Below are 57,671 nucleotides of genomic sequence, written 5' to 3' on the forward strand. Positions count from 1 at the left end.
TTTAAGTAACACTTAACTGCTTGTAATTTATCTTCGGCAGTAAATTTAACCATAGAAAAACTGCACCTCCAACTGTTAGATGGTGTCTAACAATTGGGGTGCAGTTCATTCAATGATGCGGTTTTTTTTATTACATAGGAAAAGCTTGTCCTACTTCATATTCGTCATTTAAAACAAGTATTCCCTTCTTTTGCGGGGCATTTGGCAATCCTAACTCACGAGCAGAACAAATCATACCGCTTGAAGCGACGCCACGTAATGCTGCATCTTTTATAATTAAGCCACTCGGCATAACCGCACCAACTTTTGCAACGACAACCTTTTGACCTTGCTCAATATTTGGTGCCCCACATACAATTTGTAATGTTTCTTCACCTACGTCTACTTGGCAAATACTTAAGTGATCAGAATCTTGGTGAGCGACTTTTTCTTTTACGTAGCCAACAACAAATTTTGGTGAAAAATCAGCAGTAACTGTTTCATTAAATCCATTCGCCGCCAAAGCTTTATTAATTGCTGCTACAATTTCTTCATTTAAAGGCACTACACCGTTTGCATCTATTTGAACATATTTTGAAGCATTAAAGAGATTATATCCAGCTGTCTGTTTTGAATTTTCATCATAAATACGGGCAACATCACCTTTTCTTTCATATGTGCGTTGTTCCACATCCGTCAACATGATGATCAAAGTATCCCCAATACCTTCTTGATTATAAAAAACATTCATTTCTTCAAAATACTCCTTTCAAAATTTACGATTTTTTCCCATGATAAAGATCGGCTCAAGCTCTCCTTCTTTATACAAAAAAGAAAGAGCTGTAATTGGCACATGTCCATTTGAAAAAAAGCTCATTGTCATTTGCGCTACTACATCATAACCTGTTTCATTTTGAATGTCACCTATGATTAAAACATCTTGATGCGGAATCGCCACAATCATTTCACCTTTTATCCTTGAAGCCATCTCTTTTAAAAAGGAATCATTCAAAATTCTGCTCGCATCATAACCATCATTCGTATTTAAAAAATAAAAATCATTACCCGCAACTGTATCTTTTTTCAACTCTGTCGATAAAGAGCGAACATTGAACTTGGCCATTTCACGAATATAATCTTTACTCCAATTTTCAGCCGTTAACATTTGTTCATCTATTAAACGGTACGTATTTCCTAAATCTAAAGCATAGTAAATACGTGTTTCTGCTGTGTGATCATCCGTAAAAAAAGCAACGCCTTCCCTAGCTTCCTTTGGAAATGAGGTTGATCGCATAACAGGAAAAATCTTTTGTTCTTTACCTGATAACGTTTGTGCAGTTCCCATTACTTGAAGTGCTTCTTTAACATAGTATACAACTTCATCAATTGCTTTTTCTTTCATAACAGCCCATTTTGAGACAATTTCAGGAAGCGAAACATTGATTCCTTTTTTCGTTTTCTTGTTTTCAATACGTAATATGTCTTTTTCCCTATCATATGAGAACGTTCGTTCATCATTAGCTAACCTTTTTTCAAGCTCACGTTTTATTTGGTTGGAATCCATTTTCATTCTCATCACATCCTTATAGCATTGTACAAAAAAACCCTCCACCAGGAAAGATGGAGGAATAAAAATTATGCTAAGCCCTCAATAAATTTTTCTATTTCTTCTCTTGTTTTACGATCCTTACTTACAAAACGTCCGATCTCTTTTCCATCACGGAACGCAATAAAACTTGGGATTCCGTACACATCTAATTCCCCGCATAAATCAATAAATTTATCACGATCAACATGAACAAAAGGAAACTCACTAAATTGCTCTTCCACTTCAGGCAAGAATGGTTCAATGAAACGGCAATCCGGGCACCAGTCAGCTGAAAATAAGAAAATATGTTGCCCTTTATTTTTAAGTTCATTAAATTCCTCGACAGATTTTAATTGTTGCATTGCGCTATTACCTCCTAAAATTTCCTGTTTATATTTTCTCCCTTCTATTGTAACCATAGATGCTCATTTTTGCTAAAGAACTGTTTATTTTTTTATATTCAAAACAAGCAAATATTTTTTTTACATGAAATTAAGAGCTGCACAAAAACAATTTATTTAGAGATCCTGACACAGTATTTATTTTGTTAACATAATGTAAAACTGCTTATATGTCCTACATTCTGCTTTTTAGGTATAATAAATATACAGGAATTTACGTATTTTGTATAAATTAAGGGGTATGTTGAAATGACAATATTGATAGTTGACGATCATAAAGTCAATTTATTCGTAATTGAAAATATATTAAAACAAGCAGGATTTGATGACTTCCATTCTTTCACATCTGGAAAAGAGCTGTTTCAATATTTGAACTTAACAGATGAACATTCAAGAATATCAGCAGATTGTATTTTAATGGATATAATGATGCCTGAGATGGATGGAATTGAAACTTGCAGAATCCTACAGCAAACACCGCGCTTCAAAGATATCCCTGTTATCTTTTTAACTGCTTTAGATAATTCCCAAAAATTGGCGGAGGCACTTGAGGCAGGCGGGTTTGATTATATTACAAAGCCGATTAACAAAGTTGAATTAATTGCTCGTATTCGCGTTGCTGTTCGCTTAAAAGAAGAAAAGGACTGGCATATTGAACAGGAAAAGAAAATTAAAGATGAACTTGATCTCGCGACACAAGTGCAAAGGACATTGTTAAGCGAACCGTTGAACGAGAATCATATCTCTATCACTTCGTCTTATAAGCCTGCCAATAAATTAGCAGGGGATTTTTATTATTGGCATAAAATCGATGATCATCGATATAGTCTCATGTTGCTCGATGTAATGGGGCATGGTATTACCGCTTCACTTGTATGCATGTTTATTTCTTCCAAATTACGAGATTTAATGCAAAAAAATGCACCATCAGAAGTAGTTATAAGTGAATTAAATCGCTGGATGTTGTATTTAAACAATGATCATAACAGTCTAAACTATTATTTTACAGCAGTTTACATGACAATTAATACAAGGAAAAAAACGTTAGAATACATAAATGCAGGGCATCCTCCTGCCTTTGCTTTAATAGATAAAATGAATACCGTTTCTTTAAAAAAAGGGTGCTGTGCAATTGGCCTTTTTGATGAACTTACAATTCAAAAACAAGTCCTTCATTACCACTCAAGTATTCAACTATTACTATTTACAGATGGTGTCATGGAAGCCCTAGATACTACAGATGTGAATGGCTTAGACAACTTACATAAACTATCATCACATTTTTGGAGCCATCAAGAAGCTGCTTTACCGCTTGATACAATCTTATCTAAATTAGATCAAGACCAACAGCCAGATGATATGTGCGTTATATTAGTACAAGCTCAATAATCTCAACATTTTCCTCGGTCAATTGAAAATCGGTGTTAATGAATACGATTATTCGTCGGGTTCAGAATAACTCTGAGCCCCTTTTTCAAATGAAGCTTCATATTTTTCCCCTATATCTCTCCAATGACGAAACACCATCTACTTGCTTCAAAAACATTCACTAATAAAACTTGGTACTCATTATTTTAAAATTCTTGACTATTTTGAAGGGGCAATATAGATAAGACTCCTGCGGGAAAAGCGGGATTGCTGAGACACCACAGGCGTGCAGCGCCGAAGAGGCTCAGCTTCCGCCCGCGGAAAGCGAGTATCCTGGAGAAAAAATCATATCCTCCAAATTAAAAACAGAGTGTAGAACAAACTAAATTGTTTGCTACACTCTGCTTTCTCATTTTTTTTGATAAATTTTCTCAGAACGATCAAAAATGCGATATTTCTGGTCTCTATCCATTAATCGTAATGTTTCTTTATTTCCAAGTCCTAAAAATCCATTTTGACAAAGACTTTCATCAAATAACTGAAAGACTTTTTGCTGCAAAGTGGAATCAAAATAAATCATCACGTTTCGACAAATAATCACATGAAATTCATTAAAAGATCCATCCGTCACTAAATTATGTTGCGCAAAAATAATATGATCAAAAAGCGATTGATTGAAGTAAGCCTTAGTAGAATCGGTTTTATAATACTGAGAAAACTCTCTTTTTCCACCAGCCTGAAAATAATTTTTCGTATAGGTCTGCATTTTATTGAGAGTAAAGGCACCCGTTTCCGCCTGCTGAAGAATATGTTCATTCATATCTGTAGCATATATTTTTGCTTTTTCTAACAACCCTTCTTCTTCCAGCAGAATTGCCATAGAATAAGCTTCTTCGCCTGATGAACATCCGGCATGCCATATACGAATTTCTGGGTATTGTTTTAAAATCGGCACAATTTTTTCCCGAAAAGCCAAAAAAAACGCCGGATCTCTAAACATCTCTGTAACATTTATAGATAAATCATTGAGCAATATAGTCAAAAAATCCGGCTCATGAATGACTTTTTCTATTAATTGACTAATAGCAGATAACTGCTCTAACCTCATTCGATGAAGAATTCTTCTTTCAACAGATGAGCGAACATATTGGCGAAAATCATATCCTGAAATACGATAAATCGCAAAGAGAAGCATATCAATTTCAAGCTGCTTTATTTCTTCATCTGATAATTGAACTTTCCGCACCATCGTGTCACCCTTTATTTCTGATTCATTATTTCTTCGTTAACCAAACACGCATAACAGATAATAATTGTCCCATTTTTAATGGTTTACTAATATAATCTGTTGCACCAGCTTCTAAACATTTTTGTCGATCTCCTTTCATCGCCTTCGCTGTTAAAGCAATAATCGGTAAATCATTAAACTCATCTTTCATACGAATTTGTCGCATCGTCTCATAGCCGTCCATTTCTGGCATCATAATATCCATAAGGACAATGTCAACTTCTTTATGCTGATTTAATAATTCAATACATTCCATACCATTTTGAGCAGTTAAAATATTCATGCCCTCTTTAGATAAAGCATTTTTTAATGCAAAGATATTTCGATAATCGTCATCACAAATAATAGCTGTCTTTTGACGGAAAGTATCCTCTTCTATGAATTCTAACTCATCATTACATTCTTCAAGTTGTTCTAATGTGATCGCAATTTCATCATCCTGCTGGGAGGTGAACATTTCCTCTGAAGCGATTAAACCATTTGGAAGACTTGGAACGTATAAAGTAAATGTACTTCCTTTTCCAAGCTCACTATCAAGTTTAATCCATCCCCCCAACAACCTTGCAAACTGACGGCAAATGGATAACCCTAGTCCTGTGCCTCCATATTTGCGTCCAGTAGCACCATCACCTTGTTGAAAAGCTTCAAAAATAATCTCCTGTTTCTTTTTTGGAATTCCAATACCGGTATCACTTACTTGCACTTCAAGCCAATAGTCTACCCCTTCTGTTCTTACATATTGCTCAACTGCCTTTTCATCCGCTTTATCAAGTTTGAATGTAACAGATCCTTTCTCTGTAAATTTGATTGCATTTGACAAAAGGTTTTTTATGATCTGCTTCATTCTTTGTTCATCAGTAAAGCAGATTTTAGGAAGAGCAGCTTGATCGACTTCTACATTAAGTTCGATCCCTTTTTGTTCTGCCAAATATGCGAAATGACCACCAACATATACTGGCAGTTCATGAACATTCATTTCATCAACGACAATTTCCATTTTACCGGCTTCAACTTTTGTAAGATCAAGAATATCGTTAATGAGTGATAATAAATCACTTCCTGAGGAATGTATCACACGGGCAAATTCCTTTTGTTCTTCTGTTAAATTTCCTCCTGTAGTATCTTCAGATAACATTTCAGAAAGTAATAATATACTGTTTAAAGGGGTCCTTAATTCATGTGACATGTTCGCCAAAAATTCAGATTTATATTGTGAACTTTGTAATAATTGTTCTGCCTTTTCTTCTAATTCCTCTTTTGTCTTTTCCAAATCTCTAGATTTCTTTTCAGCCTCTTTTGTACGTTCTTCCAATTGTTCATTAATCATTCTTAATTCTTCTGATTGAGATTGTAACTCTTCTGATTGCGATTGCAGTTCTTCTGACTGTGTCTGCAGCTCTTCTGATTGTGTTTGTAATTCTTCTGTCATCATTTGTGATTCTTTCAGTAGTCTTTCGACTTCCATTCTGCTAAGAACACTGTTTATCGCAATACCAAGTGTATGGTTAATTTGTTCGATGAACTTAAGTTCAAGCGGAGTAAATTGATCCATGCTTGCAAGTTCAAGAACAGCTAAAACCGTATCTTCATAGATTACAGGAGTAATTAATATATGACGAGGCTTAATTTTACTAAAACCAGAGGTAATGAAAGAATAATTTTCTGGGATTTTCTCTATAAGTTCCACTCGTTTCTCTAAAGCAGCTTGACCTATTAATCCTTCTCCAAGCAAAAAGCGTTCTCTGCCAGGATTCGATTGATCTTCTGCAAAAGTCGCTACTTTATTAAATTCTATTTTATCTTTTTTTCCTTCTTTTAAATAAAAGGCTCCCATCGAAGCACCCATCATTGGTGTGATTTTTTGTATAAATCGCTCGGCAAGATGATCGATATGAGTGATATTTTGATACATGGTTGCCATTTCTGCAATTCTTTTTTGCATCCAGTTTTGTTCAGAAATTTGCTTAAAGTACTCCTCTTCTTTTTGCCGTGATTGTTCAAGAGAATCAACCATTTGATTAAATGCTGTGCCGATACGCCCTATCTCATCTTCCGTTTTGACTTCGACATGTGGTAAAGATCCTAACTCATCATAATCAATATTAGACATGACTTTAGAAATTTGGTTTAAACTTTTTGCCGTACTTGAAATGATCCAATAACCAATTACCACCAATAGTAATAAAACTATTACAAATGAAATAAAAAGTAATTGAAGCATTGATTGTTCCAAGTGATCGGCATTTTCCATCGCTTGTCCCATTTGTTTTTCTTGGAAACTTTTAAACCGTTTAATATTATCTGTTAAACTTGTACTTTCCTGTTTATATTCAGTCAATAAGCTATTTGAAATTGGTTCTTTATTACTTAGTTTCTCAAAGATTGTTTGTTCTGTTGCTGTATATGAATCAAATTTAGATTGGATTTCAAGCAATATGTTTCCTGCTTCATTTTTGTTCACCATTTTTGTCAACTGATTAATCGTTGCTTGAATTTCCTTCGCATTATTATCTATTGTATTCCTATTTTCTTTTATATTTGCTGCACTGTCATTATTTAAGCTATCAATGATCCCTTTATCAGAACTTGTAAAAAGCCATTGAATTTCATTTGCATTTTTCACTTTGACATAACGGTCTTGAACAATTTCCGACATATTCTTTTTCATACGGTTCATTGAAATGAGATCAACAACTGTTATGATCAATAAAAAAACAAAAATAATGCCAAAACCAAGGATTTGCTTTTTCCTAAATCCCATTTTTTCCTCACCCTGTCTTATGTACATGATCATCGATTTATCTCTTTATTTTTTTACTGTAATACATATGATAGATTGCTATCAGTCTCTATTCCCTTTTTACTACAAAATATTCCTTTAAAATATAATTTTTTAATAGCCAATTATTGGTTTCGCTTTTGATATAAATATTGTCCAATGAGAAGCTCCATCACATGCACAAACATTTTACCACGGGAAACAAGTTCGTTTGTAAATATGCCGATTGCTCCTTCTTGTTTTCTTACATTTTTTCGCTTTGCATAACTGTCCATAACAGGTCCAAGTTCTTCTCCTGCTCTAAGGCGATTAGCAATTTCATCAGGTAGGGGAATTCTTGCTCCTCCAGCAATAATAGGAGCACTATTTTTCGCTATTAAAGCGCCCCAATTACAAAGAAATAGCCCCTGCGCTGTTTCTACTACACCGCCCTCTAAGCCAATGCCAATATCTGTATGCTCTCCATTTAACACATTATTTGCCCTGTTGATCGCTCCTTGGATCGTTTCTTCATCAGAAAAAGGCTGGTCGCTTACCCCCGAAGAAACTGAAGCAGAAACAATCGATACAGAAGAGCCAAATGCACTGCAAGCCTTTTTTACAGCAGAAACTTTTGCTGCATTTGTTGAACCTATGCCAATGATCATCTTTATCACCTCAACAAAAATTAGAAGAGAGGCTGGGACAAAACCGAAAAGTAGTTAACGAAAGACGAATATTGCACAAATCAGCTCCGAAAATATTCGTAAACTTGCGGGAAGGAAGGCATCGGTGAAACCCCGCAGTGCGTTAGCATGAAGAAACTCACCAGCCGTCCGCGGAAAGCGAAGTATATTTTCGGAGCGGGTTGGAGCGCAATATTCAGTTTTTCTTTCATTAACATACTTTTGTCCGAACCTCTTTATGACATTTATTTATTGATAACGAATTGCATCTACAGTCGCTTGATCACATGCTTGTACAAGTTTGACGATTAATGCTTTTGCCGCAGCATAGTCATCCACATGCAAAATGGAGGCATGCGTATGAATATAACGTGCGCATACACCAATAACTGCACTAGGAACACCGCTATTAGACGTATGAACACGCCCTGCATCTGTTCCACCTGGAGATACAAAATATTGATACGGGATTTGATTACTTTCAGCTGTATCTAAAATAAATTCACGCATTCTTCGATGTGTTACCATTGTCCGATCATAAATGCGGAGTAAAGCCCCTTTGCCAAGTTGTCCAAATTGATTTTTATCTCCTGAAGCATCATTCGCAGGACTTGCATCAAGCGCAAAGAAAATATCAGGTTTAATCATATTTGCTGCTGTTTGTGCACCACGAAGACCGACTTCTTCCTGTACTGTCGCCCCTGAATAGAGCGTATTTGGAAGCTTAACTCCTTGTAATTCTTTTAACAGTTCAATGGCAAGGCCGCATCCATAACGATTGTCCCAAGCTTTTGCTAATATTTTTTTCTCATTCGCCATCGGTGTAAAAGGACAAATAGGAAGAATCGATTGCCCTGGGCGAATGCCAATATTCTCTGCATCTTCGCGGTTATCCGCTCCAATATCAATCAACATATTTTTGATGTCCATCGGTTTATTTTTCGTTTGTTCATCTAATAAATGCGGAGGAATAGAGCTTACTACACCAATGATAGGTCCTTTTTCTGTATAAATATGTACCCTTTGTGCCAGCAGCACTTGGCTCCACCAGCCACCTAATGTTTGAAATCGAATCATTCCATTGTCTGTAATACTTGTTACCATAAAAGCAACTTCATCCATATGACCTGCTACCATAACTGTTGGGCCCTCTTTTTCGTCACGCCTAACGCCAAAAATGCTGCCAAGATTGTCTTGAATAACTTCGTCAGTGTATTTATTTAATTGTTCTCTCATAAAAGCACGTACTGCATATTCATTGCCAGGTGCTCCCGGCAGTTTAGTTAATGTTTTAAACAGTTCACGTGTATCTTGTTCCATCGTTCAGCCTCTTTTCGTAATATTATTTTTAATGTCGTTCATGCTAATCTATATGTACGAATTTATTTTACAGAACTTGCTTGTATTCTGCCATAAAACGACTTGAATTTTTCATGATTTCATAAATAAATGATATATTTAAGTTGGATAAATATATGATATGATGACATAAAGGTAGATAACGTTTTTCATCCTAAACTTATTTTTAAAGGTGGAATGATTATGAATTGGAAAACTTTTGTCGCTGGTGTAGCCGTTGGTGCAATTGGCGGCCACTTTGTTAGCCAAGCGATTAAAAAGAACCAAACAATATCAGCCGAAACAGTCCTTGCTAATGTAAAAAAAGCTTTTAAAGCCAATGGGACAGTCGATGGTTCATGGATTCAAACAACAGTTGACAATTATGAAAAACACCCGATCAAAACGGAAATTTATCGCGGTGGTATTTCATTTAATGAAAACGGAGAAAGAAATCAATACGAATTTATCGCTGATGCAAAAACAGGCAGTATCATTGACGTTTATCCAATATAAAAAAAAGACACCAATACAGTTATGAAGACGGTTTGTCTGAACCGTTATCGACGTATATGGTGTCTAATTTATTTTATCACCTTTTGACTTCAGCACAAATATTTCCATCTTTATCCCATTTTAAAGCCCGATAAAATGCATCATGGTAAAATAAAAACCATGCCTCGCTCTGCATCATTTCATCCAACCATTTTTTCTTCTGAAAGATAGAATTCATTGGATAGTCATCGTAAGCCATTACCCAAAGAGGATTAAGATGCGCATGTGTTGGCAATAAATCTGCCATATGCACCCATTTTTCCCCATTGCATTCGCCCGTAATAATTGCGTGCCCATTACTATGACCGCCAGTATGGACCATTTGGAACGCATTTTCAATCATTATTTCATGTTGAAATGTTTGCACTTGGTGCTGAATTGCTTCCCAATTTTCGCTCCAATATGTATTTCTCGAACGCATATTTGGATTCCGCATTTCATCCCATTCAATTTGGGACGTATAAATAATTGCATTCGGAAAGGCAGATTCAAACCCATCATCAGTTGGGATCGTAAGACCGCATGCATGGTCAAAATGTAAATGTGTCATACAGACAATATCAATATCGTTCCTACTTAACCCTAATGTTTTTAATGATTCTTCAATATCTGCTTCTTCATTTACTCCGTAATTTCGTCTTTGTTTTTCTGTAAATTTTCCGTTCCCAATTCCAGACTCGATTAAAATATTTTTTCCGTTTAGCTGAAAAAAAATGGGATCTGTTCGTAATTCAATTTGGTTTCTTTCATTTGCAGGGTATTTTTTAGACCATAATGGTTTTGGCACAACCCCAAACATCGCCCCACCATCTAAATGAGTTACTCCTCCATTTAACCAGTAAAATGTTTGTTCTCCAATTTTTAGTCTTTCCATATTACCCCTCCCAAAAAGTCAATTAACAAAAAAGACAACGTTTACATCATTATTCTATACAAAGCATGGATTCCCCTTCATAAAGAAAAGGCCTCACATCATATGTCTCAGTAATAATGTCAGACCCTTTGTAATAGTATAAATACTATTATTCATTTAAATATTTAACTTCACAACGATAAATCCGTTGACCTTTAGCAGAAAATTTTTCTTCGTATTCTGTCATAACATTATCTTCCATCCCACTATTGTGAAGATCAAGACTAATGTCTTTTAATAATAGCCCATATTCAGAAAAACTTTTTAATGAATATTCAAACAAGCCTTGGTTATCCGTTTTGAAATGAATTTCTCCTCCATCAACCAATACACTTTCATACATCCTCAAAAATGATTTATATGTTAATCTTCGTTTTTCATGACGATTTTTTGGCCATGGATCAGAGAAGTTTAGATAGACACGTTCAATATCATTTTTTTGAAAATACTCAACTAAACGGCTAGCATCTACATTTAATAATTTTACATTATCTAGCTGTTCTTCAAGAATTTTATCTAACGCGGAAACAATAGCACTTTCTTGTTTTTCAATTCCAATATAATTTATATGTGGATTTTGCTTCGCCATCCCCGTAATAAAACGCCCTTTTCCCGTGCCAATTTCAATATGGAGCAGCTGTTTTTTCGCAAAAGCTTCAGACCATCTTCCCCGGAAATGTTCCGGTTCTTGAATAACAATTTTTGGATTTTGCATGAGCTTTTCTTTTGCCCATGGTTTATTTCGTAACCTCATTTAAACACCTCGATTAAATAACGTTCATTTATATTAGACAAAGCTCATTGAAATTGTTTTTTAAAAGACTGTTTTCGTTAATTTGTCGCTTCGCATCAAAAGGAGGAACTGCTTTCCACAGGCGGATATCTTCCGCACTGCACGTTAGGATCTTTCCTATCAACTCCAATCAACTTTATAAACAGTGTAAGTGAACAACATTTATTTTCAAACTTATGATCAGTTGAAAAAAGCTTTTGAATAAAAATTAAAGATTGTCAAACACTATTATTTGAACATGCCACTTATGTTATCTGCTTATTTTAGGTGAAGGATGTGTATGAGTATGCCGCTTTCTCATAAAGACCAACTTACATTACTAACAGATATTTTAAGTGAACACCAATTAGATTGTTGTGGGACTGTTTCTGAATGTGAACAATTGGAAAGATTAGTGAAGCAGTTGCTGACCAACCCTGAGGTTCATAATCATATAAAACCGGTGTTAAACAATGTTTATGATTACAGTCAAGCTGGTCAATATGCTCAACATCTAGATGATCATATTGAATCCCATAAAGATGAATTATCGCAATGGGTAGATAACATCAATCAATACTATTAACAAAGTAGAGGGGTCAGACACCATACGTTCATCTACTTGATGACTGTATGATGTTAGACCCTTTTATTTATCATGAATGACAGATTCTAGAAAATCTATCCATTCATCCATTTCCGATAATCGATCTTTCGCTTTGTGCCATTTAATCATAATAATCGTTTGAATGATCACATACCATTTCATTCTCAATAGTAAGTAATCGTTCATTTCAATTCCGTATTGCGTTAACCACTGTTCCCATTTTTGACGCGAAATATATAAATATAAAAGCATTCCAATATCGAGCGCAGGATCACCAATTAACGGACCGTCCCAATCAATAAGAAATAGTTCATCATCATTTGATAATAGCCAATTATTATGATGAATATCTCCATGACAAACGACATATTCGTCATATTGAATATGGACTAATTCTTTTTGTAAAAATTGAATGGAGGAACGAATAACAGGCAGGTCTAATAACTCAGCTTCCATATTTGATTCAATTTTTGCTAGCATTTGGTACGTATCTAACGGTTTCATGCCAAGCCTTTTTAACATGATTAATAACGGTTCTGAATCATGTATTTTTTTGAGAAGCTTTGCTACACGCTCATTCTCCATTTCTTGGGGACTAAGCTCTCTGCCCTCAACCCATTGCTGTGCCGTAAGTGTATCACCATTTTCCATTCTTCTTGTCCAAACTAGCTTTGGCACAATTCCTTCTGCAGATAAAACTGCTAAAAAAGGAGAGGAATTTCTCTTTAAAAATAATGTTTGTTCTTGATATTTGGCATAGAAGGCTTCTCCTGTTGCCCCCCCGGCAGGTGTAATTTCCCAGCCTTGTCCTAGTATATCTTCCAACATTGTTCACCTTCAATAAGTAAGTCACCGGATACCATTCTTACTGTCATTTATAAAAAAGTCATAGACTGATTTTACCATGAATACATGTCGAATTCTAAATGAATTTGTCATTTTAATAAATATTTTCGGCTTTTTAAATTAAAATAATTCACATTTTTATGCTACATTCAAGATGAATGTTATATATCTTGTTATCCAAATAGCATATTGAAATACTTGTTTCACACGAATATTAAAAAATCATCTGTTTTAACAAACTAAAAAGAAAAAAAGACAGCTATTGGCAGTTTTGGTCATCAATAGCCATCCTTTGAATAAATTTTATCTCTTTTACAGTTTTTTCGTCAAGTTAAAATTATTATTTTGAAATAGTCGTAAAGAAGTATTTTTATGTTCATCAATTGTTTGTAGTAACTTCCAGCAATTCATACATATATGTACATCGGTAGGAGTAACACCAATAAGCTCTCCATCGGCATGCACCGGCAAAGTATAAGGAGTCACAATTGACATCCGTTTGCCCGTAAAGCGTGAAACCTCTTTAAATTTATGATGCTTTCTAAAAAACACTGTTATAAATATAAATAAAAATTTCAATCGTGAAAGATCATGAACAACTGTCATATTTAATTGACCATCAGCTGGGCTTGCAAAAGGAGCTATTCTCATCCCTCCTCCAAAAAAAGGCTGATTGGAAATGGTAATAAACCATGTTGCTCGAATCTTTCTTTGTGGCCATCTACTTCAACTTCCACCAGGCTAGGGCGATATTGAAATAATCCAATGATTAACATCATCACATAGGCTAATTTCCCAACATATAATCGATTACACCATTTTTTTAGTTTTGATTGATTTATTTGTCTCGCGATATACGCATCAAAACCCGCACCTAAATTATTCATAAAATACCCGGTTTCGCCGTTTTTCAATTGATAATAGCCAGCATCATATGTTCGTAGACATCCTATCAAAAATGATCCTTGCACATTTTTGAGGGTTTTGCGGCAATTTATATCCTCTAGAAAAATCATTTCCTGAACCAGCAGGGATATAGGCGATTATGACGTGGGGATGAGAAATAATGCCATTAACTACTTCATGAATCGTCCCATCTCCACCAACCGCTACGAGCAAAAAAGGATGCTGTTTTTCAATGGCAAGATGTGCAGCCAGTTTTTTAGCATGACCTGCTCTTTTTGAGTAATACACTTCAAATTCAATCTTCTCTTTAAGCATTTTCTCAATCTTATTCCACGTACGTAAAGCAGCGCCATTTTTAGCTGCTGGATTAACAATAAAGACGACTTCCTTCATTATTGCTACTCCTCATCAAGATTCTCAATTTGCTCTTCGTAATCGTGTCGCAAAACACCGTTTGACTCCGAATAATTTAATAATACTTGTGCTGCCCTTAATTGCATATGCTTTAACGGTGTACTTAAATGCCTCTGCTCCTCAAACCATAAATCATGCTCTCTTTTGGAAAGGATATGTAAATCATTCGGCTGATCAGGATAATCAATATATCCATTTCGAGAAATGATCCCTTTTGAAATCGGCAGTGTTACATGATGAAGAGCAAACATTTGTTTAATAATTTTCTCCATTCTCCCTAATGCAATCATTGGACTTAATATTTTTTTCTCTCCGTGCTGATAGCGTTTTTGCCAAAAATGCTCTTTTGAACCGATGAAGACAGCATCCTTTTCTTCCTCAAGAAAAGTAAGGCACCAAATTCTTAACGGGGATATCAATATCACATCCATTTCTATTGAAGCTTTTTTAAACGTAAAGACAGGTTTATACATTAATAAAAACGTATCAGGAAAGCGCTGCAAAAAATATTTTAATTTCTCATCAAAATACATATTAGCTGGTACGTCAGACATATACTGCAATGTTGAGCTTGCCCAACGAAGCTGAAACTTTAACAATTGATCTAAAAAAACTTGCTTTAACTGTTCCTCTGTGTCTGGATAATATTTAAGCTGCGGGGAAAATTCGAATGATGAATCGATTGATGTTTTTTCATCCTCTTCTTCATACGGGTGGTCATCTCGTTTTTTAAACCAATTTTTCACTTTCTTTAAAACAGATTCATTCTCAACATATTCCGCTTCATCCACAGCTTGAATAAACTCTTTATTTTGCCAGTTCAATTTTAATAGCTGCCACTGCTGCTTTTTCAAGCGAACAAACTGGTTTGTGTAACGGTTTAAATCGACTTCATAACGAGAGATAAAATCTTGAACTTTAATCAGCTGTCCCATTTTACTTCCTCTTTCTTTTAACCTAAAACAAATTGTTTTTTCACTTCATACTTTGGTAATTGATCAAGATGTGTTTGATATAATACAGCTTGCTCAATTATAAATGACTGTTGGGTATCTGTCCTATAAGTAGACAGTACATCTTGCTGGAAGGCTTTCTCGTCCCTCCATTTTCTTGCTAATGTAATATGTGGGTTAAATGGTCTTCGATCTAATTGGAAACCTGCACGAAGGCAATGATGATAAATCATTTTTTGCAGTTCCATTAACTCATGACTTTGCTCGATTCCAGCCCATAAAATTCGCGGTTTATTACTATTTCCAAAAGTACCGAAATGATCAATTTTAAGTGTAAACGAAGGGATCCTTTTGATATCATGTAGTATATCGGTATTCACCTGCTCCAGCTGTTCTTGTGAAGCCTCTCCTAAAAAAGCAAGTGTAATATGGTAGTCTTCCTTATATACCCAGCTTTTAAAATTCAATTCCTGTTGCATTTGCTGTGTTACTTGCCACAGTGATTTTTTCATCTCATTTGGCAATAATGCTGCTAAGAAATAATGATTTGACATCGTTCTTCTCCTATTCAATTCATTTCTCATTCCTTATTTTAACAAAAACGAGCCAACTATATGACATAATTATTTTTCCTATTAAAAAAGTAGCGGATTTCCGCTTCAGGATGCTTGCACCTTTTTTCCAATCTCAACTTTATAGAAAATGAATGGATTTATTTAAGACCAACATTTTCTAGGTTTACATTTTTAGCCTTTTATTGAAATAAAAAAGCAGGCTGTCTTTCATGACTAGCCTGCTTGTTAAACTTATTTCTCCGTAGTAGTTTCTACTTGTTTCGTTTGTTTTTCAATTTCTTGATCAAAATATTTTTGAATTTGTCTTGTTAACGCTCCCGGCGTTCCGTTTCCAATTTTTTGTTGATCGACTTGAATAATAGGCGTTACTTCAGATGTAGTGCTCGACATAAAAACTTCATCAGCATGCAGCAAGTCATCAATTGTAAATGTTTCTTCACGATAAGCAATTTGGTGTTCATCACAAATTTTCAAAATAACTTGGCGTGTAATTCCTTTAAGAATTAGATTCGTTGCCGGATGCGTCAACAACTCATTATTTTTAACAATAAAAATATTTGAAGACGACCCTTCTGTCACGATCTCTCCTCGATGTTGTATAGCTTCGTAGCAACCTTTTTCAGCAGCCTGCTGCTTCGCTAAAACATTTCCTAATAAATTCAAACTTTTAATATCGCATCGTAACCACCTAATGTCATCGACCAATATTGCAGAAACGCCTTTTTCAAAGTGATCAATCGGTCTTTCTACTTCATTTGTATATGCCACAAAGGTTAAATGGCTTGTCTCAGGAAACTGGTGTTTCCTTGGCGCTGTACCACGGGTAAATTGCATATAGATGATTCCTGTATTTAATTGATTAACAGTAACCAATTCTTGTAACTGTTTAGTAAGTTCTTCAGCAGAATAAGGAATTTGTAATGAAAGTTTTTCAGCACTTAAGTAAAGTCTATCTAGGTGCTCTTTATTTGTGAATAGCTGGCCATTATATACCCTCACAACTTCGTAAATGCCATCGCCAAATTGATAACCGCGATCTTCTACATCTACATAACCTTCACTTCGATCAACTAATTTTCCATTTAAAATAAACTTCTCCATGATTCCTTCCCCTTTACAATTATCTTGAACAATAACTCCGTTTATTGTTAGTGCCTACACATATGAATTAACAATACATGACACATCACAGAGCTTACAGTTCACACAAACTATATTTTATTTTGTTGCCAATTCATAGATCGCTTGTGCGTAAATGGCAGTAGCCTTTAGCAAATCTTCTACATACATATATTCGTCTTTTTGATGCATCACATCTTCACGCCCTGGGAAAAGAGCTCCAAACGCAACCCCTCTTTTTAATGAACGCGCATACGTACCGCCTCCAGTAGATAATAGTTCTGCTTTTTCACCAGTTTGCTCTTCATATACTTTTTGTAATGTTTTTATAAGTGGATCATTTTTATCTACATGATGTGGTTTAGAATTCGAAAAGTTTTGAAGAATCAAACCATCTTCTTTTAATTTCGACTCAATTTGATTTTTTCCTTCAAAAATTTCAAAAGTTACAGGATATCGCATGTTTAATCCTATGCGGCCACCATCGACTTTGTCATATTCCATAATCCCCACATTGATCGTTAGATCTCCTGTTATCTCATCATGATATTGAATTCCAAATGCTTCTCCGCGAGATCTGTCAAAGAAATACTCAAAAATTGTACTGACGAATTTATGCCCAGCTAGATCTAAAGATAGGGAGTTCAAAAATTTTGCTAAATATAAACCTGCACTTGTTCCATTACGCGGTTCTGCACCATGAGCAGATTTTCCTTCTAATGTTAAAATTAATTTCCCATTGTCGATATACTCTTCCCCTTTGACATGGTGCTCATTTAGAAAATCATGATATTGTTGTACTAATATCGTTGGATCTCCCTCAATTGATAGTGCTGCCTTAGCAAAATCAGGTACCATATTATAACGACGACCTGACTGAAAAGAAAGGAGTTCATTGCCGGCCTCTGCATTATTTCCTTGCTGTGGCTTTTGAATAAGATCAAAATCTGCGATGCCTTTTTCGGCATAAATGATTGGAAAATCTGCATCCGGCACAAATGCCATTGTTGGCATTTCTTCATGCTCAAAGTAATGATCTACACATCTCCAATCGCTTTCTTCATCTGTTCCAATAATTAAACGGACTCTTTTTTCTAAAGGAACTCCTAATTCTTTTACAATTTTCATACCATAATAAGCAGCCATCGTCGGTCCTTTATCATCGCTAGAACCACGAGCATAAATTCTCCCATCCTTCACGATGCCTTTATATGGATCTACACTCCAGCCGTCACCTTCCGGCACAACATCTACATGACCAAGTACCCCTACTAATTCACTTCCTGTACCCATTTCAAGATGACCAGCTAAATTTCCAACATTTTTGTCCTTAAATCCATCTCTTTTCCCTAAATTAAGTACATATTGTAATGCATCTTTAACACCTTTTCCTAAAGGAGCATTATCTGTGGCGTGTTCTTCATCTAAAACACTTTTAATTTGCAAAAGCCCTTGTAAATCTTTGATTAAATCTTCTTTTCTTTTTAATACTTCATCCATCCATTGTATATTGCTCATTTTACGTTCTCCTTTTCTATGTATGACTTCATTGTTTCTATTTTACCCTTTTCCTATTTTTAAATAAATATTTAGGCTATAACCGTGCATATAATTGTTGACTTGTTCATATTTTGGTAATAAAAAAGTAAACAAAAAAATTTGTCTCTTTTATGAAAAAGATGTACAATGTAATTGTCTGACATCTTAGAAAAAAAGTATAATTTTAGTAAAGGAGTTGTCTGATCGGTAAAAGGTGAATATTAGATACATTGAATAGTATTTCAATGTCATATTGCTGTCTGTAGTCTTTGTCTTTGGAAAAAAGATGAGGGAGTGGTTTTTTGAAACCTTCAACAAATCGCATGCTAACTCGAATTAAATCAATCTACGTGTTTATTAAAGAAAAAGGGACAGTGACGACCCAAGAACTTGTAGATGAGTTCGGCATCACTCCTCGCACCATTCAAAGAGATTTGAATGTGTTAGCATATAACGACTTAGTCAAAAGTACTCACAGAGGTTATTGGACAACAACAGAAAAAAAGGTTAGGGTGTCATCTTAAACATTAAAATTATATAACTGGAATATGAAAAGCGGCTAACTGATGGATTCAGCAGCCGCTTTTAACATGCTATTCTCCTTTATTAAGAAAATGATGGGATTTTAGTAAATCAATTTCATCCATTGTTAACTCCCGATATTCTCCTAATGGCAATGTTTCATCTAAATGAATGGGACCCATTGATATTCTTTTTAAGTAGATGACCTTCTTGCCAACCGATGCAAACATTCGTTTAACTTGGTGGAATTTTCCTTCGGTGATTGTTAAATGAATTTCAGACGTTTTTCCAGCCTTTAAAATAACAAGCTTCCCTGGTTTTGTCTGATAACCATCGTCTAACAAAACACCATATTTAAATGCTTGAATATCTTCATTTGTTACTTCACCATCTATACTTGCAAAGTATGTCTTCTCTACATGTTTTTTTGGCGACAATAATTGATGTGCAAGTTGACCATCATTTGTTAACAGCAACAAACCTTCCGTATCCTTATCTAATCGTCCTACGGGAAATGGATTAAAACGTTGATGATAAGGTGCCAATAAATCAACTACAGTTTGATCACGATCATCTTCTGTGGCGGAAATGACACCCGCCGGTTTATTCATTAACAAATAAATATATTCCCTATACTCAACTAGTTCTCCCCGAACCTCAACTTTGTCAGCCTCCAAGTCAAGATGATGCTGTGCATCTTTGACTGCTTGTCCATTTACGGTAACAAAGCCAGTTTTTAACAGCTTTTTAACGTCCTTCCGACTGCCAAATCCAGTATTTGCTAAAAATTTATCTAGTCGCATATTGTTCACCTCTTTTTTGCATCATGCCCATTCATTCTCGTGTAAATTGCATAGGCTAATTATCATATTGAATAGGAGTGAAAAAATTGCAAGAGCAAAATCCTAGTATTGATACTGCTGCATTACAAGAAATTAATAGAAAAATTGATATTCTAGACAAACGTTTAAATCAACTATATCGCAGAGTTACACAAATTGAGCATTACATCCAATATCAACAACAGCAATGGAGAAAATGCTAAAGCTCGTGAAATCACTCAAATAAACGATCATAATGATTGAAGCATACATGAAATAAGCTCTATTCCCCGAATTGACTATATAACATTCATTTCTATATTCATGGGATAGAGCTTAAATACACAAACAGTCATTTATAATTACCATTGTTAATTCATATGAAGTTTTCTTTTTAGTCGTTCAATACGGGTTCCAAATAACTTATCTGCAAGGCGCGTACGCAATCCTAGATAACCATATACAGTTGCTCCTACTATGCCGCATATCATTACAATCATTAATGCTTGAATTCTTGAAGAAGGCGAAAGGAAAATCGTTAGTCCTTTATAAACAATCCATACAGCTACAAGCATCATCACATTTATCATCATAATGAGAAGTGTTCTCCTCAATACAGTTTTAAAGGAATAGTCAGCAAATATTTTAATCACAACGAGACTGATTAAAATGGATGCGGAATAACCAATTGCTGTTGCATACACAGCCCCGTTAATTTGATACATCTTTATAAGCGGGATATTTAGGCTTAACTTTAATAATAATCCAACTAAGAGACTTAAAATCGTAAATCTTTGTTCATTGATTCCTTGTAAAATAGCGGCAGTCACAGAATAAAGTGAAAAAAGAATGGCTACAGGTGCATAGTTCATTAATACACTTGTGGAAATACTGTTATCAACATTATAAAAAATAGAAAAAATTGGTCTTGCCAGTTCAGACATCCCTAATGCGGCAGGAACTGTAATAAATAATAATACTTGAAGAGTTTGGTCAACAGATCTTGTCAATGTTTGTTTATTGCCCTTTGCAAATGCTTCCGTAATCATTGGCACAAGTGTCATGGAAAAGGCTGTTGCCAATGATACAGGAATAATGACAAGCTTATGCGATTGGAAATTCAATATCCCAAGCTGCGTCTCCCACACTTTTCCTAAGTCTATAGCTTCCATTCCGCGTTTCACCGTTAGTTGGTCAATCATCTGATAAAGTGAGTTCGCTATGCCAACAAAAACAAATGGTAAAGCTGAAACAATGATTTCTTTATATAAACGAAAAACTGAAACTTGCATCGTACCTTTATCATGAAGCAACAACGCATCTAAATGTGATTTACGCTTAAACCAATACCAAATCAAAATCCCTAAGCTTGCGATTCCGCCTACAAATGCGGCAAAAGTGGCAGCGCTAATTGCCGATACAATACTGCCATGCAGTATATGTAAAATGACATATGCACCTATTAGCATAAAAATGATCCGTACAATCTGTTCAATAACTTGTGAAACAGCTGATGGTCCCATTGATTGATGCCCTTGAAAAAATCCTCTAATTAAACTCATGACTGGGATAATGATCAACGCATAACTTACAGCCCGGATAACTGCAGTCACATCCGCCTTATCAAAAGTTTGAGCATCCTCTTTCCCCGCCATAACAATATCTGTAAAATATGGAGCAAAAATATACATCGCTAAAAAGCTAACAAATCCTGTAATTAACATTAACCAAACGCTCGTCCTAAATAACTTCCGGCTAACGGCATATTCTTCCAGCGCATTATATTTTGCAACATATTTAGCGACAGCTAAAGGCACACCTGCAGTCGAAATACTGATAAAAATATTATAAGGAACATAGCCAAATTGGTAGAGTGCTTCTGGCCCAGAGCCACCAACTATTGCATCAAAAGGAATGACATAAAACAATCCTATTACTTTCGAGATAATCGTTCCTAACGTTAAAATAAACGTACCACGCAACAAATTTGAAGACATAAAATCCCTTCCTGCTTAAAAATATAACTTTTAAATATATCGAACGAGTTTACGCACTATAATGTAGTGTAACCCGAACGACAAGAGATGACAATTTTTTTTTTAAAATCGAAGAAAATTATAAGCAAAATAAATAGACATTTTGTGAATTTCCTTTAGGAACGACTAGGAAAAAAAGACTTTGGCAAAAATTGAAATAACATATACAATAATGTGGACAAACATTTAATAAAATGAGGTACGTATATGAATTATGATGTAGTTATCATTGGCGGCGGTCCAGCAGGATTAATGGCAGCAATTGCTGCCGGAGAAAGCAATCGCCACGTCTTGCTTGTTGATAAAGGAAATAAACTTGGCAGAAAACTGGCCATCTCTGGCGGTGGACGCTGTAATGTCACAAATCGGCTGCCAATTGAAGAAATCGTAAAAAATATTCCGGGTAATGGACGGTTTCTTTACAGCGCCTTTTCAATTTTTAACAATGAAGATATTATTGCATTTTTTGAAAAACTCGGCGTTCAATTAAAAGAAGAAGATCACGGCCGTATGTTTCCCGTTTCCAATAAAGCACAATCTGTTGTTGATGCATTATTAGATAGATTAAAGGAACTAAAGGTAACGATTAAAACAAACTGTCCTGTTGAAACCATTTTATATGAAGGTCACCGTGCAAGCGGAATCATTCTTAAAAATGGAGAAAAGATCGCAGCAAAAGCGGTGATTGTTGCAGTTGGTGGAAAATCTGTTCCGCAAACAGGATCAACTGGAGATGGCTATCCATGGGCAAAGAAAGCGGGCCACACAATTTCTGAGCTCTTTCCAACAGAAGTTCCTATTACAAGTGATGAAAGCTTTATTCAAAACAAAGTGCTACAAGGATTAGCATTACGGGATGTAGCTGTAAGTGTTCTAAATCCGAAAGGAAAACCGTTAATTACGCATCAAATGGACATGCTTTTTACACATTTTGGCATTAGTGGCCCGGCTGTATTGCGCTGCAGTCAATTTGTCGTAAAGGCAAAGAAAAAATGGAATCTTACTCATGTTACGATGTCCATTGACGCAATTCCAAGTATGAATGAAGAAGAGGTTAAACAAAAAATCATAAAAGTCCTTAAAGCCGAACCAAAAAAAGCAATAAAAAATTGCCTAAAGGGATTTCTTCCAGAACGATATTTACTATTTCTGTTAGAAAAAAGTGATATTGACGGAAATGCCCAAAGCGCGACCATTTCTCAGGAAAGAATTCGCATTCTGGCAGAAAATATAAAGCATTTTCAATTTAAAGTAAATGGAACATTATCATTAGAAAAAGCATTTGTAACAGGTGGCGGAGTCTCAATCAAAGAAATTGATCCAAAAACAATGGGTTCTAAATTAATGCCAGGTCTATATTTCTGTGGTGAGATTTTAGACATTTATGGCTATACTGGCGGGTATAACATCACTTCGGCGCTTGTTACAGGGAGACTCGCTGGGATAAGTGCCAGTGAATATGCCTCCCATTTATCATAATGATTTTTAAACTGATGCTGCCTATTATTTGCTGATTGACAGTTTTCTAGAGGCAGTGTCAGTTTTTTCTTATTTCCGATATAAAATCATGGCACTAAAACAATAAATTTGCTCATCCTCATCTAATTCCACCATCGCCGCTACATTATATTTAATATCTAGTATATTTTTTTCATCTATTTTTTGGAGAAATTTATTCATACTTTCTTCCAAATCTTTTTCATGTTCACAATCAAACACTTTTACTTGGACCATGTTTTCCCCTCCCTTTTTTATTAATATTCTGAACAGTTTTCCTCGTTTCTAAACTACAAAATAGAAAAAGCTGGATAACTGCTCTAGGAGCAGTTATCCAGCTTTTTCCTTCATCACTTATATTCCATTATTTTGGATGTCTTCTTTTGGAATAGCTTCACCTTTCCAATTCAGCATTCCGCCGGTAACATTGCATACGGTATAACCTTGATCTTTCATAAATTGACAAACTCGCATACTTCTTTGACCTGAACGGCAAATAAATGTATATTCCTCATCTTGTTTAAATTGATCAAGAGCCTCTGGAATTTCCCCCATCGGAATATGCTTTGCTTGAGGAATCATTCCTTCTTGCACTTCTTCTTCTTCACGGACATCTACAAGATGAATCGTTTCACCGCTTTTTAATTTTTGTTCCAACTCATCTGTTGTAATGGCTTTAATATTCCCCATCTATTCATTCTCCTTCCATTGACGGAATGATTTCAAAGTAGCCAGCCGTGCATTAATTTGCCACGATATTAACTAATTTTCCTGGGATGGCAATTACTTTTCGAATCGTCTTTCCATCTACATATTCTTTCACCTTGTCATCTGCTAAAGCAATATGTTCAAGCTTAGTACGATCTACATTGCGATCAACTTGTATTTTATTTCTTACTTTTCCATTAACTTGCAGAACGATTTCTACTTGATCATCTACTAATTTTGTTTCATCAAAGCTTGGCCATGCTTCATATGTGATCGTATTATCGTGGCCCATTTTTTGCCATAGCTCCTCAGAGATATGTGGACAAATTGGAGCGATCATCTTAATGAAACCTTCTGCGTACTCTTTCGGAAGTATTTCTGCTTTGTATGCTTCATTAATGAATACCATCATTTGTGAAATAGCCGTATTGAAATGGAGGGCTTCAAGGTCTTCGGTCACTTTTTTCACCGTTTGATGGTACACTTTTTCAAGGGCACGATTCGGCTGATCTTGGATTTTACTTGATAATTCACCGTTATCGTCTACAAATAAGCGCCATATACGGTCTAAGAAACGTCTTGATCCATCTAAACCATTTGTAGACCATGCAATAGATGCATCAAGCGGTCCCATAAACATTTCATAAAGACGTAAAGTATCTGCACCATGAGTTTCTACGATCTCATCAGGATTTACAACATTTCCTTTAGATTTACTCATTTTTTCGTTATTTTCTCCAAGAATCATCCCTTGGTTAAATAGCTTTTGGAATGGCTCTTTTGTTGGAACAACGCCGATATCGTATAAAAACTTATGCCAAAAACGAGCGTATAATAAGTGTAAGACTGCATGCTCAGCCCCGCCAATATAAACATCTACTGGCAGCCATTTTTTTAGTTTTTCAAAGTCAGCTAACGCTTCTTCATTATGCGGATCTACGTAGCGCAAGAAGTACCAGCAGCTTCCAGCCCATTGTGGCATTGTATTTGTTTCACGGCGTCCTTTTTTGCCCGTTGCAGGGTCAACTACATTTACCCAATCTTCAATATTAGCAAGCGGTGATTCACCAGTACCTGATGGTTTTATTTCTGTCGTTTTCGGAAGTGTAAGCGGCAATTCTTCGTCAGGTACAGCTGTTGTTGTCCCATCTTCCCAATGGATGACTGGAATTGGTTCACCCCAATAGCGTTGACGGCTAAATAACCAATCACGTAAACGATATGTTGTTTTCTTTTGACCGATGCCTTTTTCCTCAAGCCATTTAATCATATTAGCGATGGCAGTTGATTTATCAAGACCATCCAAAAATCCTGAGTTTACATGTACACCATCACCTGTAAATGCTTCTTCTTCTACATTACCGCCAGCTACTACTTCTTTAATCGGCAATTGGAATTTTTTCGCAAATTCAAAGTCACGTTCATCATGCGCAGGTACCGCCATGATGGCACCAGTACCATAGCTCATTAATACGTAGTCAGCAATCCAAATTGGCATTTTTTCGCCATTTACCGGATTAATTGCATATGCACCTGTAAATACCCCGGTTTTTTCTTTGGCAAGATCTGTCCGTTCAAGATCACTTTTTGATTTGATTTGATCTAAATAATGAGAGACGGCATCATGTTGTGCAGCTGTTGTAATCTTTTCAACAAGTGGATGCTCAGGTGCTAAAACAGCATAAGTAGCACCAAATAGTGTGTCAGGACGTGTAGTAAAAACTGTAAACGTTCCATCATTACCTTCAATTTGGAATGTTACCTCAGCACCTTCTGAACGGCCAATCCAATTACGTTGCATGTCTTTAATACTTTCGGGCCAATCGAGATCCTCTAAATCTTCTAACAAACGATCCGCATACGCTGTAATTTTCAGCATCCATTGGCGCATCGGACGGCGTTCAACCGGGTGACCTCCACGTTCACTTTTACCATCAATTACTTCTTCATTTGCAAGTACTGTTCCAAGCGCTGGACACCAGTTAACAGGTACTTCATCAACATACGCTAATCCCTTTTCATATAATTTAAGAAAAATCCATTGCGTCCACTTATAATAATCAGGCTTCGTCGTATTTACCTCGCGATCCCAATCATAAGAAAATCCTAAAGATTTAATTTGTCTGCGAAAAGTATTAATGTTTTTCTCTGTAAAAACAGCTGGATCATTTCCAGTATCTAATGCATATTGTTCGGCAGGGAGACCGAATGCATCCCAACCAATTGGGTGCAGTACATTATATCCTTGCATCCTTTTCATTCTTGACAATATATCTGTTGCTGTATAGCCCTCAGGATGACCTACATGAAGTCCAGCACCTGAAGGATAAGGGAACATATCTAAAGCATAGAATTTTGGTTTATCTGTATCCTCTTGCACTTTAAACGTTTTGTTCTTTTCCCAAAACGTTTGCCACTTTTTTTCTATTTCGCGATGGTTAAAGCTCATCAAACATCCTCCTTTATTATGTCTATACATGATTGAATATGTAAAAATGCAAAAAGCCCTCATCCCAAATATGGGACGAGAGGCTATATTATATCTCCCGCGGTACCACCCAGATTAGTGCAAGCACTCACTCATTTATCCTTATCGCGGAACACGGCAAATACTATGAAAATGTTTCACTCATATTTGCAACTCAAAGGCGAGTTCGTGATGTTACTGATTGGCTTGCAGCAACCGCCAATTCTCTTATTTCAGCTAAACCACTACTACTCCTTATCAACGTCTCGTCTATTTATTCAATTTATTTACTATTGTACAGAAATTTATACACCGTTTCAATATATTAATTTCTCGTAGTAGCGGCTTGTTTTTCGCTTTTTTGTAACGGGCGATTATAAAGAGAGGCGAATATGAAACTAATCATGAGTAATACAATCAAAACGACAAAAAGCATTTTCATGCCGAAAGCATCAACAAGCACTCCGCCAACTACAGGACCGATCATCCTTCCTGCTGTTGCAACGCTATTGACAACTCCTTGATAAAAGCCATCTCTTCCGCTCGGCGCGAGCTGACTGGCAATGGTTGGAACAGCTGGCCATACAAGCATTTCACCAATTGTTAAAATAACCATAGCGGCGATAAAACCGCTAAAACGATCGGCAAAGCTGGCACATATAAATGAAATGGTAAAAATAACAATTCCTACTAATATTTGTAACTTTACACTTGTTAAATATTTTTTTAACATTGGGATTAAAAGCGGCTGTCCTAATACAATAATGGCTCCATTTAATGTCCATAATAAACTGTATTGATTTAATGTAATATGAAGTACTTGTGTATATGAAGAGATTGTTGCTTGCCATTGGACGTACGAAATCCATGCCAACAGATACGCTGTACATAAAATCGTTAAGGCCATAATATGTGAACGATTATAAACCGGTTTAGATGCCTTTATCCGATTTGAATGAACAGATTGTTTTTCTGAGATATTTTTATATCCAAATAAAGCAATTACCATAAATAATAGAAACATACATAAATTCGCTAAAAAGATAAAATCAAAAGAGTAAGAAGCAATAGCTCCTCCTAGCCCTGATCCAACAGCCACCCCAACATTTTGGGCAACATAAATAGCATTAAAGGCCTTTCTCCCTCCATTTTTCCAAGCAGCTGCAGTCATCGCATACATGGCAGGCCCAATTATACCGGAACCTAGTCCTACAATACCTAGAAAAACAACATAGTAAGGCCATTCATGTCGCAATGTTAACCCTATTAAAGCACAGACGGTGATCGCAATACCAAGCAAGACAGAACGGTATCCGCCAATTTTATCATGCAAGTATCCACCAATTAAACTCCCAATAACACTTGCAAATGAATTAAGCATTAACACAAATCCTGCGATGGAAAGTGACTTCCCTAGATGATCATGAATGTAAATAGAATTTAACGGCCATAAAAAAGAAGAGCCAGTAATATTAACTGCCATTCCTATAACCAACAGCCAAACGGTCCTTGGCAATTATAACGCTCCCTTTCCAATCCAAAAATTATTATGTTTTCAAGAGCATTTTATGTGTTTTTCCTTTTTGCCGCAAGTATTAAATTCACGAAATAAAAAATATAAATATTGCGCCAATTTCTCCCTGAAAATACAGCAAATAAATAAGGACGCCCCGATACTTGGGACATCCTCAGTTTTCCATATCAATCCGGTTTTTCAATATGCTGAATTGACTTAGTTGCTTGGTTCTTTTTAAGATTGTTCTTTTTTAATTCTTTGACCGGATCATGTTCTTGGCCGGCTTCAAGTTCTTGATGATGAATACCTGTTTTTTGTTTAGGATTTTGTTGCTTTGATCTTTTTCTAACCATTTATCATCAAACTCCCCAATGTATAAGTTAATATGTGAACGTTTCAGTATCTTGCAAAATGATTTGGTTTTGCAATTGCTGGAGCTCTAACCGGGCTCTATCAAGCTCCTCACGTTGCTGTGCATTTGCACTTAATTTCAGTTTCTCTAATTCATTATAAGATTGTTCCAATTTTCGCAATGCCTCTGTATAGTCAAATGAATTGTAATTTCCTTGGAGATTTCCTTCTTTAAATTGTTCACGTGCATATTCCATTGCTTCTTCGCATTTTCGAATGCAATTTCCTACAGATTCTCTTGTAGCCATTTGCAATCCCCCTTTTCATCGAAGCTACGCTTCCATGTTAGTTTGTCCTTATGTGAGTTAATACATTCAAATACGCTTTCTTTTACGAATATACATTTCATGTTAAAATTCAAGTAGTTTAATGAGGAGGACAGTGGATATGGCTGATGAAAATCCGTTTATCTATGCAAGCGATGATAAACGTTATCATACATGGAATTATCATTTAAGAAATCATTTTGGACATAAAGTATTTAAAATTGCACTTGATGGCGGCTTCGATTGTCCAAACCGCGACGGTACAGTAGCATATGGCGGCTGTACGTTTTGTAGTGCTGCCGGCTCAGGAGATTTTGCTGGAAATCGTACGGATGATTTGGAAACGCAATTTAATGAAATTAAAGAAAAAATGCATCACAAGTGGAAAAGTGGAAAATATATGGCGTATTTTCAAGCTTTTACAAACACGCATGCACCTGTTTCTGTATTAAGAGAAAAATATGAAGCCGTCCTCAAACAAGAGGGAGTTGTCGGGCTTTCGATTGCAACAAGACCAGATTGTTTACCTGATGATGTCGTGGAGTATTTAGCTGAACTAAATGAAAGAACATATCTATGGGTTGAACTCGGTTTGCAAACGATACATGAGCATACATCCGAAATCATTAATCGTGCACATGATTTGCAATGCTACATAGAAGGCGTAAATAAACTTCGTAAACACGGCATTCGGGTTTGTACCCATATAATTAATGGGCTTCCATTAGAAGACGCTAGCATGATGATGGAAACTGCCCGTACCGTTGCACAGATGGATGTACAAGGGATCAAAATTCATCTTCTTCATTTGTTAAAGGGAACGCCGATGGTCAAACAATACGAAAAAGGAATGTTAAAATTTCTAAGCTTTGAGGACTATGTACAGTTAGTATGTGACCAATTAGAAATTTTACCACCTGAAATGATCATTCATCGTATTACAGGAGATGGCCCGATTCATTTAATGGTAGGGCCAATGTGGAGCGTAGACAAATGGAAAGTGCTCAATTCAATTGATCATGAACTAAAAAGAAGAAATAGTTGGCAAGGAAAATTTTATAAGCGATTGGAGGCGGCTTCTCAATGAATATGCAACCGATTCTCTCCTTTGCCCATTCTTTAATCAACAAAGCTGTTTCAGAAGGAGATTCTGTCATTGATGCTACAGTTGGAAATGGGCATGATACCGTATTTCTAGCCAAATTAGTCGGTGAGTCGGGACATGTTTTCGGCTTCGATGTTCAAGAAACCGCCATTCAAAACACAACAAAGCGGTTACAGGCGGAGAAAGTAGATCATCGAGTAACACTTTTTCATAAAGGTCATGAAACAATACTCGACTCTATTCCAGAAACAGCTCATAGTACTATCACTGGAGCTATATTTAATCTCGGGTATTTACCTCATAGTGATAAAAACATTACGACAAAGCCAAATACAACAATTATGGCGATTGAACAAATTTTACAAATGATGCAAGCTGGAGGTATTATCGTACTTGTCGTTTATCACGGTCATGAAGAGGGCGTTATCGAGAAAGAACAAGTTTTAGAATACGTTCAACATTTGGATCAGCAAGTTGCTCATGTTCTTCAGTATGGATTTATTAATCAAAAAAATAACCCTCCATTTGTCATTGCAATAGAAAAAAGAAAATAGACTAAAAAGCCGGAGATGGCTGTAAGTAAACATTCGTTACAGCCATTCCGGCTCTTTCTTTACAAAAGTTCTTTGGCAATCAATTCAAATGATTTTAATTTATCATAATGAGAATACATATTCGATACGAGCATAATTTCGTCTGTACCATATTGCTCACTTAATTCATAAAGCGCTTCTTTTACCTTTTTCGGTGAACCGATAATCATTCTTTTTCTATTTTCTAACACACGCGCCCACTCATATTTACTGTAGGAATATGCCATAGCTGTTTCAGGACTAGGCGTTCCCGCTGACGGCATCCCCTGTTCTAAGCGAATCATCGCCAGTTCTATACTAGAATTAATTCTCTGTGCTTCCTCGTCTGTTTCTGCACAAGTAACAAATACAGTAACCATATTTTTCGGCTTTGTTAAATATGAGGATGGTTTAAAACGTTCTTTGTAATATCGGGAATATTGGGGTCCATCTTCACCATTAATAAATTGCGCAAAGTTATAAGGCAAGCCTTTTTCAGCCGCCAGCAAAGCGCTTGAATGGCTTGATCCCAATAGCCATAGCTCAGGAACCGTTTGAATGACAGGTGCTGCTTTTAAACCGTACAATTTATCAGAAGGGGCTATTGCATCGTGAAGATAGATGAACAGTTCATCAATTTGTTCAGGAAAGCTTTCAATATTTCTTTTTTCACCATTGTGCAATGCATACGTTGCCCGTGGCATTCCGCCAGGTGCTCTTCCCACCCCTAAATCAATGCGATTTGGTGTTAGCCCCTCTAATACACGGAAATTCTCCGCCACTTTATACGGACTATAATGCGTCAACATGACGCCTCCTGAGCCAATACGAATACGGGAAGTCTTCGCTGCGAGATGAGCAATTAATACTTCTGGAGAAGAACCAGCCAAAGTTTCTGAATCATGATGTTCAGAAACCCAAAAGCGGCTATACCCCCATTGTTCTGCATGCTGGACAAGATCAACTGTATGTTGTAATGCTTGTTCGGCAGACATCCCTTCAGAAATCGGTGACTGATCTAGTATGCTAAGTTTTAATTTTTCCATTGTATTCCTCCATGAATGAAGAACTTACTTAACTAATGATTTAATAACTTTGGAAGGAATAAGGTCTTTTATTTTCCGATACGTAATTCCATTGATATAAAAGAACATACAAATCGAACCAGCAAATTTGATCATTTTACGCGATAATTTATAGACACCTTGCTGCTTCCTTACTTTTTCATCCGATAAATAAACAGCGAGTAACCCGCGATTCACTAGCTTGTGAAATTTCTGATTCGGTAATTTCGATGTATGCTTATCCGCCTCTTTTAAAAAATGAATCATTCTATTAAATAATTGTTCCTCATTTTCGTAGTAGAAACAAAAATTCAAGTCTCCACCTTTCATATCCTCATCCTGATCAATGAAATAATCCAATAAAATATGAAGTCCTTGAATATAAGGGAAGTAACCGTCACGAATGATTTTAGCATACTCTGCACAAAAATCCGTTCTTAGTGCATAGGATACTAAACAAAAGATGCCAAGCGTTGATCCAGAACAAGCCGAAAACTCATACCATTCCATATCAGGAAAGCCCTGTTTATGCTCAGCGAACCAGTGCTGCAACCGATCAACTCGCTCTTCTACACATACATGCTTATGGACTTGCAAATCCGAATAATATTGACATAACTCAAGTATATACGGTTTGATGACCTCATAATGTTCGATTTCACTTAAGACGGATTGACATGTCTTTACTAAGGCATGTAAATAACCACCGTCATTTTGATCTTCCCGCAAACGATAGTAATTTTTCATAGCCGAATTTACTGTTAAAGCATCTTTCATGGATTCGTGTAAAGCGGCAAAATCATAAGGATCCAATGAAGTACTGCGATCACATAAATTATCTAAATAGTCACTGATTGTTTGATACGCGACAATAAACTTAATCGCTTCGCATCTTTTATCTTTCGCAAGCAGTGCTAAAATCGATCCTCCCTCACAATGAAATGTCTTACCTTTGATACTTGCTAATGCTTGTGTTCTTAACTCAACGTTTGGAATTTGCATAGCTTTTTCTCGCCAATGATAAAGTTCACGGTGTACGATAGGCATGACTTTTCGATAAACTTGATTCATTAACGGAATTGGATAGGATGGTATCGACATCTATACATTTCACCTCAATCAATAATATAACCGAGCTCGCGTAACCTATTATCAACGAAATTTTTTGTATATATAAAAATATCTTCTCTCTCAGGTTCATTGAAGATCTCATGATAGCATTTAGGCCATTCTTTATATAGTTTTTCCGATAATGTTGTTTGGTTAAACCAGTTCATTACAGCTGTTTTTTTAACAATGCGGTCATCCCCACCTTGCATCACAAGAAAAGGAATATCTGGCAAATCTAATACTTTTGAATGTGCAATCCTCATTGCTTTTATAAGTTCGCGATACCAACGAACTGAGATTTTTGTAATATATAAAGAGTCATTTACTGCCATTTCTTGAATCTCTCTGTTTCTTGTAGCCATTTGCACCGTTAACGGGCTATTAAAACGAATACGCGGTGCAATTCTATCTAATATAACTGATAAAGCACTAAGCCATCTATTTGGGTATTCAACAAGACCTAAACATGGCCCGGACAAAATAACGCCGGCGACCTTTACATGCTCTTCTTGAAGCAAGCGAATTACAGCTAAACCCCCCATACTATGACCAAGTAAAAAAATTGGTAAATCAAATTGGTAAGCAGCTTGTACCCATTCTTTTAATTCTATAATATATTCATCAAATGCATCGATATAACCTCGCTGCGATCTTGAAGTCATCCCTTGTCCAGGTAAATCCCCCATGACAACGTTATATCCATTTGACCTCCACATCTCAATTAACCAGCTGTATCGGCCATGATGTTCCATTGCTCCATGGACCATTACAATAACAGCCTTTGGATTTTCATCTGCTCGCCATATCCACATACAATTTATCTCCCTTCAAGCCACGATGGTAATCTATACCGTCTTATTATATTTTAACCAAAAATTCTCTAATACGAAAAAGAAAAGATATATTTCAATCAATTTCTTCTAAAAATACTCGGAATTCTTTAAAATAAGAATACAGAATAATTTAATCATTAGGAGGGTTCACATGATTTATCCGTTTCATGAAAAAAGTCCAAAAATATCTGAATCTGCTTTTATTGCTGACTATGTAACCATTTCAGGTGATGTCGAAATTGGTGATGAATCGAGTGTATGGTTCAATTCAGTCATTCGAGGTGATGTTGCGCCTACAAAAATCGGCTATAAAGTAAATATTCAGGACAATTGTGTTCTTCATCAAAGTCCAAACAATCCGTTAATCATTGAAGATGAAGTCACAATTGGACATCAAGCAATTTTACATAGCTGTATCATCCATCCAAAAGCATTAATTGGGATGGGATCCATTATTCTTGATCGGGCAGAAATTGGCGAGGGAGCATTTATCGGCGCAGGCAGCCTAGTACCACAAGGTAAAGTAATTCCCCCGTATACCCTTGCTTTCGGCAGACCCGCTAAAGTCATCCGACCATTAACGGATGAAGATATTCAAGACATGCAACGAATTGTCCGAGAATACGCTGAAAAAGCTCAATATTATAAGTCTCTCCAATCATCTATATGATACATTTTTTGGGATTTTGATTGAATACATAAAAAAAGAGGAAATCATTTTCTATAGATTTCCCCTTTTTTTGTTTATAATGTTGTTTCAGCTAACGGTTGGCGAAATTTTGATTGAAAATCATATTTTTCTTCAACATAAACAGCATGCCAAAGCATAAAAATTAAAACTGTCCAAATTTTACGACTGTAATCTAACTTACCTTGGCAATGATCTTCTAACAGTTTCAAAACATATTGCTTATCGATTAGATCATCTGTAGGGCTTTCTTTTATAATTTGTACAGCCCAGTCATGCATCTCATCTTTTAACCAGTGTCTAATTGGAACAGGGAATCCAAGTTTTTTACGATCTAATACATGGTCAGGTACAATTCCTTCTACAGCTTTGCGTAAAATATATTTCGTCGTTTGATCAGCTGTTTTTAAGCTTGTCGGAATTTGCGATGCAACTCTAAACACTTCTTTGTCTAGGAATGGAACGCGCAATTCAAGAGAATGAGCCATCGTTACACGGTCTGCCTTTAATAAAATATCCCCGCGCATCCAAGTATGAATGTCAATATACTGCATGCGATCAACTGGATCATAGCCTCTTGTTTCATTGTAAAGCGGCTTTGTAATATTTCGATAATCTAAACCTTCACGATAATGTTTAAGCAGTTTGCGTTTTTCCTCTTCCGTGAACATTTTTGCATTACCAATATAACGTTCTTCCATCGGTGTTACACCGCGTTCGATAAAGCTTTTCCCTTTAACTCCTTCTGGAAGAACTTTCGCTAATGCTTTTAATAAAGATTTACCAACATTAGGAATTTTATTAAAGACTTCAAGATCTTGAGGTTCACGATAAATATTATATCCGCCAAAGAGCTCATCTGATCCCTCACCAGATAAAACAACTGTTACATGTTTTCGCGCTTCACGAGACACAAAATACAGCGGTACAAGCGCCGGGTCTGCTAATGGATCATCTAAATGCCATATAATTTTAGGCAATTCTTCCATGTATTCCTTTGGTGTAATGACATAGCTAATATTTTCTACACCAAGTTTTTCAGCTGTCTCTTTCGCAACATCAATTTCACTAAAACCATTACGTTCAAAACCAACGGAAAACGTCTTAATTGCCGGATGAAATTCCTTTGCAATGGAAGCAATGATAGATGAATCAATACCGCCAGATAAGAATGATCCTACTGGGACATCACTGCGCATATGCACTTGGACAGAGTTATAAAGAACGTCACGAATTTCTTTTTTAAATGCATCTTCGGATTTTTGAACTGGATGGAAAGATGCTTTCCAGTAGCGTTTAATATCCATTTTTCCGCCAATTTTTTTCGTGAAGTAATGACCAGGTTCTAACTTTTGAACTCCTTTAGTCATTGTCATTGGTTCAGGAACAAACTGATAAGTTAAATAGTGTTGCACAGCATCATAATCTAATTCTGGATTGTCAATTGCTAATAAAATACTTTTCTTTTCAGAACCGAAGAAAAGACGGTCGCCTTCTTGATAATAAAAGAATGGCTTAATACCGAATGGATCTCTTGCACCATAAATCTTTTTTTCTTGTTTATCCCAAATAACAAATCCAAACATTCCGCGCAGCTTTTCTACAGCCTTTTCTCCAATATGGCTGTATAAAGCGATAATAACTTCTGTATCCGAAGAAGTTTCAAAACTTAAACCTGCTTGAACCAATTCTTCTCTTAGTTCAACATAGTTATAAATTTCACCGTTAAAAATAATCCAATATCGTTCATTTTCATACGTTAATGGTTGATGCCCACTTTCAATATCAATAATACTTAAACGACGAAAACCGAACTGAATATGTTCATCTTCATAGAAACCTTCGTCATCAGGACCGCGGTGTTCAATCATATTATTCATATTTTTGAATAATTGTCTATCTGTATTTGATAATGTAATGGTTTTATCATGGACGCATCCAATAAATCCGCACATTATGTAAGTCACCTACTTTAATAAAGTCATTTCATTTTAACCATACAATCTATTGTAAAAGTTTTTCTTAAAAAAACAAATAGATCATTAACATTTCTTACAAGTTTTTTGTAGAAATAAAAATATTCATGTCATAAATCAACAGTATTTGTCCAATACGTATTTAATATTAGCATGTTTTTCTCGCTTGTGCAGAGAAAAAGTCATTTTGTTATCAAAAAGAAAAATAAGAGGAGCTTATTCACTACCTCTTATTTTAATAACCTATTAATGATTGTTTACAAATTCGTTTAAAGCTTCTACTTTATCTGTTTTTTCCCATGGAACATTCAAATCATTGCGGCCAAAATGTCCGTATGCTGCTGTTTGTTTATAAATTGGACGACGTAAATCCAGCATGTTGATGATTCCAGCAGGACGAAGATCGAAGTTTGCATTAACGGCTTCAATTAAAAGATCTTCAGATACTTTACCAGTACCAAATGTATCAACAAAAATTGATACCGGTTTTGCTACGCCGATCGCATATGCAAGCTGTACTTCACATTTTTCTGCAAGTCCAGCAGCAACAATGTTTTTCGCTACGTATCTAGCTGCATATGCTGCAGAACGGTCTACTTTTGTTGGATCCTTACCTGAGAAAGCTCCACCGCCATGACGTGCATAACCGCCATAAGTATCAACGATAATTTTACGGCCAGTTAAACCAGCATCACCTTGCGGACCGCCAATAACAAAACGGCCTGTTGGGTTAATGAAATATTTCGTGCTGTCATCAATTAATTCTTGAGGAACAACAGGTTCAATCACATATTTTTTCATATCTTGTTGGATTTGCTCTAACGTTACTTCAGGATTATGTTGCGTTGAAATAACGATTGTATCAATTCTTACAGGCTTATTATGTTCATCATATTCAACTGTTACTTGCGTTTTCGCATCTGGACGTAAATAAGACAATGTTTCTTCTTTACGTATTTTAGCGATTTGGCGAGCTAGTCGATGCGCAAGAGAAATTGGCAGTGGCATTAATTCCTCTGTTTCATTACATGCGAAACCGAACATTAAACCTTGGTCCCCTGCACCAATTGCCTCAATTTCTTCTTCAGACATTTGACCTTCACGTGCTTCCAACGCTTGATCAACACCTTGAGCGATATCAGGAGACTGCTCGTCGATAGAAGTTAGTACTGCACAAGTTTCGGCATCAAAACCATATTTTGCACGAGTGTAGCCAATCTCTTTAATCGTATTACGTACAACTTTAGGAATATCAACATACGTATTTGTAGAAATTTCTCCTGAAACTAATACAAGACCGGTTGTAACAGATGTTTCACATGCAACACGTGCATTTGGATCTTTTTCTAAAATGGCATCCAAGATAGCATCAGAGATTTGGTCACAGATTTTGTCTGGATGGCCCTCTGTTACTGATTCTGATGTAAATAAATAACGCTTATTTGACATCCGCTGTTCCTCCTTTTTTGTAATGAGCAAATTCAGATTCTTTTATATTAACGGTACTCATTCCCCTTATTATTTATAGACTTAGAAGCTAACGATAATTCCAAGTAAATAAATAGGATAAATCGACATTCAAATGTCTATAACAAAAACCTTTCCGTTCTTCTCGAGTGGAAAGGTTCAGACTTTGAGAATCGCGCCTTTCACTCTTATCGTTCAAGGGGGTTTCCTTGCCACAGGTTAGCACCTTTGCCTAGAATAAGCCATATTGCTTTTCTAGAGGCCGGTTGCTGGGTTTCATTGGGCCCGTCCCTCCACCAGCTCGGGATAAGAGTATCCGTTCAAGTAAAAATCATACGCAATTTGTCTAATTGTGTCAATGGTTTTAAACTGATTTTATAAGATGGAAAAAATTTAAATAGAGTGACATCTTTTTCCTAATGACTTTATTGCATAACAGACGGCCCATTTCATTCAGATTGTGATCTTCGTTGAAAAAATCCTATTTATTTCTATTAAAATAAGGAGCTTGTCTGCATCACATTTACACCTTCTTGCACAGCCCATTTTTGGTGATCCAACCATAGTTTTTCAATTGCTTCATTTGGGGACATCCATTCAAACATATGATTATGATGCTCTTCTTGACGACTTAACTTTCCTAAATAAAAATCTCCTTCGTTTCGAACATATTGGCTGTCACGAGGTGAGTAGTAGTAGTCTACCGCATTCCCCAAATGACATCCAACTTCAATATTTGCACCGATTTCCTCTTTAATCTTTCTTTGCAAACATTCAATATCAGATTCATTTTGCACCATTTCTCCACCAGGAAGTACATAATGCTCATCAGTCCGTAAAATACCAACCTGATCTTTCTTCAAATTAAAAATAACCGCATATGTACTCAATGTTGATGTATATTGTACCCCAGGTTTCTTTGTTCCGAAAACACGTTTCTCATCCAATGCTTTCATCTCCTTTTGTTTATCATTCTCCTATATTCAAGTTTGTACATTTAATTCTGCATTATCCATTTTAAAAGGAAGAGGTGATTGACGTTTCAACAGTTCGTTCTAACAACATCTTGTTGAACAGTGAAAGTGAACAACTTTTTTTATAAAAACAAAATAGAATTTTAAATAAGAGCATCTCAAAAGTGATGTCAAACACATGTAAAGTGTGACCATACTAACGAGATGCTCTGTTACTTAATTAGGTGTATTTAATGAGACGAGTTCGTAACGAATCGTTGTCGTATTTTGTTCCCACTCAAGTTTTTTAATAAAAGCAATGCCAGTTGATTCGCCTTCTATTGCTTTTCTTACCTCTAAAGATGTGTCAAGTGGATACAGGAAATAACCAGCTTGTTTTAAGACAAATAAATTTTGCTCTAAACGCTCTGCTTTTCCTTCGGTAATAATAAGCGTTTGTAACTCTATTGGCATTCCCATTTGAATTGCCCTCCTTTGACGAAATTCATCTAGTTATCTTTATTTTAGCATGTCCGACCATGTTGTTTCATCCATTTACATAGATCACGGACAATTCGGCGGTTGCGAGCAGGTGGGAAGTAGTGTGTATACTCAGGAAAATACCATGTTTCCACTTGTTTTTCATGGGCAATTAACCCTTTTTCAAGACGTAAAGCATGCTCAAACGATACATTTTGGTCTTTTACTCCATGAATAATTAAAACGGGAGATTTCATGAATTCAAGCTGATATAACGGTGTTCTTTCCTTATATCGTTCAGGAAATTTTGCAGGTGAACCGCCTACTACCCTTTTCATCATTCTTCGTAAATCTTCTCGTTCTTCATACGTTAAGGCAAGGTCTGATACACCACCCCATGTGACAACGGAGGCTGCTTTTGGCCTTGCAACCGCTGTACTTAATGCCATAATACCACCTCGGGAAAATCCAAAAATATGAACATTATTTTTAACACGCGGATGTTCCAAAAGTACATCAAAGCCATAATAAGCATCTGCGCGATCATCACCGCCAAAATCTTCATGTCCTTCACCACCACGATTACCGCGATAAAAAGGGGCAAAAACGATAAACCCTTCAGCAGCAAATTGTCCGATACGTGCTGGTCTTACCATTCCAACGTTTTTAATCCCACCGCGCAAATATAAAAAGCCGTCATGGTATTTTTGATCATTTGGCTCCGCAAGTAATCCTTTCACTTTTAAACCAGCGGATAAATAAGTAACAAGATACATACGAATATTTGGGTTTGGAGATGGAAAAACATGTTGCTCTATTATAAGACTGCTTCGTTTATTTTGCATTATATCCACCTATTTCTTAGCTATATCTATTGTCTGCAAACAAGGATGATCAAGACATTAATGATATGTAAAATTAAGCTCTTATTTCATATGAAAATGCCGAATAAACATCTACGAGCTTTCGTCAATCAATAAAGGGAAGCTATATAGTTAATAACTCCCCTATTGATTCACGATGCTAAATACTTAAATGGCTTTTCATCACGAGGCTGCACATAAACGTAGCAACCTGTTCAAATTAGTCATTACATTTACAGCACTTTTTCTTAAAAATAAGCCACTATTACATTAGCTAATATTTTCTTTTCTTTGAGTGAAATCAATACCTTTATAATAAGCATTTTTCACTAAAATATTAGGCCCTAGACATTTAACAGCAGGGCAATGACAATTTAATGATTGGGCAATAGAAGAACGAAGCCACTTCTGAAACATTTCTGGGAGGGTATCATGTTGAATATTACCTAATGGTGGTGTATCTCCAAAATCTGTTACAATCACATCACCACTAAAAATGTTAACGTTTAATCTTGAGCGTCCGTCTGGATCATTGCGAACTGTTACCTTTTTGCTTTCATATAGTCTTTTCAATAAATTTAGATCTTCCGGATTTGTGCTGCAAGGATAAAATGGCAAAGTGCCAAATAACATCCAGACGTCCTCATCACGAATATCTAATAGATGATGAATCGCCTCACGAATTTCATCTAACGTTAGTACTTCAAGATTCGCTGCGAAATCACTCGGATACATTGGATGAATTTCATGGCGGGCACATTTCATTTCTTCAACTACTTGTTTATGAATGTGCTCAATATGTGGTAATGTTCGCTTATTTAGCATCGTTTCAGCTGATACCATTACGCCCATTTCCGATAATGCCCGACTATTTTCTACAATACGATTGAACATTTTTTCTCCGCGTTCAAAGCTTGGCTGGCGGAGCATGTTTGCAAATCCACCTTCAATATAATCCTCCACTGTTCCCCAGTTATGTGAAATATGTAACACATCTAAATACGGTGCAATAAGCACATACTTTTCAAGATTCATTGTCAAATTAGAATTGATCTGTGTACGTATTCCTCTTTCATGGGCGTATTTTAATAAGGGGAGGACATATTGCTCAACAGACTTAGTAGACAGCATTGGCTCTCCGCCTGTAATACTAATACAGCGCAGTGTTTCAATTTCATCTAATCTCTTCAGTAACAATTCCAGCGGCAAAGCATTTGGATCTTTCGGCCGTAATGTATACCCGACAGCGCAATGCTCACAGCGCATATTACATAAAGTCGTCGTTGTGAATTCAATATTAGATAATGTAAGTTTTCCATATTCTTCAATATCCATATATGCTTCCCATGGATCATATTCAGGTGATATTTTTGTTAAAACAGGTTGATTGTTTTGCATAATACTACTCCTTTTATTTTCACTGTCTTCTAAATTATTTCATTTAGATCGACAGTATGCTTATGGCTCATATTTTTTTCACTATAAACCTATAAGTATATCTATAATTCATTTCTATTCTATGTTGCCACCCAAATCATGAATTTTCAACTGAATAAACCGATTTATCTCATTTTCTTCTTAAAAAACCCGCCCCCTTTTCAAGAAAAGGAAGCGGGAAATCGATTACGAACTATTCAAGAATGGTTTGCCCAAAATACATGCCTTGTTTTAGACCCCCTGGACAAGCAAACATCGCACTGCCAATATGTTTTGTATATTCGTTTAATGCATCTTTCTCTCCCAGCACCTTTAACATTGGAATCATCTGTTTCTCTGGATTTTGTGTAAAACAAATAAATAGCAAGCCTGCATTAACAGTTCCTGTTTTTGAATCCATTCCAAGCGTATATGAATATGCGCGTCTATGAATTTGCTGTCCTGTTTCTTTTGCAAGCCGAACGTGTGCATCTGCTGGCATCTTCTTTACATTTACAGGATCAAATTCATGTTTTTTCCCGTAAGCTGCACCTGATGCTTTTTTTCTGCCAAATGTATCTTCTTGATCTTGCAAAGAAGATCGATCCCAAATTTCAATAAGCATTTGTATTTTTCGATATCCTAAATAAGAACCATTTTGCATCCATTCAGGCTCATCTTTTGCTGCCCACACTACATTATTATATCCTTCTTTAGAGAAATGCTCTTTATTTGCTGTACCGTCCTTAAATCCAAATAAATTTCGCGGTGTTTCATTTTTTGGTGCTTGAATAAATCCTTCCTCTAGCCACTTAATCGATGCAGTGCCTGTCGCCAAACGAATAAAATTTCGAATGCCGTGAAAAGCAACCTGCTGATCATCAGCACACACTTGCAATACAACATCCCCGCCACAATAAGAAGAGTCTAAACTATCATGTGCCATATGGGGAATTTCTTTTAAATGCTTAGGCTTTTTATGAGCAATACCATATCGATCCTTTCCGCCCTTTTTAAAAAACGTAGGACCGACGCCGAAAGTAACTGTTAATCGGGATGCTCCCAAACCAGTCGCCTCACCGGTATCATCTGGCGGCAATAAATGGTTATCAGAGTTTTTAAAAGTATGCCCATTCGATATTAGATCTGCAAATTTCGTCCATTGCTGAAACAAAGCGATTACTTCACTTTTTTCATCTGTATCAAGATTAAAGCTTGCTATATACATATAAGTTTGCTGGGGAGTAATAATGCCCGCTTGATGTTTTCCGTAAAAAGGAATCCGGCTGTCGTTTACTTGAATTTTTTTAGCGTTTGCCTTATCCGTTACATCTAATATGGAAGCAAGACCGCTCGCACCTACAGCGATCCCTGCTCCAGCAATTGCAGATATTTTTAACATTTCTCTTCTCGATACACCACTTTTGTGGTCTTCTGATAATTTTTTTTCTACCATTCGACCATCACCTTCTTTTCCTAGAATAGCTTAGCTGTTTGCGACATTAAGTTAGAAAGTTGGCTTAATTCATCACTCAGTTTACGAATATCCTCTTTACTTAATGATTTATAAGAAACATAGTTATCATTCTTTTTATAAGTAGCAAGGGTATTTTCAATTTTAACGAATTGACTATCCAGTTGCTGTGCCAATTGTTTATGGTTAACATTTAATGCTGGAATAATTGCTTGATATACTGCTTTCGATCCTTCAACATTTGCATCTAAATCTACTAAATCAATATGGGAATAGCGTTCTTCCTCGCCTGTAATCTTTGTCGTTGCTGCTTCATTTAATAGTTCCATTGAACCCGCAACCATCGTTTTCGGCTCTAGTTTAAGCGTTTTTACTTTATTTTGCAGATCTTTTACATCCTTCATTAACTGGTCAGCATATTTCCCTTGACCTTCGAGTGTATTTTTTTCCCAAATAGAGCGTTCAATCTCATGGAATCCAGTCCAATCCGATACTTTATCAACATCATTAATACGAGCGTCGATTTTAGGGTCTAAGTCTCCAAAGCTTTCCGCAATTGGTTCAATTCTTTCATAGTAAACCCTTGCTGCTGCATAATGATCTTTTGCTTTTTCTATATCATTGTTTTTTACAGCGTCCGCAAATTGCTGCGTATTTGTTACAAGAGCATTTGTTTCATCCTCGACGTATGATTGATATTGCTTAACCGCTTTATTAAGGACAACAGATGTTTTTGCCTTTGTTTCTTTTGCATTTTGTAAATCTTTTAAAGCACCTTGCAGGCTTTTCGCTTGCTTGTCAAGATCATCATAATTCAATTTATTATCACTCGTTGCCTCAAAAATTGGCATTTCATATTTTTCAACATCTGTATAATTTAGTGGATATAAATCGCGGACATTATTTTCATATGCGAGCCAATGATCATTAATCTCCTTCGCAATTTTTTTCACATCTGCATCATTTTTTTTGGAAATGGCTGTTTGCAGAGCCGTTACTTGCTTTTGCATTTTTGCAGTTTCTTTTTTTACAGTGTTGTCTTCTTTGCTGGATGTTTTCGTGACATTTGCTGATGCTGTTTTCTTTTCTCCCGTATTAGAATTACAAGCAGCAAGTAATGTTACAGATGTTAATAATGCTACGCTTGTCGTAACCCATTTTTTCATTTTCATATGTGTTTCCCCCTAAATTGTTTGTAAAATACGACAAAAATTGCTGCAACTAAAAAGATTGCTTGTGGTAATGTACTATACCAAGAAGGAAAAATGCTAAAAGCATTGATCGATGGTAAATGATCATTAACCGTTGATGGAATAACTCCGGCAAGTTGCAAACTGTGGATACCAGAGCCCATAAATTTAAAGCATAAATAAAACACAATCGCACTTGAAATGATGAAGAAGGGTTTTAATGGTAAACGAACGCCGACTTTAATCATTAAAAAGGCAATTAAGGCTAACACACCAAAACCTGCCACTATTCCAACCGTCATTTGCCCAGCAGACATTCGACCTGCCATTCCAATTAAAAATATAACCGTTTCCATCCCTTCTCTAACAATTGCTAAGTAAGCAATAAAAGCAAACGAAACCATCCTACCATTAGTTATTGCTTGCTTACTCTTATTCGCAATATATTGATTCCATTTTGCAATATCCGAATTGCTGTGTAGCCAATAACTGACATAAAGCATCATGGCACTGGCAATTACGCCTGCCCATCCATTAATTAGTGTATTGTTCTGTCCAAAAGCAGCCGCAGATAACCAAATAACAACTATACTGCCAACAATCACACTTGTTAATAACCCAGCTACTGTACCGCCGATAATCCAATTGCGTGATTTGTTAGCACCTGCTTTTTTCGCAAAAGTTAACAAAGCCCCGACAACAAGGAGCGCTTCCAAGCCTTCACGAAGTGGAATTAATGCGGCATCCATCCAAGAATAGTGCGCATCTGCTAATGGCTCTAATTCAGCAATCATTTGATTGATTTGATCAGCTGCGCGATCTTGTTTTGCTGGATCCTTTATGTAAGCGTCCAATACGACTAAGTTGCGTTCAGAATCTGTATAAACCTTTTGCGACTGGCTCACAACGTCCCCTTCAACCGCAAGCCATTGTTGTTGTAAATCTTGAACAGCTGCTTGAGCTGCGGTCCAATTTTTATTTTGCATCAACGTTTTTGCTGCTTTTAGTTTTGTTATGTAAATACTTAAATTCATCTTTGTTTGACCTTGATTATCTGTAAATGCGCCAATCTTATAATTTTCAAGAGAGGTAGTTAATGCAGTTAAATTATCCTTTGCCTGTTTTTGGTCGTCATTTACAAAAGCTAAAGAGACATCAGCAATTTGCTTATCAATTTGCTGTGCTAAATCTAGTGAAGAATTTTTTACTTTTTGCTTATTAGCAAACCACCATTCTTTGTCTTTTTCAAATCGTTCCTCAGCCTTTTTTAATTGATTCGATTGAACATATTGAAGTGCCTCTTTTGCACTTTTTAATGGTACTGTTACATCACGTGTCTCCGTATCTGCTTTTGCTGTTCGACTCGTTCCAATTAGAAACCCTGATATGATGAAAAAAATTAGGCCAATGATCATTGCAGATTGATAAAGCTTACCTCTGTGAAAGAACCTATCTGCCAGCACCTTCCGTTCTCACTTCCTTTTCTAAATGATAATGATTATCAAAATCATAATACATCCTCTCTCTATATATGTCAATCTATTTTTCTATTTATCTTTCAATTTCGACATTTTCTGAATTTCCACCTAGGCATTCACACATTTTTTTGTACACTCATATGCTAAAACAAAAAATTTAAGGAGGTTAAATAATGGCCCGCTGGATAAAAATTACATTTTCTTTACTTGTTGCTTTCATAATAGCTTTTAGTTTAAGTGCCTGTGGAAATGTTGCGAGCAAAGATAAGAAACCGCTAGAAAAAGTAAGGGTTGCAGAAGTCACGCGTTCTGTATTTTATACACCGCTCTATGTTGCATTAGCAAAAGGGTATTTCAAGGATGAAGGTCTTGACATTCAATTAAAAACGACATGGGGCGGAGATAAGACAATGACAACATTATTGTCTAATGGGGCTGATATCGGTCTAGTAGGTTCCGAGACATCCATTTATGTATACAAACAAGCAGCTACGGATCCCGTCATTAATTTTGCACAATTAACGGCCACTGACGGTACATTTCTAGTTTCTCGTAAGAAAATTGATCATTTTTCTTGGGATCAATTAAAAGGGTCGACATTTTTAGGGCAAAGAAAAGGCGGGATGCCACAAATGGTTAGTGAATATGTTCTAAAAAAACATGGCATCGATCCGCATAAAGATTTAAAACTTATTCAAAATGTTGATTTCGCAAATATTGGAAATGCCTTTACTTCTGGTACAGGTGATTTTGTACAATTATTCGAACCAACTGCATCTATTTTTGAAAAGGAAGGAAAAGGCCATATTGTGGCATCATTTGGAACAGAATCTGGGGAAGTCCCTTATACTACGTTTATGGCGAAGCAAAGCTATTTAAAGAGTCATGAACAAGCAGCTGAAAAATTTGTGCGTGCACTTTATAGAGCAAATCAATGGATTGAAAAAACCGATCCAAATACGATTGCTAAAACGGTGCAACCATATTTTAAAGATACAAAGACAACGATTCTTGCATCCTCCATCGAACGTTATCGCAAGCAAGGGTCATTTAGTAAAAATTTAATTTTAAGCAAACAAGGCTGGAAAACTATTCAAGAAATTATGATGGAAGCAGGAGAATTGAATAAACCAGTTGACTACAACAAGCTTGTCAATACGAAAATTGTCAAACACGCATTGAAATAAAAGCTTTACTATAGAAAGGTGGTGAGTCCTGCTATAAAGTTTCAATTTTTATAGCAGGAATCCTTTATGAGCTTTTTAAACATCAATAATGTTAGCCATACTTATTTTACTTCACGTCACGTGACAAAAGCGATTGATCATATTTCTTTTACGGTTGAAGAAGGAGAATTTGTCTCATTACTAGGACCGAGCGGATGTGGAAAAACGACTTTGCTATCGATTATTGCAGGGCTTATGCAGCCGACGGAAGGAGAAATCTCTATTGATGGTAAACGTCCGCACGTCCAGCATTCATCAATTGGTTATATGCTGCAGCAAGATTATTTATTCCCGTGGAAAACAATTGAAGAAAATATTTTACTCGGTCTAAAAATGATGAAGCTCTTAAATGAAACAAGTAAACATGATGCGTTGCAGCTTCTCGCTGACATCGGTTTAAATGGAGTTGAGAAACAATTCCCGCGGCAATTATCTGGAGGAATGCGCCAAAGAGCTGCACTCGTTAGAACATTAGCCGTAAAACCAAAAGTACTGCTTTTAGATGAGCCATTTTCAGCTCTTGATTTCCAAACAAAGCTTAAATTAGAAGATTTAGTATTTGATACATTGAAACAGTTCAAAAAAACAGCTGTTCTTGTAACACATGATATCGGGGAAGCAATTTCAATGAGCGATCGGATTGTCCTACTAGCTGCAAAACCCGGACGAATTCATAAAATCTTTAATGTCCCAGAAGAATTACGGGAATTAAAGCCATTTTCCGTAAGAAGTAAAGAAGCATACTCTCTTTTATTTAACGAAATTTGGAAGGAGTTGGAATCTCTTGAAACAGATGAATAGCAGCGAACAACTCCATCGAAACTTTATTAACAATCTTAAAAAAGAAAAACGTTGGGTACGATTTTATCAATTATTAATTTTAATCTGCTTTTTCGCGTTTTGGGAAATTGCAAGTCGCCATCATTGGATAGACCCGCTTATTTTTAGCTCTCCATCTAAAGTCTGGCATTTATTCATTGAAAAAATAGTAGACGGTTCTCTTTATAAACATCTATGTATTACAGTATTTGAAACCGTTATGGGTTTTGTCCTTGGTACGTTGTTTGGTGCGATTCTTGCTGCCATTCTTTGGTGGTCACCATTTTTCTCAAAAATTATCGATCCTTATTTAGTAATCTTTAATGCAATGCCAAAAGTTGCACTTGGACCAATTTTAATTGTATTAATGGGGCCAGGATACTCTTCCATTATTGCAATGGGCATCATTATTTCTGTTATTGTAACAACAATCGTTATTTATACTTCATTTCGAGACGTCGATCAGAATTATATTAAAGTATTACATTCTTTCGGGGCCTCCCGTTTTCAAGTATTTCGCGAAGTTGTTCTGCCGGCGTCCGTGCCGACCATTATCTCCACTTTAAAAGTAAACGTCGGACTTTCTTGGGTTGGCGTAATTGTTGGGGAATACTTAGTTTCTTCTCAAGGACTTGGTTATATGATTATTTATGGTTTCCAAGTATTTAATTTCACCCTTGTCATGCTATCAATGATTATTATCGCAATTATCGCTACCATTATGTACCAACTTGTTGATTTACTTGAAAAAAAATTAACGAAAGATCGATAAATTGATGATACAACATACTCAAAGTCAATAATGAAAGGGATTGACCTGCATATGCCAGTCCCTTACTGTTTATTTAAAAGTTGCATAGATTCAATTCTTTTGAGTGATTCCTTTAGAACTTGGTCTTTCATTAAAAAGCTATATTCTCGATCATTCAAATGATCACAAATGTCTCCATTTACAAGAAGCGGACCATCTGTTTCATAATAATTATTTTTTTCGTTTATCTTTTCAATTTCTGCGTAAAAAATCGCTTTAACAAAAGTTCCGTACTGTTTATCTTCTACACAGTACTCACCGATATAAACAATATTAGAAATTAATCCGCCTGTTTCTTCATATACTTCTCTAACGGCTGCTTCACGCAATGTTTCCCCTTTTTCAATCTTTCCTCCAGGAAATTCAATTCCTCGATACGGGTGTTTCGTAAGTAACCATTTGTTCTGATATTTACATATTACAAATACATGTTTTGGCTTCATTGAAAATGCTTGACTTACAAAAGCTAATGTAACTTGATTACCATTTAGATCTTTAAAAGAAATCATTGAAATCATTCCTAAGTTTTTACATCTATTATACATTGTTGAGCAATAAAAATGAGGTGATATGTATCACCCCATTATTTTATCATTATCTTTTGCCAAGAAATGCTTCTAGCATCCAAATATTTTTTTCCAACTCAGTCCGAATTCCAGTAAACAGATCACTTGTTGCATCGTCATGATTGTCATCGGAAATTTCTATTAGTTGTTTAATTTCTTTCATGATTGTTTTAAAATCATCGACAACAGCTTGTACCATTTCCTCTGTGCTTTCATTACCTTTTGCCTCATCAATTGAAGCTAATTGTAATGATTCCTTTAATGTTGCAACAGGTTTCCCGTTAATTGCCAATAACCGCTCAGCAATTTCATCGATATATTGATCAGCTAAATTGTATAATTCTTCAAGCTTTACGTGGAGTGAAAAAAATTCTGGCCCTTTAACATACCAATGATAATTGTGTAATTTTGTGTATAGAACTGTCCAATTTGCGACTTGCTTATTTACAAGCTCTGGTAATTGTTTCTGCTTCTCTGCTAAGTTGACGACTTGATTTTTTTCAGCCATTTAAATCACCCTCCTACTTTACTTATACCCATTTACAAAGCCATCAAACATATCATGCGCAAAATGTTTGAAAACCATGTTACAATGAAAAAATAATATTAAGAAGAAAAAATAAGGTGGTTTTATGTTTAAATTTCTTTTGATCAAATTGATAAGACTTTACCAAATCATCATTTCTCCACTTACACCACCTAGTTGCCGTTTCCAGCCAACATGTTCTAGTTATGGCATTGAGGCTGTCAAAAGATTTGGTGCGTTTCGCGGAGGATATTTAACGATTCGACGAATTTTAAAATGTCACCCATTTCATGAAGGCGGCTATGATCCCGTTCCAGATCATTGGCCTTCACATAAACATTAATCCAGAGTATACAATGGATGGGATGTTTTTCCCGCTATAAAAATGAAGAGAATGAACAAAATAACCATTGATTCATCATTAAAAAGGAGTGATGTTCAATGGCAAAAGACGTACTATGTGAAGTTAGCAACTGTGTTTTTTGGGAAGATGGTAATTTATGCTCAGCTGATCGAATCTATGTCGTTAGTCATAGCGGTAAACAAGCTCTAGACCAAAAAGAAACAGATTGTAAAACATTTCAATCCGAAGAATAAGGGGAACCCTCCATTTAATATATATCAATAAAAGGGGTTTAAAATAACCCCCTTTTATTGATGCCAAAAAAGCTTTCGGAAAGCAAATCACTGCAACCCCCGTTTTACTATCTTTTCAGAATATATAGTTGCTGCAATTAATTGTTTTTTATTGATGTTAAAACCGATCCCTGCTTGCATCGGAGCTTGAATTTTTCCTTTTCTTACATGAACTTCTGGTGTGATAATATCTTTTTCCCAAAATCTATTTGATGAGGAAATATCTCCTGGAATTGTAAAACCTTCTAATGTTGCAAGTGCAATATTAAATGCCCGTGAAATCCCAAACTCAATCATCCCTCCACACCATACAGGAATACTATGCTTTAAACATAGATTGTGAAGCTGAATGGCATTCCATAATCCTCCAACACGACCGATCTTTATATTCAGAACACCCATACTTCCAAGACGAATGGCACTTTCAGCATCATGATACGTTACAATACTTTCATCTAAACAAATAGGGGTTTGCATTTGTTTTTGCAGTGCTGCATGCTCAACAATATCGTCGACTGCGAGTGGCTGTTCGATCATTAAAAGGTTAAATCTATCTAAACTTTTTAATAACGGCAAATCATTTAATGTATAAGATGAGTTTGCATCTGCCATTAACGAAAGATATGGATAATGTGTTCGAATGAGCTGGAGGAAATCATAATCATGCCCCGGTTTAATTTTTACTTTTACACGATCATAGCCTTCAAGCATAAATTGTTCAATTTGGTTTAAAGCGGACTTGGAATCATGTGTGCCAACTACTACCCCTGATAAAACACTTTCTCTAGTTCCGCCAATTAATTTCCATAAAGGAAGATTCTTTCTTTTTGCATATAAATCCCAAATAGCTGTTTCAATTCCCGCTTTTGCCATAGGATTGCCGCGTACTGCCTGAAATCGTTCACTTATCTCTTTCGGATGTTCAATCGCTCTATCCAGCACAATCGGGATAAGCACATCCTTTAATAGATGATAACAAGTTTTCACTGTTTCTTCTGTATACCAAGGTGTCGAAAAGGCAACAACCTCACCGTAACCGGCAACCCCATCATGGTCAATAACCTCCAGAATGATGCTTTCTCTTTCTGTAACCGTTTCAAGCGCATTGGCAAAAGGAGATTTTAAAGGCATCTTAATGATGGATAGGTGTACATGTTGTATCTTCATGATTGAATCAAATCCAATAATTTTCTTCGTAATAGTTTATTTGATGCATTCCGCGGCAGCGAGCTAACGAAATAAACTTTCTTTGGAATCTTATACTTTGCAAGCTTTCCTTCACAATATTGCTGTAATTCATGAGCTGGTATCTGTTTATTAGAAACGATAAAAGCCACAGGCACTTTTCCCCATGTTTCATCATCCATTCCAACAACCCCAGCTTCCCATATATCTGGATGACTTATTAGAACCTCTTCAATTTCAGCAGGATAAATATTTTCCCCTCCCGAAATGATTAAATCTGAGCGGCGATCCATGACATATAAGTAGCCTTGCTCATCAACATAACCAATATCTCCTGTACGGAACCAACCATCCTGGAAGCTTTCTTTATTGGCATCTTCACGATTTAAATAACCAATCGTAATATTTGGTCCCTTTACAATAATTTCACCATGCTCCATCGGTTTACATTGCTTTCCATTATGAATAATTCGAATTTGTGCAGGAAATAGTGGTTTTCCGGCCGATCCAATTTTTGTCAAACTGTCTTCAGGTGCAAGCGTAACCGTTTGGGAAGATGTTTCTGTCATTCCATACGATTGAAAAACAGGAATGCCTTTTTCAACACACGCTTCTAGTAATGGCCTTGGAGCAGGTCCACCTCCTAATAGCATACATCGAACATTTGGATGCAGCTTCTCATCTTGAAGTTTATGAAGGATACGCTGCATCGTTGCTGTAACAACTGACATAATCGTAATTTTTCCTGATTGTAAAAGCTTGACCGCAACATCCTCTTGAAACTTTTCCATTAAATATACTGGCATGCCGTAAAAAATACTCCGCATTAGAATTGAAAGTCCACTAATATGAAACAAAGGAACTGCACATAACCATACATCATCTTCTCTAATTCCTAGATTCAAACTTGAACCGATCGCGCTCCACCAATGATTTCCATATGTTTGCAGCACGCCTTTCGGTTTGCCTGTCGTTCCGGATGTGTACATGATGGAACAAACATCATCTAGTGAAAATTCATCTAATATTTCTAAAGAATGGTGAGGAAGTGAAGAAAGCTCTTTAATCGTGAAGATAGAAATATGCTTATCAAGATCGTGTATTTGTTCAGTTGCCTGTGAAAATTCATCTTCAGAAATAAGTAGCACTGACTGACTATCTTGCAGCTGATACGCCATTTCCACAGGTGTTAAACGATGATTTAGAAAAACGGTACGAACACGCAATTGCTGTAAAGCATGTAACACTACAACTGTTTGTGGACGATTTTTCAAAAGAACAGCAACAGTATCTTCTTCAGTAATATTTAATGAAGCAAGCTGTTCACTAACAGCGATCGCTTTGGCATACAACTGTGCAAACGTTATAATTTCATCTTGAAACATTAATGCAGGTCTATCTGGGGTTAAATAAGCTCTTTGTTTTAAAAAATTGGGTAAAGTAGTTTCCATCATATCACCTGATTCGTAAAAAGTTAATGAATGCATACAAAACAACTATGAAAAAGCTTGATGGCAATACCATCAAGCTTTTGATCATCAAGGAAAACGAGGGAATTGTCCGAAATCAGGTTTGCGTTTTTCTTTAAACGCATCACGACCTTCTTTCGCTTCATCTGATGTATAGTATAGCAGCGTAGCATCTCCTGCAAATTGCTGAATACCAGCTAGTCCATCTGAATCTGCATTAAAAGCAGCTTTTAAGAAGCGAAGAGCCATTGGACTTTTTTCAAGTATTTCTTCAGCCCATTTGATCGTTTCTTCTTCTAATTTTTCTAGAGGTACAACGGTATTGACAAGACCCATGTCAAGCGCTTCTTGAGCATTGTATTGACGGCATAAGAACCAGATCTCACGCGCTTTTTTATGTCCAATAATACGTGCCAAATATCCTGCTCCATAGCCTCCGTCAAAACTACCTACTTTTGGTCCTGTTTGTCCAAAGATAGCATTATCCGCTGCAATCGTTAAATCACATACAACATGGAGTACATGACCGCCACCAATCGCATAACCCGCAACCATTGCAATAACCGGTTTTGGAATTACGCGAATTAAGCGTTGTAAATCAAGAACGTTTAAACGAGGAATATGGTCATCATTGCCAACATATCCACCATTTCCACGAACTTTTTGGTCTCCTCCAGAACAAAATGCTTTACCACCTGCACCTGTTAAAATAATGACACCAATATTTGCATTATCACGCGCACGAGAAAATGCATCAATTAGTTCTTTTACTGTTTCAGGGCGAAATGCATTATGTACATGCGGGCGATTGATCGTAATTTTTGCGATCCCATGGTATGATTCGTAAAAAATATCTTCGTATTCATGTTCTGTTTTCCACTCAACTGCCATGAATATTCCCTCCTTTTTTAAAAGTAACGTTTGTTTAAAAATCCCTTTACTATTGTACCAAACTTTTCGGGAACTTCCACATGAATTGCATGTCCAACATTTAAGACTGTCATATGTTCAGCATTTGCTAAAGATTGCTTCATCTCTTCAGCAATCTTACAAAACTTCTGATCTAAAGAGCCTGTTACTAATAGGACCGGCATTGACAAACGACTGAGATGGTCCCACCAAGAATGCTGAGCACCTGTTCCCATCCCTCTTAAACTATTTGCCAAGCCAATTGGATCATTTTCAAGTCTTTGTTTTCTAATTACTTCCTGCTTTTGAATAGGAAGCGATTTTTGTGATGCAAACAATGGAATATTTGTCCAATACGAAACAAATGCTTCAATCCCTTTTTCCTCTATCATATTTGCCAACTGCCCATCTTTTTCCCGACGTTCTTCACGCTCTTTTTCAGTTTTCAACCCCGGTGAAGTGCTTTCCAACAATAAACTTTTAACCTTTTCAGGGTACAGTACAGCAAAAGTAATAGCTAACCGTCCCCCCATTGAATAGCCGATTATATTCACACGGTCTATTCCAAGGTTTCTTACTATTTCATGAAGATCTTGAGCAACTTTTTCAATATCATAGCGATTTGGATCAGTTGGTTTGGCCGATTGTCCATGGCCAAGAATATCTACTAAAATGACTTGGTATTGTGATTGTAATAAATCGGCTACTTTTTTCCAAGCATTACCATCTCCGGTGAATCCATGCAAGCATAATACTGGAGTTCCTTTACCTATTACTTCAACATGATAATAAACACCATTAATGTTCATCATTTCTCACCACGAAAATATTCATTCATTTCCTGGGAAACTTTTTTCCACATTTTCCTGTGTGATTCTACATTTTTTTGGCGATTCGTTGGTACTTCAATAACTTGAATTCCTTGGCTGGAAGTAGAATCCGCGATAGCTTGGCGAAACTGCTCCCAATTGTGAACTTTCGTATAGTGACCATCATACATCGCAATTCCATGTTCAAATGATAAATTCGTTGGTGTCCCAAATAACAACTCGAAGTTTTTTGCTTCCTTAGCTTGCGGTAAAAATGAAAAAATTCCGCCTCCATTATTATTAATTAAAATAACACGAATGTTTAACTGATACATTTTTGCAGCCAGTAGGCCATTAAAATCATGGAAAAATGATAAATCACCAATGAGTAAATACACATTTTCAGCATTTACACTTGCACCAATTGCACTTGATACAACACCATCAATGCCATTCGCACCACGGTTAGCAAGAATGCGAATGTTTCTTCCATTCACATGGAAAAATGTATCAACATCACGGATGGGCATACTGTTTCCAACAAAAATCGTGCTATGTTCAGGTAAAAATTTAACAAGTTCTGTCACGACCTTACCCTCATCAAGGGCGTTTTCCATTTCCATTGCATTAACAACAATACTTCTTGTTTGCTCATTTAATTGTTGCCACATTGTTGTCCATTTTGTTTGACGTCTATCCTTTAACTGATTATCCATTTTTTGACAAAAAGCAATTTCATCACTATGAACCATCGTAGTCCCTTTTTTAATTGGGTCCCGCCAGCCATTCTCACCATCGATGATGTAATGAATGATGTTTTTAGCATTTTTTAATAATAAGGTCAATGGTTTTGAAACAGGCATTGCACCAAAACGGATGATCACTTCCGGAACAAAATATTGATTAAAAGACTGGTCTTTTAAAATAGAATCATAGTTATCAATGATAGATGGGTTAAATATTCCACAACTTCTTAACTGTGAAAGTGGGTCTGCAATAATTGGATAACCCGTTTTTTCACTTAAAGCTACGATATGCTGGTTAAGCTCTGGATAATCAATCGGGCCGCAAATGATTAAGCCTTTTTCCTTTTGTTCAACTTGTGTCACAACCTGTTCTACTTGACTGTCTGATATATTTAATTTTCCACGAATAACATCAATAAACAAATGCTGGTCTTCTAGGCCTTCAAATGGTGATGGTTCTAAAAGCGGGACTAGTGGTTCACGTAATGGAAAATTTAAATGTACAGGTCCGGCGGGGACTTGTGCAGAAGTAGCAACTGCCCGAGCTCCACACTGACGAACAAAATTCAACACTTCTTCTTCATCTTCTGGTAAAGGCATCTCCATAAACCACTTCACATGTTCACCATACAAATGAATTTGGTTAATGGCTTGTGGCGCTCCAACATCACGTAACTCATGCGGACGATCAGCAGTCAATACAATTAAAGGGACCCTGGAGATGTTTGCTTCTACGACAGCGGGATAATAATTGGCAGCTGCTGTTCCAGATGTGCACAACAAGACAACAGGTTCTCTCGTTTCTTTTGCCATCCCCAATGCGAAGAAAGCCGCAGAGCGTTCATCTATATCAATATAAACGTTTAGTTCTGGATGCTCGACCATTAACATTGCAATCGGTGTTGATCTTGATCCCGGGCTAATTACAACATGTTTAATTCCTCCATGCACTAATTGTTGTATAAAATTTGCTAAATAAGTAGTCATTACTTCTTGATGTCCCATTACTCATTTCCTCCTAGTGCGCGGAGCATCGGTTTAAACTTCACGCTCGTCTCCTTAAACTCTTCATCCGAATTTGAGTCACCGACAACTCCACAACCGGCATAAATATAAGCCTCATTTTCTTTTAGTAAACCTGATCGAATGCCAACACAGAATTCACCATTACCTTTATAATCTACCCAACCAAGCGGTGCACCATAAAAACCTCTATCCATATTCTCTACATCACAAATAGTAGCCATTGCTTCTCTGCGCGGAATCCCGCCGAGAGCTGGTGTTGGGTGCAAAGCTTTTACAAGTTTAAAAATCGTTTCGTGCTTGTCCTTAACTTCTCCTCTAACAGGTGTATACAAATGTTGAATATCCCTCATTTTCATCAATGTAGGGGAATCTGGAATAGAAAGTTCTTTACAAAAAGGCTGTAACACCTGTTTTATCATTGAAACAACGAAATGATGTTCTTTTTGATTTTTTTCATCTTGCAGTAAAGTATGTCCCAGTTTTTCATCTTCGACTAAGTTTTGGCTTCTTTTTATGGATCCTGCCAAGCATGTAGATAAGATTTGTTCGTTTTCCTTTTGAATTAATCGCTCTGGTGATGCACCAATAAAGCTTTGATTCCCCACCTCCAATGCAAATATATAACTTTCATATTGTTGTTTTAATAAATTATAGAGTACTTGTTCAGATAAAATAGGTTGATCGAATTCAATCTTCATTTTTCTTGCAAGTACTACTTTATCTATCTCACCATTACGAATGCGGTCAATTGTTTTCTGAACAGCCTGTTTCCAATGATCTGCCCCAATTTCGTTGTTTTGGACGATATTGGGTAAAGAAAGCTGCGGTGCATCAATTGATTGCAGCAATTTCTGAATGTGTTCTTCAACAGATAATAAAGTATCAATATCATTAACACCCGTCATTAAATTTATCGTTAAGTATAATTCACCTTGCGTAAAAGTAAACATAATTTGCGGAATATGAAACGTCGCGTTTGCGAACGATTCCCATTCTTGTTTTACAGTGCTTTGATCAAAAGAAAATCCCCCTAAAATAAGAGGACCAGTCCCTGAAACCAAATAATCATTTTTGATCATAGCCGTATTAATGATTTGATTCCATTCATTTTCTATATATGAAAAACGATCTTGATCATCCTGCGTTGCTTGCAGCGTTTGGACATGCCCAAAGCTAACAATTATCAAATCATCTTGTGGGTCTTTCCAATAAAATCTTTTTCCGTAAAAATCTTTATATCCTGCTGCAAATAACATGGCTGGATTAATGGTTCTCTGAATTTTTTCTGTTACACTGAATAAAATATGCTGAGGTAATTGTTTAAGCAGAACCTCATATTTTGATCTATTTTTTATTTGATATAAATCAGTCAAAAACATCTCCCCCAAAAAAGACGGTGCTAATTAGTTATTAGTTTCCTTTATA

General features: G+C 36.2%; 59 protein-coding genes, 1 riboswitch and 1 other annotated feature. Of the genes, 14 read left to right on the forward strand and 45 right to left on the reverse strand.

From position 1 onward, the window contains the following. Positions 1–130 precede the first annotated feature (130 nt). From ytpR to G4D61_RS13625, 3 genes are all read right to left on the reverse strand, one after another. Positions 131–730: a YtpR family tRNA-binding protein gene (ytpR, locus tag G4D61_RS13615; protein WP_025730008.1), complete on the reverse strand. Its 600-nt coding sequence runs from the start codon at positions 728–730 to the stop codon at positions 131–133. An 18-nt stretch (positions 731–748) separates the two neighbouring features. Then, positions 749–1,543, reverse strand: coding sequence for a DUF1444 domain-containing protein (locus G4D61_RS13620; RefSeq protein WP_035356362.1), 795 nt, complete (start codon positions 1,541–1,543; stop codon positions 749–751). 71 nt (positions 1,544–1,614) lie between these two features. After that, complete coding sequence (locus G4D61_RS13625) at positions 1,615–1,986, reverse strand: thioredoxin family protein (RefSeq protein WP_081750047.1); 372 nt, start codon at positions 1,984–1,986, stop codon at positions 1,615–1,617. 231 nt (positions 1,987–2,217) lie between these two features. Between G4D61_RS13625 and G4D61_RS13630 the strand changes: the two genes are divergently transcribed. Continuing rightward, a complete protein-coding gene (locus G4D61_RS13630; RefSeq protein ID WP_025730001.1) occupies positions 2,218–3,357 on the forward strand; it encodes a PP2C family protein-serine/threonine phosphatase in 1,140 nt (379 codons plus the stop codon). Between the two features lie 388 nt (positions 3,358–3,745). On the opposite strand, the gene G4D61_RS13635 is transcribed toward G4D61_RS13630, so the two are convergent. The 4 genes from G4D61_RS13635 to G4D61_RS13650 all read right to left on the reverse strand — a co-directional run bounded on the left by G4D61_RS13635 (position 3,746) and on the right by G4D61_RS13650 (position 9,388). Beyond that, the gene (locus tag G4D61_RS13635) at positions 3,746–4,585 is read right to left on the reverse strand and encodes a CheR family methyltransferase (protein ID WP_035348861.1); all 840 of its coding nucleotides are present in this window, start codon (positions 4,583–4,585) and stop codon (positions 3,746–3,748) included. A gap of 25 nt (positions 4,586–4,610) precedes the next feature. Further along, entirely contained in the window at positions 4,611–7,385 is a 2,775-nt protein-coding gene (locus tag G4D61_RS13640) for a response regulator (protein ID WP_025729997.1), read from the reverse strand. A gap of 143 nt (positions 7,386–7,528) precedes the next feature. Next, positions 7,529–8,050 (reverse strand): DUF84 family protein, encoded by a 522-nt coding sequence (locus G4D61_RS13645; protein ID WP_025729995.1) that lies wholly within the window; start codon positions 8,048–8,050, stop codon positions 7,529–7,531. A gap of 267 nt (positions 8,051–8,317) precedes the next feature. Next, positions 8,318–9,388 (reverse strand): M42 family metallopeptidase, encoded by a 1,071-nt coding sequence (locus G4D61_RS13650; RefSeq protein ID WP_163174176.1) that lies wholly within the window; start codon positions 9,386–9,388, stop codon positions 8,318–8,320. Between the two features lie 222 nt (positions 9,389–9,610). On the opposite strand from G4D61_RS13650, the gene G4D61_RS13655 reads away from it, so the two are divergent. Further along, positions 9,611–9,922 carry a PepSY domain-containing protein gene (locus G4D61_RS13655; protein WP_025729991.1) on the forward strand — a complete coding sequence of 104 codons (312 nt, stop codon included), beginning with the start codon at positions 9,611–9,613 and terminating at the stop codon, positions 9,920–9,922. A 76-nt stretch (positions 9,923–9,998) separates the two neighbouring features. On the opposite strand, the gene G4D61_RS13660 is transcribed toward G4D61_RS13655, so the two are convergent. Then, complete coding sequence (locus tag G4D61_RS13660; RefSeq protein ID WP_025729989.1) at positions 9,999–10,835, reverse strand: YtnP family quorum-quenching lactonase; 837 nt, start codon at positions 10,833–10,835, stop codon at positions 9,999–10,001. A gap of 148 nt (positions 10,836–10,983) precedes the next feature. Then, positions 10,984–11,628: a tRNA (guanosine(46)-N7)-methyltransferase TrmB gene (gene trmB / locus G4D61_RS13665; RefSeq protein WP_163174178.1), complete on the reverse strand. Its 645-nt coding sequence runs from the start codon at positions 11,626–11,628 to the stop codon at positions 10,984–10,986. Positions 11,629–11,953: 325 nt separating this feature from the next. Between trmB and G4D61_RS13670 the strand changes: the two genes are divergently transcribed. After that, the gene (locus G4D61_RS13670) at positions 11,954–12,232 is read left to right on the forward strand and encodes a YtzH-like family protein (RefSeq protein ID WP_025729985.1); all 279 of its coding nucleotides are present in this window, start codon (positions 11,954–11,956) and stop codon (positions 12,230–12,232) included. Between the two features lie 63 nt (positions 12,233–12,295). Here the strand turns inward: G4D61_RS13670 and G4D61_RS13675 are convergent, their stop codons facing one another. From G4D61_RS13675 to pepV, 8 genes are all read right to left on the reverse strand, one after another. Continuing rightward, a complete protein-coding gene (locus tag G4D61_RS13675) occupies positions 12,296–13,081 on the reverse strand; it encodes a phosphotransferase family protein (RefSeq protein WP_081750046.1) in 786 nt (261 codons plus the stop codon). Positions 13,082–13,411: 330 nt separating this feature from the next. Then, positions 13,412–13,750: a diacylglycerol/lipid kinase family protein gene (locus G4D61_RS13680; protein WP_052137826.1), complete on the reverse strand. Its 339-nt coding sequence runs from the start codon at positions 13,748–13,750 to the stop codon at positions 13,412–13,414. Beyond that, a complete protein-coding gene (locus tag G4D61_RS13685; RefSeq protein ID WP_163174174.1) occupies positions 13,747–14,055 on the reverse strand; it encodes a diacylglycerol kinase family protein in 309 nt (102 codons plus the stop codon). Before G4D61_RS13685 ends, G4D61_RS13680 begins: the two co-directional genes overlap by 4 nt. Then, complete coding sequence (locus tag G4D61_RS13690; RefSeq protein WP_051476292.1) at positions 14,030–14,398, reverse strand: acylglycerol kinase family protein; 369 nt, start codon at positions 14,396–14,398, stop codon at positions 14,030–14,032. The genes G4D61_RS13685 and G4D61_RS13690 overlap by 26 nt, the downstream gene beginning before the upstream one ends. 5 nt (positions 14,399–14,403) lie before the next feature. Next, entirely contained in the window at positions 14,404–15,354 is a 951-nt protein-coding gene (locus G4D61_RS13695; protein ID WP_025729983.1) for an NERD domain-containing protein, read from the reverse strand. A gap of 17 nt (positions 15,355–15,371) precedes the next feature. Next, a complete protein-coding gene (gene thpR, locus G4D61_RS13700) occupies positions 15,372–15,926 on the reverse strand; it encodes an RNA 2',3'-cyclic phosphodiesterase (RefSeq protein WP_025729981.1) in 555 nt (184 codons plus the stop codon). 252 nt (positions 15,927–16,178) lie between these two features. Then, positions 16,179–17,048: a D-amino-acid transaminase gene (gene dat / locus G4D61_RS13705; RefSeq protein ID WP_035353871.1), complete on the reverse strand. Its 870-nt coding sequence runs from the start codon at positions 17,046–17,048 to the stop codon at positions 16,179–16,181. Positions 17,049–17,165: 117 nt separating this feature from the next. Then, entirely contained in the window at positions 17,166–18,584 is a 1,419-nt protein-coding gene (gene pepV / locus G4D61_RS13710) for a dipeptidase PepV (protein ID WP_025729977.1), read from the reverse strand. Positions 18,585–18,907: 323 nt separating this feature from the next. On the opposite strand from pepV, the gene G4D61_RS13715 reads away from it, so the two are divergent. Further along, a complete protein-coding gene (locus tag G4D61_RS13715; RefSeq protein WP_025729975.1) occupies positions 18,908–19,129 on the forward strand; it encodes a DeoR family transcriptional regulator in 222 nt (73 codons plus the stop codon). Between the two features lie 69 nt (positions 19,130–19,198). Here the strand turns inward: G4D61_RS13715 and G4D61_RS13720 are convergent, their stop codons facing one another. After that, positions 19,199–19,930 (reverse strand): pseudouridine synthase, encoded by a 732-nt coding sequence (locus G4D61_RS13720; RefSeq protein ID WP_025729973.1) that lies wholly within the window; start codon positions 19,928–19,930, stop codon positions 19,199–19,201. A gap of 86 nt (positions 19,931–20,016) precedes the next feature. Between G4D61_RS13720 and G4D61_RS13725 the strand changes: the two genes are divergently transcribed. Next, positions 20,017–20,172, forward strand: a complete 156-nt coding sequence (locus G4D61_RS13725; protein ID WP_155918489.1) for a hypothetical protein — start codon at positions 20,017–20,019, stop codon at positions 20,170–20,172. A gap of 147 nt (positions 20,173–20,319) precedes the next feature. On the opposite strand, the gene G4D61_RS13730 is transcribed toward G4D61_RS13725, so the two are convergent. Beyond that, positions 20,320–21,945, reverse strand: coding sequence for a putative polysaccharide biosynthesis protein (locus G4D61_RS13730; protein ID WP_025729971.1), 1,626 nt, complete (start codon positions 21,943–21,945; stop codon positions 20,320–20,322). Between the two features lie 246 nt (positions 21,946–22,191). Here G4D61_RS13730 and G4D61_RS13735 point away from each other — a divergent pair, with 246 nt between their 5' ends. Beyond that, the gene (locus G4D61_RS13735; RefSeq protein ID WP_025729969.1) at positions 22,192–23,463 is read left to right on the forward strand and encodes a BaiN/RdsA family NAD(P)/FAD-dependent oxidoreductase; all 1,272 of its coding nucleotides are present in this window, start codon (positions 22,192–22,194) and stop codon (positions 23,461–23,463) included. Positions 23,464–23,532: 69 nt separating this feature from the next. Here G4D61_RS13735 and G4D61_RS13740 read toward each other — a convergent pair whose 3' ends face one another. The 6 genes from G4D61_RS13740 to G4D61_RS13765 form a co-directional block, all read right to left on the reverse strand. After that, a complete protein-coding gene (locus G4D61_RS13740; RefSeq protein ID WP_025729967.1) occupies positions 23,533–23,718 on the reverse strand; it encodes a sporulation protein Cse60 in 186 nt (61 codons plus the stop codon). Positions 23,719–23,835: 117 nt separating this feature from the next. After that, a complete protein-coding gene (locus tag G4D61_RS13745; RefSeq protein ID WP_035353873.1) occupies positions 23,836–24,171 on the reverse strand; it encodes a rhodanese-like domain-containing protein in 336 nt (111 codons plus the stop codon). Between the two features lie 52 nt (positions 24,172–24,223). Continuing rightward, positions 24,224–26,638, reverse strand: a complete 2,415-nt coding sequence (gene leuS, locus G4D61_RS13750; protein WP_035353875.1) for a leucine--tRNA ligase — start codon at positions 26,636–26,638, stop codon at positions 24,224–24,226. A gap of 68 nt (positions 26,639–26,706) precedes the next feature. After that, positions 26,707–26,927: a binding site (T-box leader), on the reverse strand. A gap of 54 nt (positions 26,928–26,981) precedes the next feature. Next, positions 26,982–28,172, reverse strand: coding sequence for an MDR family MFS transporter (locus G4D61_RS13755; RefSeq protein WP_035353878.1), 1,191 nt, complete (start codon positions 28,170–28,172; stop codon positions 26,982–26,984). A gap of 185 nt (positions 28,173–28,357) precedes the next feature. Next, positions 28,358–28,525 carry a hypothetical protein gene (locus G4D61_RS13760; protein ID WP_025729959.1) on the reverse strand — a complete coding sequence of 56 codons (168 nt, stop codon included), beginning with the start codon at positions 28,523–28,525 and terminating at the stop codon, positions 28,358–28,360. Between the two features lie 27 nt (positions 28,526–28,552). Continuing rightward, positions 28,553–28,831 carry a YtzC family protein gene (locus G4D61_RS13765; protein ID WP_025729957.1) on the reverse strand — a complete coding sequence of 93 codons (279 nt, stop codon included), beginning with the start codon at positions 28,829–28,831 and terminating at the stop codon, positions 28,553–28,555. Between the two features lie 139 nt (positions 28,832–28,970). Here G4D61_RS13765 and mnmL point away from each other — a divergent pair, with 139 nt between their 5' ends. Together mnmL and mnmM are read left to right on the forward strand one after the other, a co-directional pair. Beyond that, the gene (gene mnmL / locus G4D61_RS13770; protein WP_025729955.1) at positions 28,971–29,936 is read left to right on the forward strand and encodes a tRNA modification radical SAM protein MnmL/YtqA; all 966 of its coding nucleotides are present in this window, start codon (positions 28,971–28,973) and stop codon (positions 29,934–29,936) included. Then, positions 29,933–30,508: a tRNA 5-(aminomethyl)-2-thiouridylate-methyltransferase MnmM gene (mnmM, locus tag G4D61_RS13775; protein WP_025729954.1), complete on the forward strand. Its 576-nt coding sequence runs from the start codon at positions 29,933–29,935 to the stop codon at positions 30,506–30,508. The genes mnmL and mnmM overlap by 4 nt, the downstream gene beginning before the upstream one ends. Positions 30,509–30,567: 59 nt before the next feature. Here mnmM and G4D61_RS13780 read toward each other — a convergent pair whose 3' ends face one another. Genes G4D61_RS13780 through G4D61_RS13790 form a run of 3 tightly spaced genes read right to left on the reverse strand, consistent with a single transcriptional unit; the run spans position 30,568 to position 33,512 of the window. Further along, positions 30,568–31,572: an LLM class flavin-dependent oxidoreductase gene (locus tag G4D61_RS13780; protein ID WP_025729953.1), complete on the reverse strand. Its 1,005-nt coding sequence runs from the start codon at positions 31,570–31,572 to the stop codon at positions 30,568–30,570. 24 nt (positions 31,573–31,596) lie between these two features. After that, positions 31,597–32,691 carry a tetraprenyl-beta-curcumene synthase gene (gene tbcS / locus G4D61_RS13785; RefSeq protein ID WP_025729951.1) on the reverse strand — a complete coding sequence of 365 codons (1,095 nt, stop codon included), beginning with the start codon at positions 32,689–32,691 and terminating at the stop codon, positions 31,597–31,599. A gap of 14 nt (positions 32,692–32,705) precedes the next feature. Continuing rightward, a complete protein-coding gene (locus G4D61_RS13790) occupies positions 32,706–33,512 on the reverse strand; it encodes an alpha/beta hydrolase (RefSeq protein WP_025729949.1) in 807 nt (268 codons plus the stop codon). Positions 33,513–33,684: 172 nt separating this feature from the next. Here G4D61_RS13790 and G4D61_RS13795 point away from each other — a divergent pair, with 172 nt between their 5' ends. Continuing rightward, positions 33,685–34,203 (forward strand): gamma carbonic anhydrase, encoded by a 519-nt coding sequence (locus tag G4D61_RS13795; protein WP_025729947.1) that lies wholly within the window; start codon positions 33,685–33,687, stop codon positions 34,201–34,203. Positions 34,204–34,277: 74 nt separating this feature from the next. Here the strand turns inward: G4D61_RS13795 and asnB are convergent, their stop codons facing one another. The 9 genes from asnB to G4D61_RS13840 form a co-directional block, all read right to left on the reverse strand. Next, positions 34,278–36,176 carry an asparagine synthase (glutamine-hydrolyzing) gene (gene asnB / locus G4D61_RS13800; RefSeq protein WP_025729945.1) on the reverse strand — a complete coding sequence of 633 codons (1,899 nt, stop codon included), beginning with the start codon at positions 36,174–36,176 and terminating at the stop codon, positions 34,278–34,280. Between the two features lie 267 nt (positions 36,177–36,443). Beyond that, the gene (metK, locus tag G4D61_RS13805) at positions 36,444–37,646 is read right to left on the reverse strand and encodes a methionine adenosyltransferase (protein WP_025729943.1); all 1,203 of its coding nucleotides are present in this window, start codon (positions 37,644–37,646) and stop codon (positions 36,444–36,446) included. A 203-nt stretch (positions 37,647–37,849) separates the two neighbouring features. After that, positions 37,850–37,977: riboswitch (SAM riboswitch) on the reverse strand. Positions 37,978–38,158: 181 nt separating this feature from the next. After that, positions 38,159–38,611 (reverse strand): NUDIX domain-containing protein, encoded by a 453-nt coding sequence (locus tag G4D61_RS13810; protein ID WP_052137829.1) that lies wholly within the window; start codon positions 38,609–38,611, stop codon positions 38,159–38,161. Positions 38,612–38,854: 243 nt separating this feature from the next. Beyond that, on the reverse strand, positions 38,855–39,097 hold the full coding sequence (locus tag G4D61_RS13815; RefSeq protein ID WP_035353884.1) for a DUF2584 family protein: 243 nt from the start codon (positions 39,095–39,097) through the stop codon (positions 38,855–38,857). A 44-nt stretch (positions 39,098–39,141) separates the two neighbouring features. After that, positions 39,142–39,942 (reverse strand): alpha/beta hydrolase family protein, encoded by an 801-nt coding sequence (locus G4D61_RS13820; protein ID WP_035353887.1) that lies wholly within the window; start codon positions 39,940–39,942, stop codon positions 39,142–39,144. 288 nt (positions 39,943–40,230) lie between these two features. Then, the gene (gene yfkAB / locus G4D61_RS13825) at positions 40,231–41,358 is read right to left on the reverse strand and encodes a radical SAM/CxCxxxxC motif protein YfkAB (protein ID WP_035353889.1); all 1,128 of its coding nucleotides are present in this window, start codon (positions 41,356–41,358) and stop codon (positions 40,231–40,233) included. Between the two features lie 232 nt (positions 41,359–41,590). Further along, entirely contained in the window at positions 41,591–42,832 is a 1,242-nt protein-coding gene (efeB, locus tag G4D61_RS13830) for an iron uptake transporter deferrochelatase/peroxidase subunit (protein ID WP_025729931.1), read from the reverse strand. Positions 42,833–42,852: 20 nt separating this feature from the next. Next, positions 42,853–44,022, reverse strand: coding sequence for an iron uptake system protein EfeO (gene efeO / locus G4D61_RS13835; protein ID WP_235425082.1), 1,170 nt, complete (start codon positions 44,020–44,022; stop codon positions 42,853–42,855). Further along, positions 44,019–45,503: an FTR1 family iron permease gene (locus G4D61_RS13840; RefSeq protein WP_025729927.1), complete on the reverse strand. Its 1,485-nt coding sequence runs from the start codon at positions 45,501–45,503 to the stop codon at positions 44,019–44,021. Before G4D61_RS13840 ends, efeO begins: the two co-directional genes overlap by 4 nt. 188 nt (positions 45,504–45,691) lie before the next feature. Between G4D61_RS13840 and G4D61_RS13845 the strand changes: the two genes are divergently transcribed. The 3 genes from G4D61_RS13845 (at position 45,692) to G4D61_RS13855 (ending at position 48,335) form a co-directional block, all read left to right on the forward strand. Then, on the forward strand, positions 45,692–46,705 hold the full coding sequence (locus G4D61_RS13845; RefSeq protein WP_025729925.1) for an ABC transporter substrate-binding protein: 1,014 nt from the start codon (positions 45,692–45,694) through the stop codon (positions 46,703–46,705). A gap of 66 nt (positions 46,706–46,771) precedes the next feature. Next, positions 46,772–47,545 (forward strand): ABC transporter ATP-binding protein, encoded by a 774-nt coding sequence (locus G4D61_RS13850; protein WP_025729923.1) that lies wholly within the window; start codon positions 46,772–46,774, stop codon positions 47,543–47,545. Then, on the forward strand, positions 47,538–48,335 hold the full coding sequence (locus G4D61_RS13855; RefSeq protein ID WP_152604271.1) for an ABC transporter permease: 798 nt from the start codon (positions 47,538–47,540) through the stop codon (positions 48,333–48,335). Before G4D61_RS13850 ends, G4D61_RS13855 begins: the two co-directional genes overlap by 8 nt. Positions 48,336–48,397: 62 nt before the next feature. Here G4D61_RS13855 and ytkD read toward each other — a convergent pair whose 3' ends face one another. Together ytkD and G4D61_RS13865 are read right to left on the reverse strand one after the other, a co-directional pair. Beyond that, positions 48,398–48,883, reverse strand: a complete 486-nt coding sequence (gene ytkD / locus G4D61_RS13860) for an RNA deprotection pyrophosphohydrolase (RefSeq protein WP_035353891.1) — start codon at positions 48,881–48,883, stop codon at positions 48,398–48,400. Positions 48,884–48,968: 85 nt separating this feature from the next. Beyond that, entirely contained in the window at positions 48,969–49,448 is a 480-nt protein-coding gene (locus G4D61_RS13865) for a Dps family protein (protein WP_025729917.1), read from the reverse strand. A gap of 124 nt (positions 49,449–49,572) precedes the next feature. On the opposite strand from G4D61_RS13865, the gene yidD reads away from it, so the two are divergent. Then, entirely contained in the window at positions 49,573–49,809 is a 237-nt protein-coding gene (gene yidD / locus G4D61_RS13870) for a membrane protein insertion efficiency factor YidD (protein WP_025729915.1), read from the forward strand. A 98-nt stretch (positions 49,810–49,907) separates the two neighbouring features. Then, entirely contained in the window at positions 49,908–50,063 is a 156-nt protein-coding gene (locus G4D61_RS13875; protein WP_081750045.1) for a DUF1540 domain-containing protein, read from the forward strand. An 87-nt stretch (positions 50,064–50,150) separates the two neighbouring features. On the opposite strand, the gene menC is transcribed toward G4D61_RS13875, so the two are convergent. From menC to G4D61_RS13905, 6 genes are all read right to left on the reverse strand, one after another. Beyond that, complete coding sequence (gene menC / locus G4D61_RS13880) at positions 50,151–51,269, reverse strand: o-succinylbenzoate synthase (protein WP_200886122.1); 1,119 nt, start codon at positions 51,267–51,269, stop codon at positions 50,151–50,153. Continuing rightward, positions 51,266–52,738, reverse strand: a complete 1,473-nt coding sequence (locus G4D61_RS13885; protein WP_035353896.1) for an o-succinylbenzoate--CoA ligase — start codon at positions 52,736–52,738, stop codon at positions 51,266–51,268. The genes menC and G4D61_RS13885 overlap by 4 nt, the downstream gene beginning before the upstream one ends. Positions 52,739–52,825: 87 nt before the next feature. After that, positions 52,826–53,647, reverse strand: coding sequence for a 1,4-dihydroxy-2-naphthoyl-CoA synthase (menB, locus tag G4D61_RS13890; protein WP_035353899.1), 822 nt, complete (start codon positions 53,645–53,647; stop codon positions 52,826–52,828). Between the two features lie 17 nt (positions 53,648–53,664). Further along, positions 53,665–54,474 carry a 2-succinyl-6-hydroxy-2,4-cyclohexadiene-1-carboxylate synthase gene (gene menH, locus G4D61_RS13895; RefSeq protein ID WP_163174180.1) on the reverse strand — a complete coding sequence of 270 codons (810 nt, stop codon included), beginning with the start codon at positions 54,472–54,474 and terminating at the stop codon, positions 53,665–53,667. Next, positions 54,474–56,225, reverse strand: coding sequence for a 2-succinyl-5-enolpyruvyl-6-hydroxy-3-cyclohexene-1-carboxylic-acid synthase (gene menD / locus G4D61_RS13900; RefSeq protein ID WP_035353903.1), 1,752 nt, complete (start codon positions 56,223–56,225; stop codon positions 54,474–54,476). Before menD ends, menH begins: the two co-directional genes overlap by 1 nt. Beyond that, on the reverse strand, positions 56,225–57,619 hold the full coding sequence (locus tag G4D61_RS13905) for an isochorismate synthase (protein WP_163174182.1): 1,395 nt from the start codon (positions 57,617–57,619) through the stop codon (positions 56,225–56,227). The genes menD and G4D61_RS13905 overlap by 1 nt, the downstream gene beginning before the upstream one ends. Positions 57,620–57,671 lie beyond the last annotated feature (52 nt).

The organism is Heyndrickxia ginsengihumi (assembly GCF_011008565.1).
GTDB classification, from domain to species: Bacteria; Bacillota; Bacilli; order Bacillales; family Bacillaceae_C; genus Weizmannia; species Weizmannia ginsengihumi.

Excerpts from the sequence above, each read along its gene's own strand:
- G4D61_RS13885 (WP_035353896.1), bottom strand. The coding sequence starts at position 52,738 with ATGGAAACTACTTTACCCAATTTTTTAAAACAAAGAGCTTATTTAACC.
- menC (WP_200886122.1), bottom strand. The coding sequence starts at position 51,269 with ATGAAGATACAACATGTACACCTATCCATCATTAAGATGCCTTTAAAA.
- G4D61_RS13635 (WP_035348861.1), bottom strand. The coding sequence starts at position 4,585 with ATGGTGCGGAAAGTTCAATTATCAGATGAAGAAATAAAGCAGCTTGAA.
- G4D61_RS13760 (WP_025729959.1), bottom strand. The coding sequence starts at position 28,525 with ATGGTTAGAAAAAGATCAAAGCAACAAAATCCTAAACAAAAAACAGGT.
- G4D61_RS13690 (WP_051476292.1), bottom strand. The coding sequence starts at position 14,398 with ATGAAGGAAGTCGTCTTTATTGTTAATCCAGCAGCTAAAAATGGCGCT.
- G4D61_RS13720 (WP_025729973.1), bottom strand. The coding sequence starts at position 19,930 with ATGCGACTAGATAAATTTTTAGCAAATACTGGATTTGGCAGTCGGAAG.
- G4D61_RS13790 (WP_025729949.1), bottom strand. The coding sequence starts at position 33,512 with ATGTGGATATGGCGAGCAGATGAAAATCCAAAGGCTGTTATTGTAATG.
- menD (WP_035353903.1), bottom strand. The coding sequence starts at position 56,225 with ATGGGACATCAAGAAGTAATGACTACTTATTTAGCAAATTTTATACAA.
- yidD (WP_025729915.1), top strand. The coding sequence starts at position 49,573 with ATGTTTAAATTTCTTTTGATCAAATTGATAAGACTTTACCAAATCATC.
- efeO (WP_235425082.1), bottom strand. The coding sequence starts at position 44,022 with ATGAAAATGAAAAAATGGGTTACGACAAGCGTAGCATTATTAACATCT.
- G4D61_RS13765 (WP_025729957.1), bottom strand. The coding sequence starts at position 28,831 with ATGGCTACAAGAGAATCTGTAGGAAATTGCATTCGAAAATGCGAAGAA.
- thpR (WP_025729981.1), bottom strand. The coding sequence starts at position 15,926 with ATGTCAAATCATTATTTCTTAGCAGCATTATTGCCAAATGAGATGAAA.
- menH (WP_163174180.1), bottom strand. The coding sequence starts at position 54,474 with ATGAACATTAATGGTGTTTATTATCATGTTGAAGTAATAGGTAAAGGA.
- G4D61_RS13670 (WP_025729985.1), top strand. The coding sequence starts at position 11,954 with ATGCCGCTTTCTCATAAAGACCAACTTACATTACTAACAGATATTTTA.
- pepV (WP_025729977.1), bottom strand. The coding sequence starts at position 18,584 with ATGAGCAATATACAATGGATGGATGAAGTATTAAAAAGAAAAGAAGAT.
- efeB (WP_025729931.1), bottom strand. The coding sequence starts at position 42,832 with ATGGTAGAAAAAAAATTATCAGAAGACCACAAAAGTGGTGTATCGAGA.
- trmB (WP_163174178.1), bottom strand. The coding sequence starts at position 11,628 with ATGAGGTTACGAAATAAACCATGGGCAAAAGAAAAGCTCATGCAAAAT.
- G4D61_RS13845 (WP_025729925.1), top strand. The coding sequence starts at position 45,692 with ATGGCCCGCTGGATAAAAATTACATTTTCTTTACTTGTTGCTTTCATA.
- G4D61_RS13650 (WP_163174176.1), bottom strand. The coding sequence starts at position 9,388 with ATGGAACAAGATACACGTGAACTGTTTAAAACATTAACTAAACTGCCG.
- ytpR (WP_025730008.1), bottom strand. The coding sequence starts at position 730 with ATGAATGTTTTTTATAATCAAGAAGGTATTGGGGATACTTTGATCATC.
- G4D61_RS13640 (WP_025729997.1), bottom strand. The coding sequence starts at position 7,385 with ATGGGATTTAGGAAAAAGCAAATCCTTGGTTTTGGCATTATTTTTGTT.
- G4D61_RS13820 (WP_035353887.1), bottom strand. The coding sequence starts at position 39,942 with ATGCAAAATAAACGAAGCAGTCTTATAATAGAGCAACATGTTTTTCCA.
- menB (WP_035353899.1), bottom strand. The coding sequence starts at position 53,647 with ATGGCAGTTGAGTGGAAAACAGAACATGAATACGAAGATATTTTTTAC.
- G4D61_RS13850 (WP_025729923.1), top strand. The coding sequence starts at position 46,772 with ATGAGCTTTTTAAACATCAATAATGTTAGCCATACTTATTTTACTTCA.
- G4D61_RS13695 (WP_025729983.1), bottom strand. The coding sequence starts at position 15,354 with ATGGGACAGCTGATTAAAGTTCAAGATTTTATCTCTCGTTATGAAGTC.
- metK (WP_025729943.1), bottom strand. The coding sequence starts at position 37,646 with ATGTCAAATAAGCGTTATTTATTTACATCAGAATCAGTAACAGAGGGC.
- leuS (WP_035353875.1), bottom strand. The coding sequence starts at position 26,638 with ATGAGCTTTAACCATCGCGAAATAGAAAAAAAGTGGCAAACGTTTTGG.
- G4D61_RS13625 (WP_081750047.1), bottom strand. The coding sequence starts at position 1,986 with ATGGTTACAATAGAAGGGAGAAAATATAAACAGGAAATTTTAGGAGGT.
- G4D61_RS13655 (WP_025729991.1), top strand. The coding sequence starts at position 9,611 with ATGAATTGGAAAACTTTTGTCGCTGGTGTAGCCGTTGGTGCAATTGGC.
- G4D61_RS13745 (WP_035353873.1), bottom strand. The coding sequence starts at position 24,171 with ATGGGGAATATTAAAGCCATTACAACAGATGAGTTGGAACAAAAATTA.
- G4D61_RS13645 (WP_025729995.1), bottom strand. The coding sequence starts at position 8,050 with ATGATCATTGGCATAGGTTCAACAAATGCAGCAAAAGTTTCTGCTGTA.
- G4D61_RS13630 (WP_025730001.1), top strand. The coding sequence starts at position 2,218 with ATGACAATATTGATAGTTGACGATCATAAAGTCAATTTATTCGTAATT.
- G4D61_RS13680 (WP_052137826.1), bottom strand. The coding sequence starts at position 13,750 with ATGAGAATAGCTCCTTTTGCAAGCCCAGCTGATGGTCAATTAAATATG.
- dat (WP_035353871.1), bottom strand. The coding sequence starts at position 17,048 with ATGGAGAAGTTTATTTTAAATGGAAAATTAGTTGATCGAAGTGAAGGT.
- yfkAB (WP_035353889.1), bottom strand. The coding sequence starts at position 41,358 with ATGCAAAACAATCAACCTGTTTTAACAAAAATATCACCTGAATATGAT.
- G4D61_RS13660 (WP_025729989.1), bottom strand. The coding sequence starts at position 10,835 with ATGGAAAGACTAAAAATTGGAGAACAAACATTTTACTGGTTAAATGGA.
- G4D61_RS13735 (WP_025729969.1), top strand. The coding sequence starts at position 22,192 with ATGAATTATGATGTAGTTATCATTGGCGGCGGTCCAGCAGGATTAATG.
- G4D61_RS13865 (WP_025729917.1), bottom strand. The coding sequence starts at position 49,448 with ATGGCTGAAAAAAATCAAGTCGTCAACTTAGCAGAGAAGCAGAAACAA.
- asnB (WP_025729945.1), bottom strand. The coding sequence starts at position 36,176 with ATGTGCGGATTTATTGGATGCGTCCATGATAAAACCATTACATTATCA.
- G4D61_RS13740 (WP_025729967.1), bottom strand. The coding sequence starts at position 23,718 with ATGGTCCAAGTAAAAGTGTTTGATTGTGAACATGAAAAAGATTTGGAA.
- G4D61_RS13795 (WP_025729947.1), top strand. The coding sequence starts at position 33,685 with ATGATTTATCCGTTTCATGAAAAAAGTCCAAAAATATCTGAATCTGCT.
- mnmM (WP_025729954.1), top strand. The coding sequence starts at position 29,933 with ATGAATATGCAACCGATTCTCTCCTTTGCCCATTCTTTAATCAACAAA.
- G4D61_RS13675 (WP_081750046.1), bottom strand. The coding sequence starts at position 13,081 with ATGTTGGAAGATATACTAGGACAAGGCTGGGAAATTACACCTGCCGGG.
- G4D61_RS13875 (WP_081750045.1), top strand. The coding sequence starts at position 49,908 with ATGGCAAAAGACGTACTATGTGAAGTTAGCAACTGTGTTTTTTGGGAA.
- G4D61_RS13815 (WP_035353884.1), bottom strand. The coding sequence starts at position 39,097 with ATGGGAATGCCAATAGAGTTACAAACGCTTATTATTACCGAAGGAAAA.
- tbcS (WP_025729951.1), bottom strand. The coding sequence starts at position 32,691 with ATGTCGATACCATCCTATCCAATTCCGTTAATGAATCAAGTTTATCGA.
- G4D61_RS13730 (WP_025729971.1), bottom strand. The coding sequence starts at position 21,945 with ATGTCTTCAAATTTGTTGCGTGGTACGTTTATTTTAACGTTAGGAACG.
- G4D61_RS13855 (WP_152604271.1), top strand. The coding sequence starts at position 47,538 with ATGAATAGCAGCGAACAACTCCATCGAAACTTTATTAACAATCTTAAA.
- G4D61_RS13620 (WP_035356362.1), bottom strand. The coding sequence starts at position 1,543 with ATGGATTCCAACCAAATAAAACGTGAGCTTGAAAAAAGGTTAGCTAAT.
- G4D61_RS13780 (WP_025729953.1), bottom strand. The coding sequence starts at position 31,572 with ATGGAAAAATTAAAACTTAGCATACTAGATCAGTCACCGATTTCTGAA.
- mnmL (WP_025729955.1), top strand. The coding sequence starts at position 28,971 with ATGGCTGATGAAAATCCGTTTATCTATGCAAGCGATGATAAACGTTAT.
- ytkD (WP_035353891.1), bottom strand. The coding sequence starts at position 48,883 with ATGATTTCTTTTAAAGATCTAAATGGTAATCAAGTTACATTAGCTTTT.